At 72.0% G+C, this 57671-nt stretch carries 43 protein-coding genes (1 of these 43 running past the window's edge); 11 read left to right on the forward strand and 32 right to left on the reverse strand.

Going from position 1 to position 57671, the window contains the following annotated elements:
- Positions 1–305: 305 nt before the first annotated feature.
- The 9 genes from ACWDAK_RS25945 to eccD all read right to left on the reverse strand — a co-directional run bounded on the left by ACWDAK_RS25945 (position 306) and on the right by eccD (position 11380).
- Positions 306–1991, reverse strand: a complete 1686-nt coding sequence (locus tag ACWDAK_RS25945) for a ribonuclease J (RefSeq protein WP_344640461.1) — start codon at positions 1989–1991, stop codon at positions 306–308.
- A gap of 174 nt (positions 1992–2165) precedes the next feature.
- On the reverse strand, positions 2166–3065 hold the full coding sequence (gene dapA, locus ACWDAK_RS25950; protein WP_344640462.1) for a 4-hydroxy-tetrahydrodipicolinate synthase: 900 nt from the start codon (positions 3063–3065) through the stop codon (positions 2166–2168).
- A 270-nt stretch (positions 3066–3335) separates the two neighbouring features.
- Positions 3336–4070, reverse strand: a complete 735-nt coding sequence (gene thyX, locus ACWDAK_RS25955; RefSeq protein WP_344640463.1) for an FAD-dependent thymidylate synthase — start codon at positions 4068–4070, stop codon at positions 3336–3338.
- Positions 4071–4121: 51 nt separating this feature from the next.
- Entirely contained in the window at positions 4122–4580 is a 459-nt protein-coding gene (locus ACWDAK_RS25960) for a tetratricopeptide repeat protein (RefSeq protein WP_344640464.1), read from the reverse strand.
- 7 nt (positions 4581–4587) lie between these two features.
- Complete coding sequence (gene dapB, locus ACWDAK_RS25965; RefSeq protein WP_344640465.1) at positions 4588–5334, reverse strand: 4-hydroxy-tetrahydrodipicolinate reductase; 747 nt, start codon at positions 5332–5334, stop codon at positions 4588–4590.
- A gap of 14 nt (positions 5335–5348) precedes the next feature.
- Positions 5349–6716 (reverse strand): M16 family metallopeptidase, encoded by a 1368-nt coding sequence (locus ACWDAK_RS25970; RefSeq protein WP_344640466.1) that lies wholly within the window; start codon positions 6714–6716, stop codon positions 5349–5351.
- Between the two features lie 76 nt (positions 6717–6792).
- On the reverse strand, positions 6793–9006 hold the full coding sequence (locus ACWDAK_RS25975) for a polyribonucleotide nucleotidyltransferase (RefSeq protein WP_344640467.1): 2214 nt from the start codon (positions 9004–9006) through the stop codon (positions 6793–6795).
- 481 nt (positions 9007–9487) lie between these two features.
- On the reverse strand, positions 9488–9778 hold the full coding sequence (gene rpsO / locus ACWDAK_RS25980; protein ID WP_344640468.1) for a 30S ribosomal protein S15: 291 nt from the start codon (positions 9776–9778) through the stop codon (positions 9488–9490).
- A gap of 141 nt (positions 9779–9919) precedes the next feature.
- Positions 9920–11380: a type VII secretion integral membrane protein EccD gene (gene eccD / locus ACWDAK_RS25985; protein WP_344640469.1), complete on the reverse strand. Its 1461-nt coding sequence runs from the start codon at positions 11378–11380 to the stop codon at positions 9920–9922.
- Between the two features lie 452 nt (positions 11381–11832).
- On the opposite strand from eccD, the gene eccCa reads away from it, so the two are divergent.
- Together eccCa and ACWDAK_RS25995 are read left to right on the forward strand one after the other, a co-directional pair.
- Complete coding sequence (gene eccCa, locus ACWDAK_RS25990; RefSeq protein WP_344640470.1) at positions 11833–15786, forward strand: type VII secretion protein EccCa; 3954 nt, start codon at positions 11833–11835, stop codon at positions 15784–15786.
- Between the two features lie 460 nt (positions 15787–16246).
- Positions 16247–17659 carry an APC family permease gene (locus ACWDAK_RS25995; protein ID WP_344640471.1) on the forward strand — a complete coding sequence of 471 codons (1413 nt, stop codon included), beginning with the start codon at positions 16247–16249 and terminating at the stop codon, positions 17657–17659.
- Positions 17660–17725: 66 nt separating this feature from the next.
- On the opposite strand, the gene mycP is transcribed toward ACWDAK_RS25995, so the two are convergent.
- From mycP to eccB, 4 genes are all read right to left on the reverse strand, one after another.
- Positions 17726–19015 (reverse strand): type VII secretion-associated serine protease mycosin, encoded by a 1290-nt coding sequence (mycP, locus tag ACWDAK_RS26000; protein WP_344640472.1) that lies wholly within the window; start codon positions 19013–19015, stop codon positions 17726–17728.
- A 138-nt stretch (positions 19016–19153) separates the two neighbouring features.
- Complete coding sequence (locus ACWDAK_RS26005) at positions 19154–19450, reverse strand: WXG100 family type VII secretion target (protein WP_344640473.1); 297 nt, start codon at positions 19448–19450, stop codon at positions 19154–19156.
- A 74-nt stretch (positions 19451–19524) separates the two neighbouring features.
- Positions 19525–19824: a WXG100 family type VII secretion target gene (locus ACWDAK_RS26010; RefSeq protein ID WP_427395392.1), complete on the reverse strand. Its 300-nt coding sequence runs from the start codon at positions 19822–19824 to the stop codon at positions 19525–19527.
- Positions 19825–20016: 192 nt separating this feature from the next.
- Positions 20017–21636 carry a type VII secretion protein EccB gene (eccB, locus tag ACWDAK_RS26015; protein WP_344640475.1) on the reverse strand — a complete coding sequence of 540 codons (1620 nt, stop codon included), beginning with the start codon at positions 21634–21636 and terminating at the stop codon, positions 20017–20019.
- A 375-nt stretch (positions 21637–22011) separates the two neighbouring features.
- Here eccB and eccE point away from each other — a divergent pair, with 375 nt between their 5' ends.
- The 3 genes from eccE to ACWDAK_RS26030 all read left to right on the forward strand — a co-directional run bounded on the left by eccE (position 22012) and on the right by ACWDAK_RS26030 (position 26605).
- The gene (eccE, locus tag ACWDAK_RS26020; RefSeq protein ID WP_344640476.1) at positions 22012–23274 is read left to right on the forward strand and encodes a type VII secretion protein EccE; all 1263 of its coding nucleotides are present in this window, start codon (positions 22012–22014) and stop codon (positions 23272–23274) included.
- Positions 23274–24041 carry a hypothetical protein gene (locus tag ACWDAK_RS26025; RefSeq protein WP_344640477.1) on the forward strand — a complete coding sequence of 256 codons (768 nt, stop codon included), beginning with the start codon at positions 23274–23276 and terminating at the stop codon, positions 24039–24041. Before eccE ends, ACWDAK_RS26025 begins: the two co-directional genes overlap by 1 nt.
- A gap of 389 nt (positions 24042–24430) precedes the next feature.
- A complete protein-coding gene (locus ACWDAK_RS26030; protein ID WP_427395391.1) occupies positions 24431–26605 on the forward strand; it encodes an AAA family ATPase in 2175 nt (724 codons plus the stop codon).
- Positions 26606–26686: 81 nt separating this feature from the next.
- Here the strand turns inward: ACWDAK_RS26030 and ACWDAK_RS26035 are convergent, their stop codons facing one another.
- The 10 genes from ACWDAK_RS26035 to rimP form a co-directional block, all read right to left on the reverse strand.
- Entirely contained in the window at positions 26687–27631 is a 945-nt protein-coding gene (locus ACWDAK_RS26035) for a bifunctional riboflavin kinase/FAD synthetase (RefSeq protein WP_427395390.1), read from the reverse strand.
- A 60-nt stretch (positions 27632–27691) separates the two neighbouring features.
- Positions 27692–31312 (reverse strand): serine protease, encoded by a 3621-nt coding sequence (locus ACWDAK_RS26040; RefSeq protein WP_427395389.1) that lies wholly within the window; start codon positions 31310–31312, stop codon positions 27692–27694.
- A 329-nt stretch (positions 31313–31641) separates the two neighbouring features.
- Positions 31642–32547 carry a tRNA pseudouridine(55) synthase TruB gene (gene truB, locus ACWDAK_RS26045; RefSeq protein ID WP_344640481.1) on the reverse strand — a complete coding sequence of 302 codons (906 nt, stop codon included), beginning with the start codon at positions 32545–32547 and terminating at the stop codon, positions 31642–31644.
- A complete protein-coding gene (locus ACWDAK_RS26050; protein WP_344640482.1) occupies positions 32547–33605 on the reverse strand; it encodes a DHH family phosphoesterase in 1059 nt (352 codons plus the stop codon). Before ACWDAK_RS26050 ends, truB begins: the two co-directional genes overlap by 1 nt.
- A gap of 119 nt (positions 33606–33724) precedes the next feature.
- Entirely contained in the window at positions 33725–34168 is a 444-nt protein-coding gene (gene rbfA, locus ACWDAK_RS26055; protein ID WP_344640483.1) for a 30S ribosome-binding factor RbfA, read from the reverse strand.
- A 153-nt stretch (positions 34169–34321) separates the two neighbouring features.
- Positions 34322–34618 carry a DUF503 domain-containing protein gene (locus tag ACWDAK_RS26060; protein WP_344640484.1) on the reverse strand — a complete coding sequence of 99 codons (297 nt, stop codon included), beginning with the start codon at positions 34616–34618 and terminating at the stop codon, positions 34322–34324.
- A 132-nt stretch (positions 34619–34750) separates the two neighbouring features.
- A complete protein-coding gene (gene infB / locus ACWDAK_RS26065) occupies positions 34751–37882 on the reverse strand; it encodes a translation initiation factor IF-2 (RefSeq protein WP_344640485.1) in 3132 nt (1043 codons plus the stop codon).
- A 196-nt stretch (positions 37883–38078) separates the two neighbouring features.
- Positions 38079–38378 (reverse strand): YlxR family protein, encoded by a 300-nt coding sequence (locus ACWDAK_RS26070; RefSeq protein ID WP_344640486.1) that lies wholly within the window; start codon positions 38376–38378, stop codon positions 38079–38081.
- 64 nt (positions 38379–38442) lie between these two features.
- Entirely contained in the window at positions 38443–39444 is a 1002-nt protein-coding gene (gene nusA / locus ACWDAK_RS26075) for a transcription termination factor NusA (RefSeq protein ID WP_344640487.1), read from the reverse strand.
- Between the two features lie 47 nt (positions 39445–39491).
- A complete protein-coding gene (gene rimP, locus ACWDAK_RS26080) occupies positions 39492–40040 on the reverse strand; it encodes a ribosome maturation factor RimP (protein ID WP_344640488.1) in 549 nt (182 codons plus the stop codon).
- A gap of 278 nt (positions 40041–40318) precedes the next feature.
- Here rimP and ACWDAK_RS26085 point away from each other — a divergent pair, with 278 nt between their 5' ends.
- On the forward strand, positions 40319–41362 hold the full coding sequence (locus ACWDAK_RS26085; protein WP_344640489.1) for a ferritin-like domain-containing protein: 1044 nt from the start codon (positions 40319–40321) through the stop codon (positions 41360–41362).
- A 183-nt stretch (positions 41363–41545) separates the two neighbouring features.
- Entirely contained in the window at positions 41546–42469 is a 924-nt protein-coding gene (locus tag ACWDAK_RS26090; RefSeq protein ID WP_344640490.1) for an aminoglycoside phosphotransferase family protein, read from the forward strand.
- Here the strand turns inward: ACWDAK_RS26090 and ACWDAK_RS26095 are convergent.
- The 8 genes from ACWDAK_RS26095 to ACWDAK_RS26130 form a co-directional block, all read right to left on the reverse strand.
- Positions 42442–43011 (reverse strand): GNAT family N-acetyltransferase, encoded by a 570-nt coding sequence (locus tag ACWDAK_RS26095; protein ID WP_344640491.1) that lies wholly within the window; start codon positions 43009–43011, stop codon positions 42442–42444. The genes ACWDAK_RS26090 and ACWDAK_RS26095 overlap by 28 nt on opposite strands.
- Positions 43012–43284: 273 nt before the next feature.
- Complete coding sequence (locus ACWDAK_RS26100) at positions 43285–44160, reverse strand: GNAT family N-acetyltransferase (RefSeq protein ID WP_344640509.1); 876 nt, start codon at positions 44158–44160, stop codon at positions 43285–43287.
- Positions 44161–44337: 177 nt separating this feature from the next.
- Positions 44338–45498, reverse strand: coding sequence for a flavodoxin-dependent (E)-4-hydroxy-3-methylbut-2-enyl-diphosphate synthase (gene ispG / locus ACWDAK_RS26105; protein WP_344640492.1), 1161 nt, complete (start codon positions 45496–45498; stop codon positions 44338–44340).
- Positions 45499–45638: 140 nt separating this feature from the next.
- The gene (locus ACWDAK_RS26110; RefSeq protein WP_344640510.1) at positions 45639–46931 is read right to left on the reverse strand and encodes a M50 family metallopeptidase; all 1293 of its coding nucleotides are present in this window, start codon (positions 46929–46931) and stop codon (positions 45639–45641) included.
- Between the two features lie 58 nt (positions 46932–46989).
- Positions 46990–48219, reverse strand: a complete 1230-nt coding sequence (gene dxr / locus ACWDAK_RS26115) for a 1-deoxy-D-xylulose-5-phosphate reductoisomerase (RefSeq protein ID WP_344640493.1) — start codon at positions 48217–48219, stop codon at positions 46990–46992.
- A 103-nt stretch (positions 48220–48322) separates the two neighbouring features.
- Complete coding sequence (locus tag ACWDAK_RS26120) at positions 48323–49765, reverse strand: aldehyde dehydrogenase family protein (protein ID WP_427395388.1); 1443 nt, start codon at positions 49763–49765, stop codon at positions 48323–48325.
- A gap of 170 nt (positions 49766–49935) precedes the next feature.
- Positions 49936–51507, reverse strand: coding sequence for a PucR family transcriptional regulator (locus tag ACWDAK_RS26125; protein WP_344640495.1), 1572 nt, complete (start codon positions 51505–51507; stop codon positions 49936–49938).
- A 166-nt stretch (positions 51508–51673) separates the two neighbouring features.
- Positions 51674–53722 (reverse strand): ATP-binding protein, encoded by a 2049-nt coding sequence (locus ACWDAK_RS26130; RefSeq protein ID WP_427395387.1) that lies wholly within the window; start codon positions 53720–53722, stop codon positions 51674–51676.
- Between the two features lie 229 nt (positions 53723–53951).
- On the opposite strand from ACWDAK_RS26130, the gene gabT reads away from it, so the two are divergent.
- A complete protein-coding gene (gene gabT, locus ACWDAK_RS26135; protein WP_344640497.1) occupies positions 53952–55310 on the forward strand; it encodes a 4-aminobutyrate--2-oxoglutarate transaminase in 1359 nt (452 codons plus the stop codon).
- 380 nt (positions 55311–55690) lie between these two features.
- Complete coding sequence (locus tag ACWDAK_RS26140; RefSeq protein ID WP_427395386.1) at positions 55691–56308, forward strand: phosphatase PAP2 family protein; 618 nt, start codon at positions 55691–55693, stop codon at positions 56306–56308.
- Positions 56309–56395: 87 nt separating this feature from the next.
- Here ACWDAK_RS26140 and ACWDAK_RS26145 read toward each other — a convergent pair whose 3' ends face one another.
- Positions 56396–56731 carry a DUF2218 domain-containing protein gene (locus ACWDAK_RS26145; RefSeq protein WP_344640499.1) on the reverse strand — a complete coding sequence of 112 codons (336 nt, stop codon included), beginning with the start codon at positions 56729–56731 and terminating at the stop codon, positions 56396–56398.
- Between the two features lie 222 nt (positions 56732–56953).
- On the opposite strand from ACWDAK_RS26145, the gene ACWDAK_RS26150 reads away from it, so the two are divergent.
- The gene (locus ACWDAK_RS26150) at positions 56954–57433 is read left to right on the forward strand and encodes a MarR family winged helix-turn-helix transcriptional regulator (protein ID WP_344640500.1); all 480 of its coding nucleotides are present in this window, start codon (positions 56954–56956) and stop codon (positions 57431–57433) included.
- 123 nt (positions 57434–57556) lie between these two features.
- Positions 57557–57671, forward strand: partial view of a LysR family transcriptional regulator gene (locus ACWDAK_RS26155; RefSeq protein WP_427395385.1) — the 5' portion only. It continues 785 nt past the right edge of the window; only the first 115 of its 900 coding nucleotides appear in the window; its start codon is at positions 57557–57559; its stop codon lies off the right edge, out of view.

Genomic DNA, 57671 nt, shown 5'->3' on the forward strand with positions numbered 1-57671 from the left:
GGAACGGACGCTTCCTTCGGACCGCCTTCCAGCGGAACCTCCGGGCGCTTCGTTCTTTCGTGTTTCCAGCTTATCAGATGTTTTCCGCTCCGTTTACCGGACCGAATTCCATCGGATTCGCTTTCGCCTTTCGGCGCCCCCAAACTCTATCAGAGTTTTCCGGCCCGCTTTCCGCTCTCGAATTTCGTTCGAGAACTTCCGGCGTCCCGTGGGGCAACCCGGAGAACATTACGCACCGGGCCGCCCCACGTCAAACCGAGCCGGTCGGCTCAGCCGGCCGAACCCGCCTGGACCGCCAGGGCGCCTCAGACCTCGACCACGACCGGCATGATCATCGGGCGCCGGCGGTAGTTGTCCGCCACCCACTTGCCGATGGTGCGCCGGACCAGCTGCTGGACCTGGCGGATCTCCAGCACACCGTCGTTCGCCGACTTGGTCAGCGCCTCTTCCAGCCTCGCCACGACGGGGATGAACGCGCTGTCGTCGATGCCGGAGCCGCGGGCCTGGATGGTCGGACCACTTACGATCTTGCCGTTGGTGGAGTCGACCACGACGAAAGCCGAGATGAAGCCCTCTTCACCGAGGATGCGGCGGTCCTTGAGCGAGGCCTCGGTGATGTCGCCGACCGACGAGCCGTCGACGTAGACGTAACCGGCTTGGACCTTGCCGACGATGCGCGCGACGCCGTTCTCCAGGTCGACGCAGACGCCGTCCTCGGCGATGACCGTACGCTCACGCGGCACACCGGTCGCGATACCCAGGTCGGCCGCCGCTCGCAGGTGGCGCCACTCGCCGTGGACCGGCATCAGGTTGCGCGGCCGGCAGATGTTGAAGAAGTAGAGCAGCTCGCCGGCGGAGGCGTGGCCGGACACGTGCACCTTGGCGTTGCCCTTGTGCACGACCTTGGCGCCCCACCGGGTCAGGCCGTTGATGACCCGGTACACCGCGTTCTCGTTGCCCGGGATCAGCGAGGAGGCGAGGACGACGGTGTCGCCCTGGGTGATCCGGATCTGGTGCTCGCGGTTGGCCATCCGGGAGAGCGCCGCCATCGGCTCGCCCTGCGAGCCGGTGCAGATGAGCACCACCTCGTTGTCCGGCAGGTCATCCAGGGTCTTCACGTCGACGATCAGGTTGCCCGGGACCTTCAGGTAGCCCAGGTCCCGCGCGATGCCCATGTTGCGGACCATCGAGCGGCCCACGAAGGCGACCTTGCGCTTGTACTCGTGGGCCGCGTCCAGCACCTGCTGGATGCGGTGCACGTGGCTGGCGAAGGAAGCGACGATGATGCGGCGATCGGCGTTGGCGAAGACGTTGCGCAGGGCGGCCGAGATGTCCCGCTCGTGCGGGATGAAGCCGGGGACCTCGGCGTTGGTGGAGTCCACCAACAGCAGGTCCATGCCCTCCTCGGCCAGCTTGGCGAAGGTCGGCAGGTCGGTGAGCCGGCCGTCGAGCGGCAGCTGGTCCATCTTGAAGTCACCGGTGGCGACGACCATGCCGGCGGGCGTCCGGACGGCGACCGCGAGGGCGTCCGGGATGGAGTGGTTGACGGCGATGAACTCGCAGTCGAAGGGGCCGATCCGCTCGCGCTGCCCCTCTTCGACCTCCAGCACGTACGGACGAATCCGGTGCTCGGCGAGCTTGGCCTCGATCAGCGCCAGGGTGAGCTTGGAGCCGATCAGCGGGATCTCCGGGTTCTCCCGGAGCAGGTAGGGGACGGCGCCGATGTGGTCCTCGTGCCCGTGGGTGAGGACGATGCCGTCGACCTTGTCCAGCCGGTCCCGGATGTAGCTGAAGTCCGGGAGGATCAGGTCGACACCGGGCTGCTCGTCCTCCGGGAAGAGGACACCGCAGTCGATGATCAGGATGCGGTCCCCGTGCTCGAGGACCGTCATGTTGCGGCCGATCTCACCGAGGCCGCCGAGCGGAGTGATGCGGAGGGCGCCCTCCTTCAGGGCCGGTGGCGCGCCGAGTTCGGGATGCGGGTGGCTCAAAAGACTCTCCTTACGACGCACGCCATATGCCCGGGATCCTCCCCTGAAGACATATGGCGTGCGTGCTTCGTCGGTTTCCTACATTTCAGGTCCTGGTGCCCTCGCGCCTTGGGTCCGGTCCAGCGGCGGGCCTGCGATGGGCCCGGCGAGCCGGGGCGCGCACGTCTGTGTCTGCTACAGGTGTACCCCGCCGGCGGCGAGATCCAGCCTCAGCCGGTCAATCTCCTCCGGCGTGGCGGAGACCAGCGGCAGGCGCAGCGGTCCCGCCGCGTGCCCCTGGAGGTTCAGCGCCGCCTTGCTGAGGATGACGCCCTGGGTGCGGAACATGCCGGTGAACACCGGCAGCAAGCTCTGGTGGATCGACAGCGCCTTGGCGACATCGCCGGCCTGGTAGGCGTCGATCATGGCGCGCAGCTCGCCGGCCACCACATGGCCGACCACGCTGACCACACCGACGGCGCCCACCGACAGCAGCGGCAGGTTGAGGATGTCGTCGCCGGAGTACCAGGCCAGGCCGCTGCGGGCGATGGCCCAGGAGGCGGCGGCGAGGTCGCCCTTGGCGTCCTTGTTGGCGACGATCCGCGGGTGCTCGCCGAGCCGGACCAACGTCTCGGTGCTGAGCGCGACCCCGGAGCGGCCGGGGATGTCGTACAGCATCACCGGCAGCTCGGTGGCGTCCGCGATGGTGACGCTGTGCTGGTACAGGCCCTCCTGCGGGGGCTTGCTGTAGTACGGCGTGACGACCAGCAGGCCGTGGGCGCCTGCCGCCTCGGCCTGGCGGGCGAGCTCGACGCTGTGGTGCGTGTCGTTGGTGCCGACGCCGGCGATGATGTGGGCCCGGTCCCCGACCGCCTCCACCACGGCGCGGACCAGCTGGGCCTTCTCGGCGTCGGAGGTGGTCGGCGACTCACCGGTGGTGCCGTTGAGCACGAGGCCGTCGTTGCCGGAGTCCACGAGGTGCGCGGCCAGGCGCTGTGCGCCGTCGAGGTCGAGACCGCCGTCTGCGGTGAACGGGGTCACCATCGCGGTCAGGACCCGGCCGAAGGGAGTCTGAGGGGTGGAGGTCGGAGCCATGCGTCCAAAACTACTCGTAGGCGGCCGGGGGTCTACCAGGCCGGTCCATGGTTCGGACAGATGTGCCGTTCCGCGGGGGCGGAGTGCCGCTCCGCAGGAGGGCCTGCGAACGGACGGCGGCTGGGCGGCGGGCCCTGACGTGGGACTCCGGTGCTGCTTGCTCGGGGGTTCAAGCAGCACCGGAATCCGTGGTTTTGAGCCTAGGGAGCACCCGGAAAAGCCGCAATCCGGACATGCCACCCGCCCCGCCCGTATGCCTGTCGGCCCAGGTCAGGGGGCGACTCGGCCGTGCTTCTCGAAGGCCGCATGGGTGAGCGGCATGAGCTTCGCCCACTCCGCCTCCATCTGCTCGGCGACCATCTCGATCTCGCGCTGCGGGAAGGACGGAACCGCCGAGTTCTCCCGCTTGGTGCGCAGCGAGAGGAAGTGCATCAGCGAGCGCGCGTTGCAGGTGGCGTACATCGAGGAGAACAGGCCGACCGGCAGCACCGCGCGGGCCACCTCCCGGGCGACACCGGCGTCGAGCATCTCCCGGTACGCCTGGTAGGAGGCCCGGTAGGAGGACTCCATCGCCTCGGTCGCGATCCGGTGCTGTTCCGGGCTGCCCGCAACGAACTCGTACTTGCCGGGGCGGCCCTGCTGGATCAGCTTGCGGTCCTCGCCGGGGACGTAGAAGACCGGCTGCAGCTCGCGGTAGCGACCGGACTCCTCGTTGTAGGACCAACCGCTGCGGTGACGGTGGAACTCGCGGAAGACGAAGATCGGCGCGCTGATGAAGAAGGTCATCGAGTTGTGCTCGAAGGGGGTGCCGTGGCGGTCCCGCATCAGGAAGTTGATCAGTCCCTTGGACTTCTCCGGATCCTGCTGGACCGCCTCCAGGGACTGCTCACCCGCGGTCGAGACGCGCGCCGCCCAGATCACGTCCGAGTCGGCCGCGGCACTGCGCACCAGCTCGACGGTGACATCGCTACGGAACTGCGGAGTCAGGTCCACTTCATCGCTCACGCGAAGATCCTCCAAGAAATACCGGGATGAGCCGTTTGTGACGGCGACAGCCTAGCCCGCCGTGACGGGCGCCGGAGTGGCGTGCAGCTTGATGGCGTGCTGCATGGCCTTGCGGGCGCGCGGCACGTCGCCGGCGTCCGCATAGGCGACCGCGAGCCGGAAGAAGACCCGCCAGTCCGCCGGCGAGGCCTCGGCCTCGGCCTTGCGCCTGGCGAAGACCGCGTCGGCCGAGGCCCGGTCGATCCGGCCCCCCGAGGTGCGCTTCAGCTCGTCCACCGGCAGCCCGCCCTCGGCCTCCAGCTCGCGGGCGAGCCGCTCGCTGGCCCGCCCGAAGCGGATGGTCTGGCGCAGGAACCAGACCCCGATCCCCGGGATGACGAAGGCGCAGAGGCCGATGCCGATGCCGAGCGGCTTGCCGGTGGCGATCAGCTGGACGCCCTCGCCCACGCAGATCAGGGCGACCAGGAACAGGACGCCGGAGAGCACGAAGAAACCGGTGCGCGAGGTCATCGACGGCTCACAGGTCCAGGAAGTGTTCGAGGCCGAAGGTGAGGCCCGGGTGGTCCACCACCTTGCGCACGCCGAGCAGGATGCCGGGCATGAAGCAGCTGTGGTGCAGCGAGTCGTGGCGGATGGTCAGGGTCTCGCCGGTGTCGCCGAACAGCACCTCCTGGTGGGCCAGCAGGCCGCGCAGCCGGACCGCGTGCACCGGCACCCCGTCCACGTCCGCGCCGCGCGCACCCTCAAGGCCGTGTGTGGTCGGGTCCTGCTGCGGCCCCCGGCCGGCCTTGGTGCGGGCGGCGGCGATCAGCTGCGCGGTACGGGTGGCGGTACCCGAAGGGGCGTCCGCCTTCCGGTCGTGGTGCAGCTCGACCACCTCGACCGACTCGAAGTACTTGGCCGCGACCTGCGCGAACTGCATGCCGAGGACGGCGCCGATGGAGAAGTTCGGCGCGATCAGCAGACCGGTCCGCGGGCTCTCGGCCAGCCAGCCGCGCACGGTGGCCAGCCGCTCGTCGGTCCAGCCGGTGGTGCCGGTGACCACGTGGATCCCGTTGTGCAGGCAGTATTCGAGGTTGCCCATCACCGAATCGGGGTGGGTCAGTTCGACCACGACCTGGACACCGGCGTCGGCCAGCTCGGAGAGCTCGGAGTCGCGGCCCAGGGTGGCAACCAGCTCCAGGTCGGGGGCGGCCTCGACGGCCTTGACGGCCTCCGAACCGATCCGTCCCCTGGCGCCGATCACGGCAACGCGCAGCGTCATCTTCGGTAACCCTCTCAGTGCAGCAGGTCGGCGAGCGCGGCCGCCCGCCTGTCGTTGATCGGGCCGATCAGCGCGAGCGAGGGCCGGTAGGCACCCAGCACATCACGTGCCACGTCCCGGACGTCATCCAGGGTGACCGCCGCGATCTTCGCCAGCATCTCGTCCACGGACAGGTGCTGCCCGTAGCAGAGTTCGGCCTTGCCGATCCGGTTCATCAGCGAGCCGGTGTCCTCCATGCCGAGCACGGTGGAGCCGGAGATCTGCCCGATCGCCCGGTGCAGTTCCTCGGCCGTGATGCCCTCCTCGACCACCTTGGCCAACTCGGCGCGGCAGATCTCCAGGACCTCCTCGACCCGCTTGGGCTGGCAGCCGGCGTAGATGCCGAACAGACCGCTGTCCGCGTACGAGGTGGAGTACGAGTAGACCGAGTACGCCAGGCCCCGCTTCTCCCGGACCTCCTGGAACAGCCGCGAGCTCATCCCTCCGCCGAGGGCCGCGTTGAGCACGCCCAGCGCCCAGCGGCGCTCGTCGTGGCGGGGTATGCCCGGCAGGCCGAGGACCAGGTGGGCCTGCTCGGTGGGACGGTTGAGCACCTGGATCTTCCCGGCGGTGCGCAGCGCCTTGACGGAGCGGGGCAGCTCGGCGGGGTGGCCGGTGGACCTGGCCAGCACCGGCGCGAAGGCCCGCTCGACCAACCGGACCACCTTCTTGTGGTCGAGGTTGCCGGCCGCCGCGACGACCAGGTTCTCGGGCTTGTAGCGGCGGCGGTAGAACCCGGCGATCTGGTCCCGGCTCAGCCCGGTCACGGTCTCCTGGGTGCCCAGGATCGGGCGGCCGAGCGGCGCGGAACCGTAGATGACCTTGGCGAACAGGTCGTGGACCACGTCGCCCGGGTCGTCCTCGGCCATCGCCATCTCCTCCAGGATGACGCCGCGCTCGGCCTCCACGTCCTCCTCGCGGACCAGCGAGCCGGTGACCATGTCGCAGACCACGTCGATGGCCAGCGGCAGGTCGGTGTCGAGCACCCGCGCGTAGTAGCAGGTGTTCTCCTTCGCGGTGAAGGCGTTCATCTCGCCGCCGACCGCGTCCAGGGCGGCCGAGATGTCCAGCGCGCTGCGCCGGGCGGTGCCCTTGAAGAGCAGGTGCTCCAGGTAGTGGGTGGCACCGTTGAGGACCGGGGTCTCGTCCCGGGAGCCGACGCCGACCCAGATCCCGAAGGTCGCCGAGCGGACCGTCGGCAGGGTCTCGGTGACGACCCGCAGGCCGCCGGGAAGGACGGTGCGGCGCACCGTGCCGGCGCCGTCGACGCCTCTGAGCAGGGTGCGAGTGGTGCCGGGTCGCTGCGTTGCCGCCGAGGCCTGAGCCAACGCGGGTACCTCCATGGGTGGGAACAAACAGGGTGCGGCCCGCACGCTCAAGCTGGCGTGCGGGCCGCGGGAGTCAGCTAGCTGCGAGCCGTCACTCGGACGCGGTGGCGGCCTCGCCGCCCTCCTCGCCCTCGACGACCGGGATCAGCGAGAGCTTGCCGCGCGGGTCGATCTCGGCGATCTCGACCTGCACCTTGGTGCCGACCGCGAGCACGTCCTCGACGTTCTCCACGCGCTTGCCGCCGGCCAGCTTGCGGATCTGCGAGATGTGCAGCAGACCGTCCTTGCCCGGCATCAGCGAGACGAACGCGCCGAAGGTCGTGGTCTTGACCACGGTGCCCAGGTAGCGCTCGCCGACCTCCGGCATGGTCGGGTTGGCGATCTGGTTGATCGTGGTGCGGGCGGCCTCGGCGGCCGGGCCGTCCGCGGCACCGATGTAGATGGTGCCGTCGTCCTCGATCGTGATCTCGGCGCCGGTGTCCTCCTGGATCTGGTTGATCATCTTGCCCTTGGGGCCGATGACCTCACCGATCTTGTCCACCGGGATCTTGATGGTGATGATGCGCGGGGCGTTCGGCGACATCTCGTCCGGAGTGTCGATCGCCTCGTTCATCACGTCGAGGATGTGCAGGCGGGCGTCCTTGGCCTGCTTCAGCGCGGCGGCGAGCACCGACGCCGGGATGCCGTTCAGCTTGGTGTCCAGCTGCAGGGCGGTGATGAAGTTGCGGGTACCGGCGACCTTGAAGTCCATGTCGCCGTACGCGTCCTCGGCGCCCAGGATGTCGGTCAGGGTGACGTAGTGCGTCTCACCGTCGATCTCCTGCGAGATCAGGCCCATGGCGATACCGGCGACGGCGGCCTTCAGCGGCACACCGGCGTTCAGCAGCGACATGGTGGAGGCGCAGACCGAGCCCATCGAGGTGGAGCCGTTGGAGCCGAGCGCCTCGGAGACCTGGCGGATGGCGTACGGGAACTCCTCGCGGGTCGGCAGCACGGGCAGGATCGCCCGCTCCGCCAGCGCACCGTGGCCGATCTCGCGGCGCTTGGGCGAGCCCACGCGGCCGGTCTCGCCGACCGAGTACGGCGGGAAGTTGTAGTTGTGCATGTAGCGACGGCGCGTCTCCGGGGAGAGCGTGTCGAGCTGCTGCTCCATGCGGAGCATGTTCAGGGTGGTGACACCCAGGATCTGGGTCTCGCCGCGCTCGAACAGGGCCGAGCCGTGGACCCGCGGGATCGCCTCGACCTCGGCGGCCAGGGTGCGGATGTCGGTGACACCGCGGCCGTCGATGCGGACCTTGTCCTTGATGACGCGCTCGCGGACGATCTTCTTGGTCAGCGCGTTGTAGGCGGCGCTGATCTCCTTCTCGCGGCCCTCGAACTCCGGCAGCAGCTTGTCCGCGGCGATCGCCTTGATGCGGTCGAGCTCGTTGTTGCGCTCCTGCTTGCCGGCGATGGTGAGCGCCTGGGCCAGCTCGTCCTTGACCGCGGCGGTCAGGGCGGCCAGCACGTCGTCCTGGTACTCCAGGAAGACCGGGAACTCGCCGGTCTCCTTGGCGGCCTGGGCGGCCAGCTTGGACTGCGCCTGGCAGAGCACCTTGATGAACGGCTTGGCGGCCTCCAGACCGTCGGCGACGACCTCCTCGGTCGGGGCCTCGGCGCCGTCGGCGACCAGCTTGATGGTCTTGTCGGTGGCCTCGGCCTCGACCATCATGATCGCGACGTCGCCGTCCGGCAGGACGCGACCGGCGACGACCATGTCGAAGACGGCCGACTCCAGCTCGCTGTGGGTCGGGAAGGCGACCCACTGGCCCTTGATCAGGGCGACCCGGACGCCGCCGATCGGGCCGGAGAACGGCAGACCGGCCAGCTGGGTGGAGGCGGAGGCGGCGTTGATGGCCACCACGTCGTACAGGTGGTCCGGGTTCAGCGCCATGACGGTCACGACGACCTGGACCTCGTTGCGCAGGCCCTTGACGAAGGACGGGCGCAGCGGGCGGTCGATCAGGCGGCAGGTGAGGATCGCGTCCTCGGAGGGCCGGCCCTCACGACGGAAGAACGAGCCGGGGATCCGGCCCGCGGCGTACATCCGCTCCTCGACGTCGACGGTCAGCGGGAAGAAGTCGAAGTGCTCCTTCGGCTGCTTGGACGCGCTGGTGGCCGACAGGACCATGGTGTCGTCGTCGAGGTAGGCGACGGCGGAGCCGGCGGCCTGACGGGCCAGCCGGCCGGTCTCGAAGCGGATGGTACGGGTGCCGAAGCTGCCGTTGTCGATGACGGCCTCGGCGTAGAACACGTTCTCTTCCACCTGGAAGATCTCCTCTTTCGTACGTCTCCCGAGGAGCGCCCCTCCGCTTTGCCTACCGGTGGCCCGGGCATCTGGGCCGGTCTTCGATCGAAGCCTCCGGGTCGCCGGCGCCGTCGTCTGGACGGCTCGGCACTCCCCGACGGCCACTACCGAGGACCGGCGCCTCTCGGCCTGCTGGTCGGCGGTCGCGTGTGGACGCTCCCTGGGACGCGGGCGGCTTCCGTTTGAAGCCAGCGGCCCGCTCGGTGATGTCGCACTGCCTCAATTCTCGCGGCGTCTTCGCGACACCATGAGCGGGCATGCCCTTCACCTTACAAATTCACACCCTACAGAGCCCGCCATTACCACGCGTGTGGAAAGGGACTCGTCGCAGGGAGTTCGCCCGGCGTTCGCCGTCCGTCACTGCGGAGGACGGCGGCACCGTGCGGGATGCAGCGAGGGGCGGCTCCCCGGTAGGGGGAGCCGCCCCTGCACGGCGGACTTAGCGGGCGCCGCCGGCGGCACCGCGGCGGATGCCCAGGCGGTCGACGAGCGTACGGAAACGCTCGATGTCCTTCTTGGCCAGGTACTGCAGCAGACGGCGGCGCTGGCCGACCAGGATCAGCAGACCACGGCGGGAGTGGTGGTCGTGCTTGTGGAACTTCAGGTGCTCGGTCAGGTCCGAGATGCGGCGCGAGAGCATCGCGACCTGGACCTCCGGGGAACCGGTGTCGCTCTCGTTCTGACCGAACTCGGCGATGATCTGCTTCTTGACGTCGGCGGCGAGTGCCACGGCATCTCCTTCAAGGGTTTCGCCGAGCGACCCTGGTAGACGGCACAGGATCTGACAGAACTCGGACGGGCCCAAGCGTACCAGCGCCCGCCGGCCGCCCCGACAGCGGGGCGACGGCGGGCGCGTGGCGCGGGCCTCGGATCAGCTGGTGGCGCCGCGGACCAGACCGTAGATGTCCAGCACCGCGAGGGCCAGCGGGACCAGCGAGATCAGCATCAGGCCGTCCACCATGTCCAGGACGCGGCCCCAGAACGGGGAGACGCCCAGACGCGGCACGACCAGCGCGATGGCGGTCAGCACGGCGGCCCCGAAGGCGATCGAGACGCCCAGCCAGACCGTGCGCAGGTCGGTCTGGGTGGTGGAGCCGGCGGCCCGGATGATGAACTCCGGGGTGTGCAGCGACAGGCCCAGGATCAGCAGGCCCAGGCCGGCCAGGCCGGCGATGGTGAGGGCGAAGACCTGCGCGGTGTAGCGGAACAGCCGGGCCCGCAGCATGGTCGCGATGCCGACCGCCAGCGCCAGCAGCTCGCCGTACATGGTGTCGCTGAAGCCGAGCACGGCGCAGGCGCCGACGATCACCGCGGCGCAGCCGCCGACCAGGCCGACCAGCACCTCGTGGCCCCGGCGGGCCTGGTGGGCGATCTTCTCGTACTGGACGGTCTCGGCGCGGTTCTCGTCCTCGGAGAAGTTGCGACCCCGGGTACGGGTCTGGCCGGGGGCGCTGAAGCCGACGGGCAGCCGGGCGAAGCGGGCGGACAGCGCGGGCAGCACGCCGATCGCGGCGATGGCGGCGACACCGGTGACGGCGGCGATGTGGGTGGCCGGGGTACCGGAGAGCAGCACGCCCGCGAAGGTGGCCAGGGTGCCCGCGGCGGCCAGGAAGGAGGAGGCGACGAAGACCGAGTCCTTCTCCGGCAGCAGGCCGACCAGCAGTACCGAGACCACCAGGACGGCGACGCAGCCGACCAGGAACTGGAGCCGGCCGGGACCGTCCCCCTGGTGGGCGATCGCGATGATGCCGCTGCCCGCGATCAGCGTGTGCGGGAGCGCGCCGAGGCCGAGCGCGAGCCCGGCGTCGTGGTCGTCGTAGACCCGGGCGCGGATCCCCGCGAAGGCGACCAGGACGACCGCGGTCACGCCGGACAGGATGCCCGGCAGGCTGTGCATGTCGTGGCGCAGGTCGGAGAACCAGAGCGCGAACCCGAGCAGCACCAGCAGCACGGTCGAGCCGATCAGGCCGAAAGCCCGCATCAGCTCGGGACTCCAGAAGCGGCGGTCGGCCTCGACCGCGCTGGCGATGGCGTCGGCCACGTCGTCGTAGACGGCCGGCGGCAGCGACTCGGCGAACGGGCGCAGGCTCAGCAGGTCGCCGTCGCGCACCTGCTGAGCGGCCAGCGGCAGTCCGCTGTCCAGGACCGTTCCGTCGCGGCGGACCAGGTGGAAGCCGGTCGGCGCACCGTCCGCCTGGGTCTGGCCGGAGAGCCTCAGCACCTCGGGGTAGATGTCCGCGAGCGGGACGTCCTCCGGCAGTGCGACGTCGATCCGGCTGTCCGGCGCCACCACAGTGACCCGGCAGAATCCGGTCGTTGCATTAGCGCTCACCGGCGCTCTCCCCCTTGTTGACTGGCCGTTCGTCGGCTCGGCCCGATCCTCCCGGACCGGAACTCGCGCGATCCGGATGAGACTTGGCGCGGCGTTACCCTACCGCCAGCCGGGCCGGCCCACCCACCGACCCCCGGCCGGTGGCCTGTGAAAGAAGGGTGACGGTGGATCACCCCTCTTCCTCACGACCGGACTGCCCTCGCCCCTGTGGTCGCACCGTCCGGGCAGACCAGTAGGATCGGCCCCTGCGCAAGGCGTAACGGGGGCGGATTCGCGCGACCCCGATGACGCTTGCGGTCGGCGGAGCGGGGGCGGCGTCATCGCAACACGGGGCGTCCTCACCCGTACGTATCCAGTGCGTGAGGGCTGATGCCAGTGGGCGAGCGAAGCGAGCGAACCGTTAGAAGGTGCGAGTTTCGCGAAGCGGCCGACGAGCGAAGCGAGGAGGTCGCATGAGTGTGGTTACCGTCAAGCGTCCGGCGCGGGCGTATCCGCCCGCGGTGCCGGACGAGCCGGTGGAGCTGGTGCCTCCGCCGGAGCTGCCCAGAGCGGGTGGCGAGGACTGGCTGATGTCCCTGTTGCCGTTGCTCGGCATGGGTGGGTCCGCAGCGTTCCTCTTCTCGCCCGGTGCCCAGGGGCCGCAGAAGATGATGGGTGTCCTGATGGTCGCCTCCACCGCGGGTATGGCGGTGGCCCAGATGATCAAGGCACGCAAGGGCGGCAACGCGGGCACCGCGGACGAGCGCCGCGACTACCTGAAGTACCTGCAGCAGATGCGCCGCCAGGTGCGCCGTACGGCCGAGCGCCAGCGCGGCGCCCAGCTGTTCCTGCACCCGGAGCCCGACCAGCTGTGGTCGATCGTGGCGGAGGGCCGCCGGCTGTGGGAACGCAGGCCCGGTGACCCGGACTTCGCCCAGATCAGGCTCGGCCGCGGTCCACAGCAGCTGTCCACGCCGCTGGTGGCACCGCAGACCGCGCCGCTGGACGAGTTGGAGCCGCTGGCCGCCGCTGCGATGAAGAACTTCCTCACCGCGCACGGCACTCTGCAGGACCTGCCGCTGGCGGTCTCGCTGCGCGCCTTCTACCACATCACCGTCTGCGGCGATCCGGACACCGTGTACGGCAACGTCCGGGCGATGATCGCCCAGTTGACCACCCTGCACTCGCCCGATGACCTGGTCATCGCGGTCGCCGCCGCGCCGGGCGCGGTGGAGGAGTGGGAGTGGGCGAAGTGGCTGCCGCACACCCAGCACCGCAAGGACAGCGACGGCGCGGGTTCCCGCCGCCTGATCGCGACCGGGCTCGGTGAGCTGGAGTACCTGCTGGAGAACGAGCTGGCGGGCCGCAAGGGCTTCTCCCGCGACACCGTGCCGTCTCCCGACCAGCCGCACATCGTGGTCATCATGGACGGCGCCTCGGTGCCGCCCGACTCGGCGCTGGCCGGTGCGGAGGGCGTCCAGGGCGTCACCGTGATCGAGGTCGTCCCGGGTGAACTGGACGAGCCCAGCGGACACTTGGTGATCTCTCTGACCAAGGACGAGCTGCTGCTGGAGTCCGCCTCCGGCGCCTCGTACTCCGGCAAGCCGGACACCCTGTCCTCCTGGCAGTCCGAGGCGCTGGCGCGCCAGCTGGCACCGTTCCGGGTCTCGGCCGGCGGGGACGACGGCGACCCGTCGCTGGTCAGCATGGACTTCACCGAGATGATGAGCACCGGTGACCCGGGCTCCTTCGACCCGGCCCGGCACTGGCGTCCGCGTCCGATCGCCGAGAAGCTCAAGGTCCCGCTGGGTGTCGGCCAGAACGGCGAGTACGTCTGGCTGGACATCAAGGAAGCCTCGCTGCAGGGCATGGGCCCGCACGGCATGTGCGTCGGCGCCACCGGTTCCGGCAAGTCCGAGGTGCTCCGCACCATCGTGCTGGCGCTCGCAGTGACCCACTCCTCCGAGGTCCTCAACCTGGTCCTCGCGGACTTCAAGGGTGGTGCCACCTTCGCCGGTATGGCGGAGATGCCGCACACCGCGGCCGTGATCACCAACCTCGAGGGCGAAGCCACCCTGATCGACCGCATGCGCGACGCGATCGAGGGCGAGATGAACCGCCGCCAGGAACTGCTGCGCGCGGCGGGCAACTACGCCAACATCAACGAGTACGAGCGGGCCCGTGCCGCCGGTGCGGCCCTCGACCCGCTGCCCTCGCTGCTGATGATCATCGATGAGTTCTCCGAACTCCTCACCGCGAAGCCGGACTTCATCGATCTGTTCATCCAGATCGGCCGTATCGGCCGTTCGCTGGGCATGCACATGCTGCTCGCCTCGCAGCGCCTCGAGGAGGGCAAGCTCCGCGGTCTGGACACCTTCCTCTCCTACCGTCTGGGTCTGCGCACCTTCTCGGCCGCCGAGTCGCGGGCCGCGATCGGTGTGCCGGACGCCTACCACCTGCCGCCGATCCCGGGTGTCGGTTACCTGAAGTTCGGTTCCGACGTGATGGAGCGCTTCCGCGCCGCGTACGTCTCGGGCCCCTACCGCCCGCCGGGCCAGCAGCGCACCAGCAGCGGCCAGGTGATCACCGCGCAGCCGGTGCTGTTCACCGCGGCCGAGGTGCCGATCATCGAGCCGGTGGTCGAGGAGGTCGTCGAGGAGGTCGAGGAGATCGACGACTCGCTGCTCGACACCATGCTGGACGTCTTCGTCCAGCGGATGCTCGGGCAGGGCCCGCCCGCCCACCAGGTGTGGCTGCCGCCGCTGGAGGACGCCCCCAGCATCGACGGGCTGGTGCTGCCGCTCCAGGTCACCCCCGAACGCGGGCTCACCTCCTCGGACTTCGGCAAGGTCGGCACCCTGAAGGTGCCGGTCGGCATCGTCGACAAGCCGCGCGACCAGCGCCGCGACGTGCTGGAGCAGGACTACTCGGGTGCGGCCGGTCACGGTCTGATCATCGGCGGTCCGCGCTCCGGCAAGTCCACCCTGGTCCGGACCCTGGTGGCGAGCTTCTCGGTCACCCACACCCCGATGGAGACGCAGTTCTACCTGCTGGACTTCGGTGGTGGCGGTTTCCAGAGCCTGGAGGGCCTGCCGCACGTCGGTGGCGTCGCCGGGCGACTGGACGTCGACAAGGTGCGCCGCATGGTCAGCGAGGTGCACGGCGTCCTCAACCACCGTGAGGAGCTGTTCCGCGCGGCCGGGATCGACACCGTCGGCACGTTCCGGTCCAGGCGGGCCAATGGCCAGCTGCCGGACGAGCTGCACGGCGACGTCTTTCTGATCATCGACGGCTGGCTCACCTTCAAGCAGGAGTTCGAGGCGCTGGAGCCGGTCATCTCCGACATCGCCGCGCGCGGTCTCGGCTACGGCGTCCACGTCATCGTGACCGCCTCCCGGTACGCCGAGGTCCGCCCGGCACTCAAGGACCTGCTGCAGAACCGCACCGAGCTGAAGCTCGGTGACTCGATGGAGTCGGAGATCGACCGCAAGGTCGCGGTGAACGTCCCGGCGAACTCGCCCGGCCGAGGCCTCACCGCGGACAAGCTGCACTTCCTGGCCGGCCTGCCGCGCCTGGACGGCAAGTCCACCATCGACGACCTCGGCGACGGCCTGGCCGGCCTGGTCGAGGCGGTCAACGGGGCCTGGACCGGGCCGCGCGCGCCGCAGGTGCGCATGCTGCCCGCAGTGCTCGACGGGAACTCGCTGCCCAAGGGCTTCGAGCACCCCGAACTCGGTGTCGCCTTCGCCGTCGACGAGACCGAACTCGCGCCGGTCTTCCTCAACTTCGAGACCGACCCGATGTTCGTGGTCTTCGGTGAGAGCGAGTCCGGCAAGTCCGCGGTGCTGCGCATGCTGATCAAGCAGATCACCGAGCGCTACACCCCGGACCAGGCCGGCATCGTGATCGGCGACTTCCGCCGCTCGCTGCTGGGCGTGGTGCCGCCGGAGTACCTGGTCGAGTACGCGGCGGCCGCGCCCGCCATGTCCTCGATCGTGGAGATGCTCCGCGGAGCCTGCGCCCGCCGTCTGCCGGGACCGGACGTCACGCCCGAGCAGCTGCGCAACCGCAGCTGGTACAGCGGCAAGGACATGTTCGTGATCGTGGACGACTACGAGCTGGTCGCCACCCAGTCGGGCAACCCGATGGCGCCGCTGGGCGAGTTCCTGCCGTTCGCCCGCGACATCGGTCTGCGCATCATCATCGCGCGCAGCGCCGGTGGTGCCGGCAGGTCGCTCTTCGAGCCGATCATGCAGCGGATGCGCGAGCTGGGCGGCCAGGGCCTGCTGCTCTCCGGTGACAAGAACGAGGGTGCGCTGCTCGGCACGGCCAAGCCGCAGCCGCTGCCGCCGGGCCGTGGCATCTACGTCACCCGCCGGATGACGGCGGGCCAGACCGTCCAGGTCGGCTGGACGCCCGCGCCGTAACAGCGGGCAGTGTCGTAGCACCGAGTGACGAACAGAGGCCGGGTCCGGTGACGGACCCGGCCTCTGCCGTCCCAGGTGCTGAAACGTTATCGAGTTTCTTGCATGACTTTGCTGCGGTTCTCGTTGCGGGAGCGGGCGGCGCGGGGGCCTGGCGGGGCGCCTGGGCCAGCAGCGGCCCACCCAGCAGGAAGCCTTGGATTCACGGGCGGCAATCTGCGTTCACCTTTGATTCAAATACGTCATGGCGAAGGTAACAAATAGGACATGCTCGGTGATCGCCCCGCGCAGCCATAGGATCCCCTGTCCGGCCCGCTTCGGCCTGCGGATTCCGAAGCAGTTCGGCCGTTGACGCGATCTATACGCCCCTGTTCCATGGCTCCGGGAGCGACCGGGACCGACACCAGCCACTGGAGGCGATAGCGCTCCCTCCCCACGACCTCACGAGCCGATCGGAACGCCCATGACCGACACGCTTCGCCCGCCACTCGCCGCAGCCCCCACCACGGCGGCTGAGAGCCTCGACGGAGCGCCGACGAAGCTCAGCCGTTCGCTCGGTGTCGTGGGCGGGACCCTGCTCACGCTCTCCTGCGTGACCCCGGCGTCCTCGCTGTTCGTGATCGTGCCGAGCCTCTTCAACAGCCTCGGCACCGCCACCGCGCTGACCATCGGCATCGGAGCGCTCATCTGCGTAGCGGTGGCGTTCTGCTACTCCGAGCTCGGCACCCTGGTCCCGAGCGCCGGCGGCGAGTACGCGATGGTCGGCACCCTCGCGGGCCGGTTCACCGGGTGGCTGGTGTTCATCCAGTCCCTGATCGTGGTGATGATCGTGCCCTCGGTCATCGCCCTCGGTACCGCCGACTACCTGGCCCCGATCGTGCACATCGACCCGGCGGTCGCCGGCGCCGGCGTGATGCTGGCCGCCACCGTCGCCGGCCTGCTCGACCTGCGGGCCAACGCCTGGATCACCGGCATCTTCCTGGTCCTCGAGGTGATCGCCGCCGCCGTGGTCTCCTTCCTGGGCTTCGCACACACCGAGCGCGGCCTGGGCAGCCTGCTGCACGGCGTGTCCGCCGACGCGAGCGGTGCCACCAGCCCGGTCGGCATGGCCGCGATCCTGGCCGCGATGGGCACCGCCCTGTTCGTCACCCAGGGCTTCAGCACCGCGATCTACCTCTCCGAGGAGCTGGAGGACCCGCGCCGCAACGTCGCCCGCACCGTGCTGTGGACGCTCGCGCTCTCGGTCGTGGTGATCATGGTCCCGGTCGTCGCCATCACCATGGGCGCCCCCGACCTGGCCACGCTGACCGCCGGCGACATCTCCGGCATGGTGGTCGGCTGGAGCAACTCCGCCCTCGGCACCTTCATCAGCCTCTGCATCGCGCTGGCCATCATCAACGCCGGCATCGTGATGGTCATCCAGAACTCCCGGGTGCTCTTCGCCTCCGGCCGCGACCGGGCCTGGCCCGAGTCCGTCAACCGGGCCTTCGGCACCCTGAACCGCTTCAGCGCGCCGTGGGTCTCCACGCTGGCCGTCGGCGTCCCCGGCGCGGTGCTCTGCTTCGTGCCGAACACCCTGCTGACCAACATCACCGGTGTCGCGGTCGCCGCGCTCTACCTGCTGGTCGCCGTCGCCGCCCTGTTCTCCCGCCGTGCACAGCACAAGGACGCCCCGGCCTGGCGCCAGCCGCTCTGGCCGGTGCTGCCGGTCCTGCTGATCGCGGCGCTCGGCTACGTGCTGACCCAGCTGGACGTCACCGCGCTGCTGTGGACCGGCGCCATCACCGTCGCCGCCTCGCTGTACTGGGTCTGCTACCTCCGCCCCCGCCAGGACACCCACTGGGTGATCACCCTGCCCGAGGACGAGCGGGTCTGAGCACCGGGACGGCCGCGGGCCCGGCTCCCCACCCGGGGGGCCGGGCCCGCGGCCGTCCTTTGGATGTCAGCCCTCGTTGCGGCGCCTGCGGTCCCGGACCACGATCGCGCTGCCTGCCAGCCCGGCGACCAGCAGCGCGCCCACGCCCACCGCATAGGTGCCGGTCCGGCTGTCCTTCTGCGCCTGGGTCTCCCCGAGGCCGAGCGGCTGCGCGACGATCTTCGTGGTGTCCAGCTGCACCGGCTTGTCGGGAACCGGGTCCTCCTCGGGCGGGGCGTCGCTGCTGACGGCCTTCACCGGGTCGACCACGCCCCAGCCGATGAACCGGTTGGCACCGGGCCCGGTGCGCTGCGCGGTCTGCTCGATCCGGGCCCGGATCTGCGCGGCCGTCCACTTCGGGTACTTCGCCTTCAGCAGCGCGGCCACCCCCGCCACGTAGGGGGCGGAGAAGCTGGTGCCGTTGTCCACGCACTGACCGTGTCCGGGAACGGTGGAGAGCATCTCCACGCCCGGCGCCGCGATCTTCACGAAGTCCCCGTACTGCGAGAACGAGGCGCGCTCGTTGTTGCGGTCCGAGGCGCCGACCGCCAGCACGGTGTCGAAGGCCGCCGGGTAGGTGGGCCCCTCCCGCCCGTCGTTCCCGGAGGAGGCGACCACGACGATGCCCTGGTCGTCGGCCTGCTTGAGGACGGCCTTGAGGTCATCCTTCTGGGGGAAGTTGCCGCTGTCGTCGGTCGCCCGGACATCCTGCGAGATGTTGATGACGTCGACGTTGGCCTTGATCGCATCCTTGACCGCGTCGATCAGAGTCGACACGTCACCGCTGCCCTGGCTGTCGTTCTGCCGGATCGCGTAGATCCTGGCGTCCGGCGCCAGTCCGACGAAACCCGTCGCCGAGTACGGCTTGGCCGCGATGATCCCCGCCACCTTGGTGCCGTGGCCGACCGTGTCATCGGTGCTCTTGCCGTCGACCTGCTTGCCGTCCTTGTCCTTCAGGAGCGACGGGCCGGCATCCACCTTGCCGTCCAGCTGCGGGTTCCTGTTGTCCACCCCGGTGTCGATCACCGCGACTTCGACCGGGGTCTTGCCATCGGGCTTGAGACCCCGCTCCTTGCCGCCGTTCCAGAGCTGGTCGAGCAGCACCCGCTGGAGCGCCCACGGCACGCCCTGGACGTCCGCGGCCGGGTTGCCGCACTCGCCGGACGCCGCGATCCCCAGCGGCGACCAGCGCAGGGCCGCGGAGTCACTCGGATCCGGCGAGGGCTGCGCCGCGTACGCGGGCACACTCGCCAGGGTCCCGATCACCCCCAGTGCGACCAGTCCCGCGGCAGCCCTGCGGTAGGTACCCAACGACACCTGTCTTCCCCTCTGATCCACCCGATGTCGTGCGCGCGGTCGCCCGCGCGCCAGGGCCTTGAACAGGCCCAGGGCGGGCGCCCGTCCGGACACCCGCCCCATGTGCACTACTGCCGTACCCCGGTGCAGGGCCCCGGCTCAGCCGCCCCAGATCGCCTGGTTGCGCTGCTCGGTCGACTGGTAGCTCTGCGCGGCGTTGTCCAGCGAGGTGGCGATCTGGCCCAGGGCCTGCTGCAGGTCAGCGGCCTTGGTGTCCCACTCGCGCTGGCGGGCCTGGTAGCCCTCCTGCGCCGCGCCCGCCCAGCTGCTGGCGATCCGGGTGACGCCGGCCTTCAGCTCGTCCAGCTGCGACTGGATGCGCGCAGCGGTCTGGCGGACCTCCTGGCTGGCGTTCTGGATGGTGGAGAAATTAACGAGAATGCTCGCGTCGGACACGGTGTCTCCTTCTGGATGGAATCGCGGCGGCCGTCACAGCGGCCGATGAGTTACGGGCGTTTCGGCGCCGTGGCTCAGAACGAGCCCCTCATCGACGACTGCTGCTCCTGCTCGGTCTGCGAGTACGCCTTGGTCGTGGCCTCGATCGCCTGCTTGATCTCGTCGAGCACCTTGTTCAGCGCGGTCGCGTCGTCGTTGAAACGGTGCTGCAGCTGCTTGTAGGCCTCAGCAGCCTGGCCCTTCCAGCCGGCCTGGATCTCGTCGACGAGCGTGTTGAGCCGACCGATCTCCCCCTGGACCTGGGCGTTCACCTCACCGATCCGGTTGGCGAAAGCCGTCATTTCTTCAGCGGTCGTCGTGAACTGACCAGACATGGTCCACCGTCCCCCATGAGAACAGACATCCTGACTGACAGCCCTGGCACGGACCATCCGTCAAACATCACGGTGTGATGTCCTGAAGCACTGTAGTCGCCATCCGCAAGTCACCCAACACCGGGAGTGCGGCAGTTACGAGATGATGACACTGCGCCAGCTGTTCGACTGACGCAGTGTCATAACGGTGTATCAGGCGTTCTGCGCCTGGAGCGCGGCACTGGTGTTGAGCACCGGCCCGGCCGGGACCAGGTCGGACCACGCGCGCGGGACCAGGGTCGGCTGCACCTTGTCGTAGCCCAGCCGGGCCTGCGCCTCGTTGCCCTGCTGCTGCGCCGCACCGCCCTGCGGGTCGGCGGGCGCGCTCGTCGCCGGCGGCGCCCCCTTGGCGTTGGGGCCGTCGTTGTTGCTCGGCACCGAGTAGCGCAGACCGGTCTCGGTGATCAGGAAGTTGCTGCCCGAGCTGTCACCGCCGCCCTTGCCGTCCACCGCGCGGAACAGCAGGCCGTGGCCCGGCGAGACGTGCGCACTGGCGGAGCCGCTGCTGACCTGGGCGGGGTACTCGGTGTGGGCCCAGACCGAACGCTTGACGTTCTTGTCGCTGTCCCAGCCCTCGAAGGTGCTGCAGAGCACCGTACGGGCCCCCTTGCCGTCGTTGACCGCGTGCTCGGCGGGCTTCTCCTTCGGCATGTCCTTGGGGTCGTCGTCCATCATCTTGGTGACGACGCTGTCCTTGAGGCTCGCGTAGTCGTTCGGCGAGAGCTCGGCGAACTTCGGCGTCGTACCCGAGGGGTAGGCGTCCTTCAACGCCCGGCTGTTGCGCATCAGTTCGGCCTGGAAGGCGGAGATCTGGTAGAGGTTCTGTGCGCCCACCACGTAGTAGGTCTTGTCCTGGAACGACAGCAGCCGTCCGACCTTCCGCTCGCTCTGCTGCGTGATGTTCACGGTGGAATGCGCACCGATGTTGTTGCCGGAGGGCATGGTGGGGAACTTGATGGGCGCCCCGTCCCCCAGGGTGGCCAGCCACTCCTTGGAGACCTGCTCCCGCGTGGCGTCGCTGCCGAACAGCGCCGCCTCCATCGCGTGGCGGTCGATCGGATCGGTGCTGTTGTCACCGAGCGCGTGCTTCATGCCCGCCTGGTCGATCAGGTACTCGCTGGCCGGCAGGTCCTTGTTGTTGATGTCCTGCGCACCGTCCTGCGGGCCCTGCACGAACAGCCACTGACCACTGCCCAGCACCAGGTCCGGCCGCTGCAGCATCTTCTTCTCGCTGTCGGCCGCGACGAACACCGACTGGTTGATGGTCGCCTGCTGCCCGCCCACTCCCGGCCGGTCGCAGACCGACCAGAGCTTCGCCTGCGAAGCGTCGTCCGAGGTGGGCAGCCGGTCCGGGGCGTACGGGATGCCGATGGTCGCGCCGTGGTTCTTGTACGCGTCCAGCGCCGAGTCCACCACCGGCACGACCTTGGCCCCGGCCGGCAGCACCAGCCTGGCCGAAGCCATGTTCAGCACCTGGTGCAGGTACTTCTCGTTGGTCTTGGGGTCGACCAGCACCACGTAGCGGGTGGTGGAGTCCTTGCCCTGGATGATGCTCTTGCCGTCGTCCCAACCCTTGGGCGCGGTGGGCTTGATGACGCCCCACATCCCGAAGCCGGCCACCACGACGGCCGCCACCACGATGCTCGGCAGCACGGCCCGCACCGGACGCGGGGCGTCCTCGTCACTGCCGCCACCCCCCGGCTGCAGGAAGGCGCCGACCATGCGCTTGCGCGCGAAGGTATAGGCGTTGAGTTCGTCGCGGCGTGATGCCATCTTGTCGTCTCCCCTGTTCGACCGACAGCCGGACTGGCCCGACAGCCTCGGCCCGGCACCTGTGCGTACGTCAGCACGATTGGTCCATGCGCGAGTCTGCCACCCGGCGGGCACGAGGTGCAGCGAACCCTCTACGATGCAAAGCCTCTACGATGCGGCAGCAGACGGTGAGTACGGTACGGGTCCGGTGTGCCGACCAGCCAACCGGGCCGTGATATCTGATCAGAGAGGTTCACGCGGGGGATGCCAAGCCAGACCGCTCCAGAGCGACGCAGCACATCGCACGGCAGGAGCAACGGCGGCCGACGGAACGGGGGCAGGGGGACGCGCCGCTCGACACCGGCGCGGTCCGGGGGCGGCACCGCCCCGATCGCGGTGAAGGTCCACCCGCGTCCCGGCCTGCTCGGAACCCGTCTGCGCCTGCAGCAGCTCGTTCTCATCGAGGTCGCCGCCGCGCTGGTCGCGGTCGGCTGGACCATCAGCAAGGCGATGGCCGGGGTGTTCGCGGTGCCCGCGGTGCTGCTGGTGGTCGTCGCACTGCTGCCGCTGGGCGGCCGTGTCCTGCCCGAGGGACTGCAGGTGCGGATGGGCTACGGCGCCCGCCGCAAGCAGGCCCAGCTCAACGTGCCTCCGCCGGGCACCGACCCGGCGCTGGCGCCCGCGCTCGAGGTCGAGCCGGCACTGCGCACCTACACCCACGCCACCGAGGCCGACCTCGGCGGCGGCCGCCCGCTGCGGCGCGAGACCGGAATGGTCGGCGACGGCACCTTCCTGACCTCCATCCTGCTGGTGCAGTCCAAGGACCAGCCGCTGCGGCCCGCCCGCACCACCCTGCCGCTGCCGCTGGACGTGATCTGCTCGGCGCTCCAGGTGGACGACATCGCCCTGGAGTCGGTCCAGCTGGTCCAGCACACCCAGCCCGCGCCCGCCCCGCACCTGCCCGAGCAGTCGCTCGCCGCCCGCGCCTACCACCAGCTGCAGGACGGCCTCAGCACCCCGGGCCTGCGGCTCACCTGGGTCGCACTGAAGCTCGACCCCGAGGCGGCGGCCACCGCCGTACTGGCCCGCGGCGGCGGCGAGGAGGGCGCCCGCAAGGCACTCCAGCGGGTGACCGACCAGCTGGCCGGACGGCTCAACGGCGCCGGTTTCACCGCCACCGTGCTGGACGAGCGCGAGCTGATCGCCGCGCTGGCCATCTCGATCTGCGCCAACCCGATCGCGGTGGCGGGCCGTCAGGGCACCGGCGGCGGTGGCGGAAGCAGCCGCCGGACCCAGGAGAGCCGCAAGTTCTGGCGGATCGACGACCGCTGGCACAGCACGTACTGGATCTCCAAGTGGCCGCAGCTCAGCCGCCCCGGTGGCACCCCCGGCCGGATCGCCGCCCCCGACCTGGTCAACCTGGTCACCGGCACCCCCGCGCTGGCGAGCACCTTCAGCCTCACCGCGAGGCGGGGCACCGGCGGTTCGGTCGGCATCAGCGGGCACGTCCGGGTGACCGGGCGCAGCGAGAGCGAGGTCACCCAGATCGGGCGGCTCGTCGAGACCCGCGCACAGAGTGCCGGTGTCGGCCTGACCCGGCTCGACCAGGAGCAGGCGCCCGGTCTGCTCGCCACGCTGCCCCTGGGAGGGACTTCCTGATGGCCTATCAGACCTACCCCGCCCAGCCGGCCGATTCAGAGGCCGACCGCACCCGCAGCGCGCTGCGGATCCGGCCGGGCTTCGGCCTGCGCGGCCCGCGCCGTGAGCAGCACGTCCTCGCTCCCGAGGACCTCTCCGCACTCTCCTTCCCGGTCGGCGACGACGGTGTGGTCATCGGCGTCGACGCGCAGCAGCAGCCCGCCGTGCTGGGGCTGTTCCGGCCGACCCCGTACGAGGTGGTGCTGGTCGGCGGCATGTGGACGGCGCAGATCATCGCGCTGCGGGCCGCCGCCACCGGTGCCCGGGTCGCCGTGGAGACCGGACGCCCGCAGGCCTGGGGGCCGCTGGCTCAGGCTGCCGGCGGCGGCCAGCCCTGTGTGACGGTGCATCACGTCGGGCGCCTCGGCGCCCAGGGTGCCTCGGTCACCTCACCGGTGCTGGTGGTCCGCGACCTTGGTGCCCGGCCGCCGCGCAGCCGGCTGTCCGCCACCCCGTGGCAGACCACCCTCACCCTGCTGCCCTACCTGGGACCGAACGCAGCCCGGGTGCTCAACTCCGCCGACCTGGTCGGCCTCCAGCGGATCTCGCCGCAGGAGGCCGAGGTCGTCGCGCGGGTCCTCTCGCTCGGCGAGCAGGACGTGACGTCGCTGCCGACGCTGCCCGACAACATCACGCTCTGGGCGACCAGGATGCGGCAGCAGTTCGTGATGACCAACCCGGTCGAGTCGGAGGGCCAGTTGCTGGGCGGCCCGCGGCGAATGGACTGAGCGGAGCGCCGTGGGGGCGCGGGGAACCGCGCGAGGCGGAGGAATCCAGGCCCGCACCGAGCGCGGTCGGCAGGTCGCAGTGCCCACGGGGGCCATCGGGGTGCGACCGGGCCGGCCGCCCGGGGCCGCCCGACGCGGAATCCTTCCGTCGTACGTGGCTCCCCTCGCCCCCACGGCCCGCCAGTCAACGAAGTGCCTCCAGGGGGAGGAGGTGAACAGCCGGTGAGATTCACTCCAAAGGCGGTTGTCAACGCCCCTCGAAGCCCTGGTGAAGGCACGTGAACCCTGGCGTGAGTTCCGGCACCGCCTTCAGGTGACCGCGAGTCACGTCCTAGTCTTGATGCCCGACGGCACCGCGAATCAGCGGCGGCGAAAACGAGGGAGCCCAAGTGAGCAGCGATCGGGACGGCGTCTACGTCGGCGACAACGCGGCAGAAGACGACGACGACTGGTCGGACGTTCCTGACTACTCGCCGCCGTCCTGGTACACCCAGAGCGCGGAGCCCCAGGCGGGCGCACCCGCGCCGACGCCCGCGACCGCGCCGACGCCCGCACCCACACCCACCCCGGTACCGGCACCCGCGCCCGCCCCGGCTCCGGCCCCGGCGCCCGTGCCGGTCGCGGAGGCGGCTCCGGCCCCGGCGCCCGTACCGCCGGCACCGGGCCCGTCCGCCGTGCCGAACAACCCGTACGCCGGCGGTGAGCAGCCCCAGCCCGCACCGCACGCCGAGGTGCCCGCCGCGGAGCCGGTGCCGCCTGCTCCGGCCCCTGCCCCGGCTCCGGCCCCTGCCCCGGCTCCGGTCGCCGCACCCACTCCGCCGCCCGCACCGGTGGAGTCGGCGGCGCAGCCCGTGTCCGCACCCGTCGAGACTGCGGCGGCCCCCGCTCCGGTGCCTGCCCCGGCTCCGGCTCCGGCCGCCCCCGAGCAGCCGGTTCCGCCACAGGCGTGGCCGCCTGCCGACGGTGCGCCGCAGGCCGGTCCCGTGCCGGTACCGGCACAACCTCCGTACCCGCAGGAGGCGGCCCTTCCGCCGCAGGCGCCCCAGGCGCCCCAGCCTCCGCAGAATCCCCAGCAGGCACCCCAGCCGCCGCAGGCACCCCAGAACCCGCAGGCACCGTGGCCGCAGCAGCCTCCGGCACCAGCACCGGCCACCGCCCCCGCCACGCCCGCCCCTCCGGTGGACCCGCGGCAAGGCGGCTGGCCGCAGGCCGGCGGCTACCCGCAGCAGCAACAACAACAGAGCTACCCCCAGCAGGCCGTGCCGCAGGCGACGGCGGCGTACCAGCAGGGCGGCCAGCAGCCGATGGCCCACGGCGCCGCACTCGGTTACACGGCCGCGGTGGAACTGTCCTCCGACCGCCTGCTGCGCGGCCAGCCCAAGGCACAGCGGCAGCAGCCCCGCTTCCAGTTCGGCGGGAAGGCGGCGCAGGCCGACAAGGCACGCAGGCTGGAGATCATCCGTACGCCGGTGATGAGCTGCTACCGGATCGCGGTGATCAGCCTCAAGGGCGGTGTCGGCAAGACCACGACCACCACCTCGCTCGGGGCCACCCTGGCCAGCGAGCGCCAGGACAAGGTGATCGCGATCGACGCCAACCCGGACGCCGGTACGCTCGGCCGCCGGATCAAGCGCCAGACCGGTGCGACCATCCGCGACCTGGTGACCGCGATCCCGCACCTGCGCAGCTACATGGACGTCCGCCAGTTCACCTCCCAGGACCTCAACTCCGGTCTGGAGATCCTGGCGAACGACGTCGACCCGGCCGTCTCGACCACCTTCAACGACTCGGACTACCGCCAGGTCATCCAGGTGCTCGGCCAGCACTACCCGATCATCCTGACCGACTCCGGCACCGGTCTGCTGTACAGCGCGATGCGCGGGGTGCTGGACCTTGCCGACCAGCTGATCATCGTCTCCACCCCCAGCGTGGACGGTGCCAGCAGCGCCTCCACCACCCTGGACTGGCTCTCCGCGCACGGCTACGCCGACCTGGTGCAGCGCTCGATCACGGTGGTCTCCGGGGTCCGCGAGACCAGCAAGATGATCAAGGTCGAGGACATCGTCGCGCACTTCCAGACCCGCTGCCGCGGCGTCGTCGTGGTGCCCTTCGACGAGAGCCTGGCGGCCGGTGCCGAGGTCAACCTGGCGATGATGCGGCCCAAGGTCCGGGACGCGTACTTCGAGCTGGCCACCCTGGTCGGCGAGGACATCGCCCGCGCCCAGCAGGCGGCTCAGGCCCAGGGCGGCTGGGCCCCGCAGCAGCAGTACCCGCAGCAGGGGCAGGCCGGCGGCTACCCGCAGCAGCAGTACCCGCAGCAGGGCGGCTACCAGCCGCCCCCGCCCGGCGGCTACCCCGGCCAGCCCGCGCCCGGCGCCCCCTGGGCGCCGCAGCCGGGCCAGACCCCGCCGCCCGGGTACCCCGCCCCGCCGCAGGGCGGCACGCCGCTGCCGCCGGAGTGGACCCAGCAGGCCGGCGAGCGCCCCGGCTACGGCTACCCGCCGCCGCCCGAGGGCCAGCAGCCCCCGCAGGGTTACGGCTACCCGCCGCCCCCGCAGCAGTGAGCGACGCGCAACGCAGCGGACCCCGCCGACCGTGCTGGTCGGCGGGGTCCGCTGCTTCACGCCGCTGTTCGCGGCCGACTCTCAGGAGCCGTCGGTCAGTTCACGCGCCCGCTTGACGTCGTCGGCCATCCGATCCAGCAGCGCCTCGATCGAGTCGAACTTCTCCATCCCGCGCAGATACGCCAGGAAGTCCACCGCCACGTGCAGGCCGTACAGGTCGAGACCGATCCGGTCGATCGCGTACGCCTCCACCGTGCGCAGGGTGCCGTCGAAGGTGGGGTTGGTCCCCACCGAGATGGCGGCGGGCATCCGCTCGCCACCGGCGGTCAGCCAGCCCGCGTACACCCCGTCGGCCGGGATCGCGCTGTGCGGCACCGTCTCCACGTTCGCCGTCGGGAAGCCGAGCTCCCGTCCGCGCTGCGCGCCGCGCACCACCACGCCCTCGACCCGGTGCGGCCGTCCCAGCACCTCTGCCGCCCCCGTCATGTCCCCCTCCGAGATCAGTCTGCGGACCAGGGTCGACGAGAAGGGCTCGCCGTCCCCGGCCGCTCCACGCACCTTGAGGTCCACCACCTCGACCTCGAAATCGGCCTTGCGGCCGAGCTCCGCGAGCAGCTCGACGCTCCCGGCCGCCTTGTGCCCGAACCGGAAGTTCGGCCCCTCGATGACCAGCCGCGCACGCAGCGCGTCCACCAGCACCTGCTGGACGAAGGCCTCCGGCGACTCCTTGGAGAACTCCGGCGTGAACGGCAGCACCAGCACCGCGTCCACCCCCAGCTCGGCCATCAGCTCCGCCCGGCGCGGCTGCGGCGCCAGCAGCGGCGGGTGGCTGCCCGGCCGGACCACCTCGCTCGGGTGCGGGTCGAAGGTCACCACGACGGTCCGTACGCCCAGCTCACGGGCACGCTCGACCGTGCGGCCGATGATCAGTTGATGACCCCGGTGCACACCGTCGAAGGATCCGATGGTGACGACGCTGCGCCCCCAGTCCCCGGGGACCTCCTCCAGGCCACGCCAGCGCTGCACCCTGACCGCTCCTCGTTCCTGGCGCACGCTTTGTACGCTCCCATGTTCCAACCTGAACCCCTATAGCGTGCCATGCGCCCGAGTCGGCTTCGGCACCGGAAGGCCTCCTGCGCGCGACGGTGGGCGCGGGACACCGCGTTCGGCCTCCGCGGCGGCGTACTGCGGGTCCCTCCCGGCGGCCACCAGGCCCCGCATCCGGGCCAGCAGCGGCCCGCCGGCCGGCGGCCTCCCGGCGGCCGGCCACTCGGCCAGCAGCCGCGCGAAGGACGCCGAGCGGCCGGCGCAGCGGACCAGCCCGGCATCGGCCCGAGCCGTCCGCGCCGCGATCGTGCGGACCAACTCCCGCACCCGCTCGGGCTCGTGCTCCGCGCAACGCTCGGCCAGCGAGTTCAGCACCGCCGTCAGGACGCCCTCATCGCCCTCGCCCGCCAACAGCGCGTCCAGCACCGGCCCGCGTGCGGGCAGGCCCGGCGCCGCCAGCCGTACCGCCAGGACCCGCCGCACCGGTGCCGGCCGCGCGGTGAGCCCCAGCGCCCGCAGCACCTCCAGCGGCTCGACACAGGGCCGAAGGGTCGCGGCCGGCCCCGAGGTCCGGGACGCCTCCCCGTTCGGGGGCTCCGGGGGCCCCGCGAGCAGCCGGTCCAGGTAGTCGGCGATCTGCCCGACCCGCTCGGGGTGCTCGCGCAGCAGCTCGGCGGCCAGACCGAGACCTCGGCGGGCCACCGCCGGATCGGGCACCTCGGCGAGCACCCGCAGCGCTTCGGCCATCGCCGCGCCGGGCGCCGCCAGGCGCTGCCGGAACGCCGCCAGCACCTGCTCCGGCCACTGGGCCAGCGCGGGGGCCAGCACCTGGGCCGTGACGAACGGGTCGTCCGCCAGGTACCGCGCGATCGCCGCCGCCAGATACCGCCCCCGGCTCTGCCCGTCGCGCACCAGCAGCGCCAACGCCGCACCGTGCAGCGCGGGTTCGTCCTCCCGGGCGAGCAGCGCGGTCGCGGTGAAGCGCAGCAGTTCCAGGCCGGAGCCGGTCGCGTACGGCGCGGTGCGCAGCGCGTGCACCGCGGCGGCCACGTGCCGCTCGGGACGGGGGTCGTGGCTCCAGCGGTCGACGGCACGGCAGAGCGCGGAGGGTTCGTCCGCCGCGAGCAGTGAGAGCAGGGCGTCGGCGCGGGGGTGGGCGGTCTCCACCAGGCACTCGGTGAGATCGTCCAGCGCGAGCTTCCGGTGGGCGTGCAGCAGGTCGTGGGCGAGGTCGGCGACGGTGCTCCCGGAGTGCGACCTGAGACGGCGGTCGTCCTCGAACCAGCGGCACAGCAGCCCGATCGCCGTGTGCGGTTCGGCGGCCAGCAGCTCGGCCGTCGCGGCCCGGAAGGCCTGGGTGGCGTCGTCGGCCCGGACCAGAGCGCGGAGCAGGTCCAGCCGGTCCGCGGGAGCCAGCGGCAAGGCGGCCCAGAAGGCCGGCCCGAACGCACCGGTCTGCTCCCCGCGTTCGGCGAGCTGCGCCAGCAGGGGCCGGTGAACCCCGAGGTCGGTGCCGGACCGCAGGGCGGCGGAGAGCAGGTGCCCGGCCCACCAGGCGTGCTCGCTGCCGGCCGGTGCGAGCTCCAGCGCCCGCCACAGCCGGCACAGCCAGCCGTCCAGCGCCTCGGCGCCCCAGGTGGTGCCGGTCCGGGCCAGCGCGACCACCACGGGCCCGGCACGGTGTCTCGGCACCCGGTGCGCTGTTCCTCCCGGCGCTCCCGCTGCGCGGGCGACGGAGGCCCGGCCGCGTTCCGGTTCTCCGGCGGCCGGCGGCTGCTCGGGCCCATCGGTGCCGTCCTCCGCCAGCAGCAGCCGCAGCGCGCCGTCCAGGTCCAGGTGCTGCCCCTGCAGCCACTCGCCGAACTCCTCGTACGCGGGCCGGTATCCGTCCCCGACCGCGACGAAGAGCCGCTCGCCGAGCACCGCCGGGGCCCAGCCCCCGACGGTCGGGAACAGCAGCTCGAACGCGTCCGCCGACAGCCCGCCGTGGCCCGAGCCGAGCATCTGCCGGGCCGCCTCGTGCACCCGCCCGGCGACCACGGCGGCCAGCCGCCGTACCCGGCCGGGTTCGGCCGCTCCCGACCGCGGCCCGCCCCTGCGGTGCGCGCCGGGCCGCCGCGTCTTGGCGCCGTCGGCCAGCCGGTCGGCGATCCGCAGGCAGAGCAAGTCGAGGTACCCCTCGAAGAGTTCGCCGCGCCGGGGTGGTGTGCCGTGCCAGCGCACGCCCGCCGCCCGCAGCTCTCCGGCGATCCGCAGGGCCAGCGGGTGCGTCGCCTCCGCTGCCGCCAACAGGCGTTCGTTTCCGGTGACTTGAACCCCGCCTTGACCGCCGTCCGCGGTCTTCGGCGGCCCCGGCGGCCGGAGCGCCAGCCCGTACCGGCGCGCGGCTCGCTCGGCGGCCTCCTGCGGCAGCGGGCCGAGCCCGTGCACCAGGGCCGCTTCGACTCCCGTACCGTCCGTACGCTCCCACTCGGCCCACTTCTCCGGGCGGCAGGCGATCAACAGGCTCGCGGACGCCGCGCGCAACCACTGCGAGGTCGCCCGCAGCCAGGCCGCACCGGCTGCCGCGGGCGCCTCCTCCGGCGCGTCCAGCACGACGAGCAGGGGTCTCCCGGCCTCGGCGCAGAGCCGCGCGGCCTGCCCGGGCTCGGGGGCGTCGACTCCGAGCAGCCCGGCCGAGCGCGCCAGGGCCCGGCCCACCGGGTCCGCCAACGATCCGTCCCCGGCGCGCAGTTCGGCACCGCGCAGCCATAGCGTGGGCAGCGGGTGGCGCCCGCCGGCCCGGCGGACCGCCAGCGCGGCCAGCTCGGTGGTACGCCCGCTGCCGGGGGCGCCGACCAGCGCGGTGAACGGGCCCTGCGGCTCCTCGCCGGTGAGACCGTCCGGCCGGTCCACCCGGTCGGCGGCCAGGTCGGCGATCCGTCCAGGACCGGCGACGGCCGACCCCAGCTGGGCGGAGGCCAGTTGCAGGACCCCGGCCGGATTGAGCGCCCGCCCGTGCGCGGGGACGGTGACGGCGTTCCGCGCCACCAGCTCGGCCAGCGCACCGGCCGCAGCGGCGTCCCCGCCGGTCACCAACGGTACGGCCACCACCCCGCCCGTCTGCCCGGCCGGCAGCGACGGGACGACGACCCCGAGCACGGCCCCGGTCCCGGCGTCCACCACGGGTGCACCGGCCGGCACCGCCGCCGTCAGGTCCAGCCACAGCGCACCGGCGATCAGATGGAACTCGTCGTGCCAGGGGTACATCGCGGTGCCCGCCCCGAGCACTCCCCCCTGCGCCGACGCCGCCCTGCCGCCGCTGCCGAAGGACGGCACCGCGACCGGTTCCCCGCCCCTGCCCGGGCCGCCGATCGGCAGCGGCGGCACCGGCAGGCCGCCGACCGCCTCCGTCCGCACCAGCGCGAGGCCGTGCCGTGCGAGCGGTTCGATGCAGTCGGCGCCGAGCACCCGCGCCTGCCCGCCCTCGGTGTGCAGGACCAGCCGGTCCAGCCCGGCCACCGTCTCGTGCGCGGTGACCACGGTGCCGTCCAGGTCCGCGGCGAAGCCCAGGCCCCGCAACCGGCCGTCCGGACCGCAGATCCGCAGCAGTGCCCGTCCCGGGTCGATTGCCGCCCAGGACCATCCGTCCGCCGTAACAGACCACCGACCAGCGGCCATCAGCCCGCCCTCCCCCGCAGGGCCGCGAACGGGTCCCGCTCAGCGGGGAGGCCCGCCGCAGCCGCCGTACACACCCGCCGGGAGCCTGCCCCCGGGGGCGGGCGGAGCACCGCAGCCACACCCTGCACGCCGAGCTTTCACCTCGCGCGCCCGCCTGTCCGGGTGAGATCCCCCGGTCCCGGGTTTCCCGTCAGCACGGGACGCAACAGACGCAACGGCCGCCTCAGGCGGTGCAGGGGAGGACAGGCCCTCGGCACGCGCAGGGCATGACCACGGCAGCACGGCCGCGCGGTCGCCCACCACCCCCGGGGATCTGCTCCGGCCGGTCGTCAGCCGACGAAGACGGCCACCGGGCGGGCGCTGGCGCCCCGCTCCTCCACCAGCGCGAGGAAGCGGCCCTCCGGGTCGAAGACGGCGATCGGCCCGTCCACACCCAGCCCCGGGGCCTTCAGCTTCATGCCGTTGGAGAGCAGCCTGGCCTGCTCGGCGTCGATGTCCCAGCGCGGGAAGGCCGCGGCCGCCGCATCGGCGATCGGCAGCACCTCGAGCTTCTCCTCCAACTGCTCCAGGGTGTGCGCGGACTCCAGCCCGTACGGGCCGACCTTGGTGCGGCGCAGCGCGGTGAGGTGGCCGCCCACCCCGAGGTCAGCGCCGAGGTCGCGGGCCAGGGCCCGGATGTAGGTGCCGGAGGAGCACTCGACGGTGACGTCGAGGTCGATCACGGGCGTGCCGTCCTCCGCGACCGCGGCCCGCTGGTCGTGCACCGTGAAGGAGTGCACCGTCGTCGCCCGGGCGGGGATCTCGAAGTCCTCGCCCTCCCGCACCCGGTGGTAGGAGCGTTTGCCGTCGATCTTGATGGCGCTGACCTTGGACGGTACCTGCATGATCTCGCCGGTCAGCTTGGCGATCCCGGCCTCGATCCGCTCCCGCTCGATCCCCGAAGCGTCGGCGGAGGAGGTGACCTCGCCCTCCCGGTCGTCGGTGATGGTGTTCTGCCCGAGCCGGATGGTCGCCTCGTAGGTCTTGGCGGTGAGCATCAGATGCCCGAGCAGCCGGGTGGACCGCTCCACTCCGATCACCAGGACGCCGGTGGCCATCGGGTCCAGCGTGCCCGCGTGCCCGACCTTCCTGGTCCCGGCCAGCCGGCGCATCCTGGCGACCACCCCGTGCGAGGTGAGGCCCTCCGGCTTGTCGACAATGACCAGGCCGTCGGGGCCGGTTCCCTTACGCTTCATCAGTTCTTCTCTGTGCGGATCTCGGTAGGAGGTTCGGAAATCAGGGATCGGCTCGGGCCGAGCGCGGCCCGGAACCGGGCGATGGTCGCCGGCACTTCGTCGCGGGCCGCGAACCCGGCCGCGAACTGGTGCCCGCCGCCGCCGAGTCGGGCACAGACGGCGGATACGTCGATCGCGCCCTTGGCCCGGCAGGAACCCCGCAGCGTGCCGTCCGGGTCCTGCTTGAGCACCAGGGCGACCTCCGCCTCGGCGGGGCGGCGCAGTACGTCGATCAGGCCCTCGATCTCCTCGACGGTCACGCCGAACAGCGCGAGGTCCTGGTAGGGCACCCAGGTCCACACCAGCCCGAGCCCGCCCGCCGCCCCGGGCTCGTACACGGCCCGGTCGAGGGCGGCGGCGAGCACCTTGAGATAGCCGAAGGAGGAGGTGTCCCACAGGGTGCGGGAGATCAGGTCGTGCCGGATGCCGGTGGCCAGCAGCCGCCCGGCGAGTTCGTGGGTCGCCGGGGTGGTCGCCCGGTACCGGAATGACCCGGTGTCGGTGGCGATCCCGGTGTAGAGGCAGGTGGCGAGTTCCTGGTCGAGCGGCACGTCCAGGCGGCGCAGCAGTTCGTCGACCAGGACGGCGGTGGCCGGGGCCTTCGGGTCGATCAGGCGGTGGGTGCCGAAGCCGGGGTTGGAGGCGTGGTGGTCGAGCACTATCAGCACGGGGGCCGCGAAGGCCTTGCCGTGCAGCAGGCCGAGTCGGCTCTCGGCCGCGACGTCCAGGCAGACCACCAGTTCCGGGACGTCCGGCACCTCGGCGGCCGGGACGATCAGCTCCTGGCCGGGCAGGAAGGCCAGCGACTCGGGGATCACCTGGGGGTCGTCGCCGAAGGAGACCCGCACCCGGTGGCCGAGCCTGCGCAACGCGATCCCGGCGGCCAGTGCGGAGCCGAGCGCGTCCCCGTCGGGGCTGATGTGGCAGATCAGGTCGATCGTCCCGGCCCGCCGGACCGCCTCGACCACCCGCTGCCACTCCGACTCGGCCGGGCCCGCCACCGGCGCGGAAAGCGCCACGGACCGGGCGGATCCGCCCGGTGACTCAGTGCGAGGCCCCGGAAGCACCGCGAGGGCACCCTCCACCGTGTTGGTGGAAGATGCCCCCAGGCCGGCCGGAACCGGCTCGGCGGTCACGGCTACTCGTCCTCGTCGTCGCGCTTGGAGCCCGGTGCCCGGTAGGGGTCCGCGTCTCCGGCGTACTTCGCCCCGGCGGCGGCCGTGCGGACGGCGGCGTCGGAGACCCGCGCCTTGTCCAGCAGCTCGTCGATGGTCCGGGCGGTGTCCGGCAGGGCGTCCGCGACGAAGGTCAGAGACGGCGTGAAGCGCACCCCGGTCTGCTTGCCGACCTCGGAGCGGAGCACGCCCTTGGCGCTCTCCAGAGCCGCCGCGGTCGCCTCGCGCTCGGTCTCGTCGCCGTAGACCGTGTAGAAGACGGTGGCCTCGCGCAGGTCTCCGGTGACCCGGGTGTCCGTGATGGTCACGTAGCCAAGGCGCGGGTCCTTGATCCGTCGTTGCAGGGTCTCGGCCACCACCACCTGAATGCGGTCGGCGAGCTTGCGCGCCCTTGCGGTGTCGGTCACGTTGCCTCCTCGTACGGTGGGCTCGGTACCCGGGTCAGTGCTTCACCCGGCGGGGCCCACGCCCCAACGTACCTGCCCGCGCCCAGCCTTGTGGGCGCTGTCGGTCCTCGCGGGTGTGACGGTGGCGACTTCAGCACCGCCGTACCCGGCTTCTCACTCATCGTCGTCGTGGTGGTAGCGCCTCCTCGCGGAGAGCAGCTGCACCTCGGGGCGGCCGGCGACGAACCGCTCACAGCTGTCCAGTATCTCGGTGACGTACCCGGCGTCGCCGGACACCACCGCGAGGCCGATCTCGGCCCGGCGGTGCAGATTCTGGTTCCCGGTTTCCGCTGCGCACACGCTGTACTTGCGCTGCAGCTCGGCCACGATGGGCCGCACGATCGAACGCTTCTCCTTGAGCGAGTGGACGTCGCCGAGGAGCAGGTCGAAGGTGAGTGTTCCCACGAACATGTAAGGCAGGTCTCGCCGACCTGAAGGCCTCGTAGGACCCCCTTGAACAGGGGCGTACGAGGACCCTACACAGCGAGACCGGGGCCGGTCGACGGGATAACCATCCCGCCGACCGGCCCCGGCAACCGGCACTTACGAGCGCGGCTTCTCGCGCATCTCGTAGGTCTCGATGACGTCGTCGACCTTGATGTCGTTGAACGACCCCAGGGTCACACCGGCCTCGAAGCCCTCGCGGACCTCGGTCGCGTCGTCCTTGAAGCGGCGCAGACCCTCGATGGAGAGGTTCTCCGCCACGACCTTGCCGTCGCGGATGAGGCGGGCCTTGGCGTTGCGGCGCAGCAGGCCCTCGCGGACCAGCACACCGGCGATGTTGCCGAACTTGGAGGAACGGAACACCTCGCGGATCTCCGCGGAGCCGAGGCGGACCTCCTCGTACTCCGGCTTGAGCAGACCCTTGAGCGCTGCCTCGATCTCCTCGATCGCCTGGTAGATGACCGAGTAGTACCGGACGTCGACGCCCTCGCGCTCGGCCGCGGTACGCGCACGGCCCTCGGCCCGCACGTTGAAGCCGATGATGATGGCGTCCGAGCCCATCGCCAGGTCCACGTCGGACTCGGTGATGGCACCGACACCGCGGTGCAGCACCCGGAGCTCGACCTCCTCGCCCACGTCCAGCTTGACCAGGGCGTCCTCAAGGGCCTCGACCGAACCGGAGACGTCACCCTTGATGATGAGGTTGAGCTGCTCGATGGAGCCGGCCGCGATGGCCTTGTCCAGGTCCTCCAGCGAGATCCGGACCCGACGCTGCGCGAAGGCGGCGTTGCGGTCGCGGGCGGCACGCTTCTCGGCGATCTGGCGAGCGGTGCGGTCCTCCTCGACGACGATGAAGCTGTCGCCGGCGCGGGGCACCGAGGTCAGACCGAGCAGCAGCACCGGGCGGGACGGACCCGCCTCCTCGACGTTGTTGCCGTTCTCGTCCAGCATGGCGCGGACACGGCCGTAGGCGTCGCCAACGACGATCGAGTCACCGACGCGGAGGGTACCGCGCTGGACCAGGACGGTCGCCATGGCGCCGCGGCCCTTGTCCAGGTGGGCCTCGATGGCGATGCCCTGCGCGTCCTGCTCCGGGTTGGCCCGCAGGTCGAGCGAGGCGTCCGCGGTCAGGACGACGGCCTCCAGCAGCTGGTCGATGTGCAGCCCCTGGCGCGCGGAGATGTCGACGAACATGGTGTCGCCGCCGTACTCCTCGGCCACCAGGCCGAACTCGGTCAGCTGGCCGCGGACCTTGGTCGGGTCGGCGCCCTCGACGTCGATCTTGTTGACGGCGACCACGATCGGCACACCCGCGGCCTTGGCGTGGTTCAGCGCCTCGACCGTCTGCGGCATGACACCGTCGTTGGCCGCGACCACCAGGATCGCGATGTCGGTGGACTTGGCACCACGGGCACGCATGGCGGAGAACGCCTCGTGACCCGGGGTGTCCAGGAAGGTGATCGGACGGTCTTCGCCGTTCACCGAGGTGGTGACCTGGTAGGCGCCGATGTGCTGGGTGATGCCACCGGCCTCGCCGGCCACCACGTTGGACTTGCGGATGGCGTCCAGCAGGCGGGTCTTACCGTGGTCGACGTGACCCATGACGGTCACGACCGGCGGACGCGGAGCCAGCGCGGCCTCGCCGCCCTCGTCGGCACCGAAGTCGATGTCGAAGGACTCCAGCAGCTCGCGGTCCTCGTCGTCCCGGCTGACGATCTCCAGAACGAAGCCCATCTCGCCGGCCAGCAGCTCGAGGGTCGCGTCGGAGACCGACTGGGTGGCGGTGACCATCTCACCGAGGTTGAACATCACCGAGACGAGCGCGGCCGGGTTGGCGTTGATCTTCTCCGCGAAGTCCATCAGCGAGGCACCGCGCGACAGCCGGACCGTCTGGCCGTTGCCGCGAGGCAGCATCACACCGCCGACGGACGGGGCCTGCATGGCCTCGTACTCCTGGCGCTTCGCCCGCTTCGACTTGCGACCACGGGCCGGACGGCCACCGGGGCCGCGGCCGAAGGCACCCTGCGTGCCACCACGGGCACCCGGACCACCCGGACGGCCACCGAAGCCACCCGGACGCGGGCCGAAGCCGCCGCCACCGGCACCCGGGGCACCGCCGCCGGGACGGGGGCCACCGAAGCCGCCACCGGCCGGACGCGAGCCCGGACCGGCCGGACGGCCGGCGAAGCCCGGACGGGCGCCGCCGCCACCGGGACCACCCGGACGGCCGCCGGGGCCACCGGGACCACGGCCACCCGGACCCGGACGCGGGCCGGGGGTCGGACGCTGCGGCATCATGCCCGGGTTCGGGCGCGGCATGCCGGACGGGGACGGGGCACCCGGACGCGGGCCGGCCGGACGGGGCATGCCGTCGGGACGGGGCGCACCGGCACCCGGGGCGCCCGGACGCGGCGCGCCACCGGGACCGGCTGCGGGACGCGGACGGTCACCGCCCGGACGCGGCGCACCACCGGGACCGGCACCCGGACGCGGACGGTCGCCACCAGGACGCGGCGCGCCACCGGGACCGGCAGCGGGACGCGGACGGTCGCCACCCGGACGCGGACGCTCACCCTGGCCGGGAGCACCGGCGCCCGGACGCGGACGCTCACCCTGGCCGGCGCCGGGACGGCGGTCGCCGGGACGGGCCATGCCGGTGGCGCCGCCCGAAGTGAAGGGGTTGTTGCCCGGACGCGGACCGGCCGGACGCGGGCCCGGACGGGCCGAGGTCGCCGAGGTCGGGCGCGGGCCCGGGGTGGCCGGACGAGCCGGAGCCTCACCGGCCGGGGCCGGGGAGGAGAACTCGGCCGCCGGAGCGGCCGGAGCCGGCGCGGCGGGACGCGCGGCCGGGCGCGGGCCCGGGGTCGGCGCGGCCGGACGCGGCGCGGCGGGGGCGGCCGGGGCGGCGGGAGCCGCAGCGGCCGGAGTCGGACGGGGGCCCGGGGTCGCCGTGGGGCGCGGGCCAGGGGTGGGGGCACCCGGCTTGGGTGCGGCCGCGCCGGTGGCACCGGCGGGCTGGGGCGCCGCGGGCTTGCGCGGGCCAGGCTTTGCGGCGGAACCACCAGCAGGCGGCGTCGCTCCCAAAGCGTCAGTCAACTTACGAACGACCGGCGCCTCGATCGTCGAGGACGCCGAACGGACGAACTCACCGAGCTCGGTGAGCTTGGCCATGACGGCCTTGCTCTCCAAGCCAAGCTCCTTGGCGAGTTCGTATACCCGGACCTTAGCCACTTCGCTCCTGTCTACGTGTCCGGGGTAATCGTCCGCCGGACTGTCGCTACTTCATGGGCGTACTCATCGCGTACTCATCGAGTGCTCATCGCAATCTCGACCTACTTCCATCTCGCGAGGTACCTGACGTGTCGCGCGGCGCACGAGTACTTACGTGCACTACGCATTGCTGTGGTGCTTCGCCGCGCCTGAGAACTCAGGGCGCCGAGGTCTCGCCTGCCCGCTCGCCGACGTACGCGCGCAGAGCATCGGTGTCGAGCACGCCCTGGAGCCGGAAGGCCCTGGGGAACGCCCGTCGACGTACCGCGAGGTCGAGGCAGGCCAGGTCGGGGTGCAGATGCGCACCCCGCCCCGGCAGTGCGCCGCGCGGATCGGGGACGCACACGCCCTCGATCGCCACGACACGCAACAGCTCGTGTTTGGCCGCTCGCTTGCGGCAGCCCACGCAGGTGCGTTCAGGGCATGCACGGACATGCGTCCGGCCAGACGCGCTCAAGTCTACCCCTCCGAAGGGACATGGCGCCGCCCCATCGATCACAGCAGGGCAGCTATAACGTTCACTACTCGGCAGAAGATTCCCCGGCGGGAGCCTCGGTGTCCGGCCGGATGTCGATCCGCCAGCCGGTGAGACGGGCCGCGAGGCGGGCGTTCTGGCCTTCCTTCCCGATGGCCAGCGACAGCTGGTAGTCGGGAACGATCACCCGGGCGGAGCGCTGGTTGTAGTCGACGATCTCCACCTTCGTCACCCGGGCGGGGGACAGCGCGGCGGCGACCATCTCGGCCGGGTCCTCCGACCAGTCGACGATGTCGATCTTCTCGCCGTGCAGCTCGGACATCACGTTGCGCACCCGGCCCCCCATCGGACCGATGCAGGCGCCCTTGGCGTTCAGACCCGGCTTGCGGGACCAGACCGCGATCTTGGTGCGGTGGCCGGCCTCGCGGGCGATCGCGGCGATCTCGACGCTGCCGTCGGCGATCTCCGGGACCTCCAGGGCGAAGAGCTTCTTCACCAGGTTGGGGTGGGTGCGCGAGAGCGTCACCGAGGCACCGCGGACACCTCGGCGGACCGCCACCACGTAGCACTTCAGCCGGGTGCCGTGCTTGTAGTCCTCGCCCGGGACCTGCTCCTGCGGCGGGAGGATGGCCTCCAGCTTGCCGATGTCGACCAGAATGTTCTTCGGATCGTTACCCTGCTGGACGACACCGGTGACGATGTCGCCCTCCTTGCCCGCGTACTCACCGAAGGTCTGGTCGTCCGCGGCGTCGCGCAGCCGCTGCAGGATGACCTGCTTTGCGGTGGAGGCGGCGATCCGGCCGAAGCCGCTCGGGGTGTCGTCGAACTCCTTGGGCTCGACGCCCTCCTCCAGCTCCGACGGGTCCTCCAGGGCCCACACGGTGACGTGGCCGGTCTTGCGGTTCAGCTCGACCCGGGCCCGGCGGCGGGAGCCCTCGGTGCGGTGGTAGGCGATGAGAAGGGCCGACTCGATCGACTCGACCAGCAGGTCGAACGGAACGCCCTTCTCGGTAACCAGCCCACGCAGGGCGCTCATGTCGATGTCCACGGCTACGCCTCCTCTTCTTTCATCACGTACATGGTTCAGCCTGCGCGTCAGTCGTCGGAGGCGTCGTCGGTGTCGTCCGCCGCGAGGTCCTCGGCCTCGTCCAGGAGCTTCTCGTCGTCCTTGCGGTTGAACTCGACCTGGACCCGGGCCTTGGCGACCTCGGTGTACTCCAGCCGGCGCTCCTTGGCCTTGCCGCGGCCCTTGACCGGCTGCACCTCGACCAGTGCGCCGTCCTCGTCCGCCGACAGCACCCGGGCGACGATCTCGCCGCCGTCCGCCAGCTTGACCTTGACCAGCCGGCCCTCGGCCCGGCTCCAGTGGCGCGGCAGGGTGAGCGGGCGCTCGACGCCCGGCGAGCCGACCTCCAGCAGGTACGGGGCGTCGCCCATCACGTCGGAGTCGTCCAGCGCCTGGCCCACCAGCCGGCTGAACTCGGCGATCGCGTCGAGATCGACACCGCCCTCGGCGTCCACATCGATCTGCACCTGGCGACGGCTACCCGCCTGGGCGACCTTGACTTCCTCGAGGTCGAGTCCGGCCTCGGCGGCCAGCGGCTCCAGCAACGCGCGCAGCCGGTCAGTGGGGGTGGTGCTCATCCGGGTGACTCCTCGGCCGCGTCTGCTGTTGTCGGTAGGTGCTTAAGTCAACGCGAAGCCTAGCCGGTCAACCCCGAAACCGCCGATTCCGCCGAGCAGCGCGACCCCCCAGGTGCACCCTGTTGCCGGGCAGCTGCCCGACCGGGTTGCGAGCAACATCACATTGACGTCGCGGCGGTGATCACGACCGGCTGCCGTGTCGATTCTGTAATGATTCACGACACGGGGGGCGCCGTCTCCCATGCCACCACACCCCCTGACCCCGCGGGAGCACGACGATGCCGTCCTCCAACCGGCGGACCCTGCTGGTCCTCGGCGTACTCACCGGCGCCCTGGTCCTCTGCGGCTGCACGGGAGGCGGCGGCACCGACGGAACCGGCGGCACCCGTGAGGCCCGGCCCGACCCCGACCTGCCGCTGCGGGCCCGGGCGGTGGCCACCACCGACACCCTGCTCGCCGACTACGACGCGGTGCTGGCCGGCCCCGGTGCCGCCCAGGCGGACCGGCTGCGGACCTTCCGCGCCGACCTGGCCGCCCACCGCACCGCCCTGGCCTCAGGACTCCCCTCCCCTGCCGGCAGCACCTCCCCCGCCGGCACCCCCTCCGGCAGCGGCTCCGCCGCCGGCGGGGCCGTCCCGCCCAGCACCCGGCCGACCGGCAGTGCGGTGAACTCGGTGGCCGCCCTGGCCACCGCCGAGCGGCAGGCCGCGGGCGCCCGGCTCGCGGACCTGGACACCGCCTCACCCGCCCTCGCCAAGCTGCTGGCCGCCGTGTCGGCCTCGGACGCGCTGCACGCGGCCGCGCTCGGCGATACCGGCCCGATCACCGTCCCGGCACCCGCCCCCTCGTCCTCGGCCCGGGCCGCCGCGTCCGGCCCGGCCGTCTCCAAAAGCCCCGCACCGCTGCCGGGCGCCTCCGCCGCCGCGCTGCAGAACGCGCTGGCCGCCGAGCACGCCGCCGTCTACGGGTACGGCGTGGTCGGTGCCTGGCTGCCCGCCGGAGAGCAGCGCCAGGACGCCTACGCCACGTACGCCGTCCACGAGGCCGAGCGCGACGGCTGGCAGCGGCTGCTCGGCGCCGGCGGCGCGACCCCGACCGCCGCCGCCCCCGGCTACCGCCTGCCCTTCCAGGTGACCGACGCCGCCACCGCCGGACGGCTCGCCGCCCACGTCGAGACCCAGCTCACCGGCGTCTACGCCGACCTCGTCGCCGCCACCACCGGACCGCTGCGCGACCGTGCCGCCACCGCCCTGCGCGACACCGCCCTGCGCGCCACCCACTGGGGCGCCGACCTCTCCGCCCTCCCGGGCCTGCCCGGGTAGCGGCGCCAGGGCAACCGCCGGGGCGCGGCGGGCGGCTCGCGCACCGCCGGAGCGCCGCGGCAGATGCCTCCGAGGAGCTACCCGGCCCCCTTGACGGCTGCGCCTGACCAGCTGTTTCGACCCGATGGCCGACAATGGGCTGGCAGTCACCACACGGGGAAGCACCCGAGCGAGAGGCCCAGCATGTCGCCAGTACCAGGGCAGTTCACCATCCCCGAACGTCTGACGGCGACCGCCCTGGCCACCGCCGGCGCCGCGGGCGAAGCCTGGCTGTCCGCCCTCCCGGAGACCGTCCACGAGCACACCGCCCGCTGGAACCTCACCCTGGAGCGGATCGCCGACCCCGGCGGACGCCTCAGCCTGATCGCCTACGTCCGCCGTCCGGACGACTCGCTCGCCGTCCTCAAGGCCCAGCCGGTCACCCCCGCCACGGCGTACGAGCACGCGGCCCTGCGCCACTGGGCCGGCCGCAGCGCCGTCCTGCTGCTGGACGCCGACCCGGCCGCCGGGGTGCTGCTGCTGGAACGGCTGCACGGCGACATCCCGCTCCGCTCGCTCGCGGAGGCCAAGGCGATGGTGGAGGCCACCAGCCTGCTCCAGCGGTTGTGGGTGCCGCCGGCCGAGGGGAACCCGTTCTCCTCGGTCGCCGAGCGGGCCGGCGAGCAGACCGCGGAGCTGCGCCGCCGCCGGGACCTGCCCGTGGCCGTGGACACCCGGCCGCTGGTCGACGAGGCCCTGGAGACGGCCGCCGGACTGCTGGCCGGCGAATCCGAACACCTGCTGCTGCACGGCGATTTCCACCACGGCAACGTGCTGGCGGCCGACCGGGCCCCCTGGCTGGCCGTCAATCCCGAACCACTGGTGGGCGAACGCGCCTGGGACCTCGCTTGGCTGGCCCAGGACCGGATGGACACCCTGGTCGGCTCCCCCGGCCCGCGCGCCGCCGCCCGCCGCCGCCTCCACCAGCTCGCCGACGCGGTCGAGGTGGACCACGAGCGGTTGCGCGGCTGGACCCTGTTCCGCACCGTCGGTGCCGGGCTGCGCAGCCTGGAGCACGGCGACACCGCGAGCGCCGAGCTCTACCTGGAGTTCGCCTCCTGGCTCTGACCGGGGGGCAGCAGCGGCAGCGACGCGCCCATCACCGCGTACGGGCGGGCGGTGTTCGGGAAGAGCACCTGCCGGGCCAGGTCCCGGTAGCCGAGCGAGCGGTAGAGCCGCCGGGCGGGGGTCTCCGCGTCGATCGCCGAGAGGATGCTGCGTGGCAGCCCGGAGCGCTCGCACAGGGTGCGGATCAGCGAACTGCCGATGCCGCGGCCCTGGAACCCGGGCAGCACGTGCAGCTCGGTCACGGCGAACACGCCGTCCAGCCAGTCGTCGTGCCCGCGCGCGGCCAGGTAGGGCTCGATCACCGTGCTCCACCAGTGCTCGCGCCGGTTGGGCATGCCGTAGCCGAAGCCGACCAGCCGGCCCTCGCTGAGCGCGCCGAGCGCGATCACCCCGGGCTGCTGGGCGTGCCGCGCCACGATCTGCAGCCGGACCGCCACCTCCTCGGGCCGCAGCCCGAAGGCGACCGCCTGCACGTCCAGCGCGTACGGCGCCCAGGCGGCCAGGTCGATGGCCTCGATCGTCACCTCGGTGAGCTGTTCCATCGGACCTTCCTTCGAGGGGACCACCGGCTTCGGCCGGCGGGGGAATCGAATCCTTGGCGAGGCGCCGCGGAGCGAGGCGGCCGGCCCGAACGCTCAGGCCCCGCCCTTCGGCAGCGGGCAGGACTTGGCCGGGGCCGGCCGCCAGGCTCGCTTGAGGCCCGCGGCTTCGGCCGGCGGGGAGGAGTCACGACCGGGACGTTACTACTACCGTCCCCACCCGGTGACCTGCTCGGGCCTGTTGATCCGAAAACCTGGGGCCCGAGCGGAACTCGCTCAGAACAGGACGCTCATGAAGGCGCCGACCTCGCGGAAGCCGACCCGGTGGTAGGCCGCCCGCGCCCGGACGTTGAAGTCGTTGACGTACAGCGAGACCACCGGCGCGACCTCGCGCAGCGCGAAGTCCAGTACGGCGGCCATGCCGGTCTCGGAGAGCCGCCGCCCGCGGTGCTCGGGCGCCACCCAGACCCCCTGGATCTGGCAGGCTCCGGCCGTCACGGCACCGATCTCGGCCTTGAAGACCACCTCGCCGTCCTCCGAGAAACGGGCGAACGACCGCCCGCCGGCGACCAGTTCGGCGACCCGGGCCTGGTAGAGCAGACCGCCGTCGCCGGCCAGCGGGGAGATGCCCACCTCTTCGGTGAACATCGCCACGCAGGCGGGCATCAGGGTCTCGATCTCGTTCTTCCTGACCCGGCGGACCAGCGGATCGGGGGCCACCTCGGTGGCGGGCTCGGTGGTGGAGAGCAGCGGCTGGTGGGCGCGGACCTCGCGGGGTGTCCCCCAGCTGCGCTCCAGCAGCGCCCAGAGGGCGGCGGTGGGTTCGGCCGGTCCGACGATCGAGGAGCAGCGGCGGCCCTGACGACGGGCCCGCTCGGCGAAGGCCCGGACGGCCTCCGGCCCCGCGTTCACCAGCACCAGATTGGCCCCGGCGTAGCAGAGCGACTCCAGCTGGCCGTCCTGGTCGTACCAGCCCCACATCTCACCGCCGAGCCGCCAGGGGTCGAGCCCGACGGCCTCGACCCGGGTGGCGACGAACGCGTTGGCCACCGGGTCGCGGTGCAGGATCTCCAGGGCGGCGTCGAGATCCGCGGTGTCCAGGATCCGGGTGGCGGCAAGGGCTCGGGCGACCTGGAACGGCCCGGGGAGCATCACACCACGATCGAGCACAGGCACCTCACCAATCGAACTCGCCCGGCCCCGCTCCGGCCGGTTCGGTCGCACGGGCACGGCCCGGGGCGCCCGGTCCCGGCACCCTGCCCGGCCGGTCCGAAGGGGCATGCCGCGGGGCCGTCCGTGGCCGGACGGCCCCGCGGCGGTCAGAACGGATCACTCACCGGCGACCACGACGGGCGCACCGTTCTCGACACCCTCCGCCTGCATCTGCTCGGCCAGCTTCATGGCCTCCTCGATCAGCGTTTCGACGATCTTCGACTCGGGGACGGTCTTGATGACCTGGCCCTTGACGAAGATCTGGCCCTTGCCGTTGCCGGAGGCGACACCCAGGTCGGCCTCGCGGGCCTCGCCCGGCCCGTTGACGACGCAGCCCATGACGGCGACGCGCAGCGGCACCTCCATGCCCTCCAGGCCGGCCGTGACCTCCTCGGCCAGCTTGTAGACGTCCACCTGGGCGCGGCCGCAGGACGGGCAGGAGACGATCTCCAGGCCGCGCTCGCGCAGGCCGAGCGACTCCAGGATCTGGATGCCGACCTTGATCTCCTCGGCGGGCGGGGCGGAGAGCGAGACCCGGATGGTGTCGCCGATGCCCTCGGCCAGCAGCGCGCCGAAGGCGACGGCCGACTTGATGGTGCCCTGGAAGGCCGGGCCCGCCTCGGTGACGCCGAGGTGCAGCGGGTAGTCGCAGGCGGCGGCGAGCTGGCGGTAGGCGTTGATCATCACGACCGGGTCGTTGTGCTTGACCGAGATCTTGATGTCGCGGAAGTCGTGCTCCTCGAACAGCGAGCACTCCCAGAGCGCGGACTCGACCAGCGCCTCGGGGGTGGCCCGGCCGTACTTCTCCAGCAGGCGCTTGTCCAGCGAACCGGCGTTGACGCCGATCCGGATCGGGATCCCGGCGTCCTTGGCGGCCTTGGCGATCTCGCCGACCTTGTCGTCGAAGGCCTTGATGTTGCCCGGGTTGACGCGTACCGCGGCACAGCCGGCGTCGATCGCCGCGAAGACGTACTTCGGCTGGAAGTGGATGTCGGCGATCACCGGGATCTGCGACTTCTTGGCGATGATCGGCAGCGCGTCGGCGTCGTCCTGCGAGGGCACCGCGACCCGGACGATCTGGCAGCCCGAGGCGGTCAGCTGCGCGATCTGCTGCAGCGTCGCGTTGATGTCGGAGGTGACGGTGGTGGTCATCGACTGCACCGAGACCGGGGCGTCGCCGCCGACCGGGACGTTGCCGACCATGATCTGCCGGGAGTACCGGCGCTTGGCGAGCGGCTTGAGCGGCAGGGACGGAATACCGAGCGAGATCGCGGTCATGTGCGCAGGGTTCCCAAGGGGTCAGATGTGGTCGGCCGACCGCACGAACGGCCGGGCCGGGTGTGCCGACAACCGCACACCCGGCCACCAAGGTACGCCACGGCCCGTGCCCCGGGCACATTCGGCCAGTCAGCCAGGGGCTAGTTGAGCTTGACGGGGTTGACGACGTCGGCCACCGCCACCAGCGCCGTGAAGCAGATGAAGATTCCCGCCACCACGTACGCGGCCGGCATCAACTTGGCCACGTCGAACGGGCCCGGGTCGGGCCGGCGGAACAGCCCGGCGACCTTGCGGCGCAGCGACTCCCAGAGGGCACCGGCGATGTGGCCGCCGTCCAGCGGGAGCAGCGGCAGCATGTTGAACAGGAACAGCGAGAGGTTGATCCCGGCGAGCAGCTGGACCATGAAGGCGAGCTGCTGGGTGGCCGGGATGTTCATCGCGAAGACCTCGCCGCCGAGCCGCGCGGCGCCGACCATGCCCATCGGGGAGTCCGCCGGGCGCGGGTCGTGGCCGACGATGGCGTGCCACAGGCCCGGGATCTTGCCGGGCAGTTCGGCCAGCGAGGAGATGCCGTGCCTGGCCATGGTGGTCATCTGGTCGACGCTCTGGCCCAGGCTCAGGTGCGCCACACCGGTGGCCGGCGAGAAGCCGAGGAACCCGGCCTTGACGGGCGCGCCCTTGACCGGGAGGCCGTCCTTGTCGACCGGGTTGACCGCGTTGCTGGTGAGGGTGGCGGTGAGCGGGATCTGCTCGCCCTTGCGCTCGACCAGGATGGTCACGGTCTTGCCCGGCGACTTGCGGATGTCCGCCTGGAGCTGCTTGTAGGTGCTGATCCGGTCACCGTCGAAGGCGAGCACGGTGTCGCCCGGCCTGAGCCCGGCGGCGTTGGCCGGGGACTTCGGGGCGTCCTTCGGGCAGGTGTCGGTGGCCACCCCGGCCGGGACCACGCACTCGCTGACGGTGCTGATGGTCGGCACCGCCGTCTGCATCCCGATGCCCATGAACAGGGCCAGGTAGAGCGCCACCGAGAGGATCAGGTTCATGAACGGGCCGGCGAACATCACGATCACCCGCTGCCAGGGCTTGCGGGTGTAGAACAGCCGGTCCTCGTCACCGGGCTGGAGCTCCTCGTAGGACGCCTCCCGGGCGTCCTCGATCATCGAGCGCCAGGGGGAACTGCTCCGTTGGGTTATCCGGCCGTCCGGCCCCGGCGGGAACATCCCGATCATGCGGATGTACCCGCCGAGCGGGATCGCCTTGATGCCGTACTCGGTCTCACCCTTGCGGCGCGACCAGACGGTCCGCCCGAAGCCGACCATGTACTGCGGCACCCGGATGCCGAAGATCTTGGCTGTGGATAGGTGGCCCAGCTCGTGCCAGGCGATCGAGAAGAGTAGTCCGACCAGGAAGAGCAGAATGCCGAGCACCCACATCGCCGCTGTTGTCACTGCCCGTCCTCCGTCATGCCGCTCCGCCCGCCGTCCGTGGTGTTCAGCCTGCCGCCAGCTCGGTGGCCCGGGCGCGGGCCCAGTCCTCCGCGTGGAGGACGTCCTCGACCGTGAGGGAAGTTCCCGGCGCCGGGGTGCCGTGCTCGGCGACCACCTTGGCCACGGTGTCCACGATCCCGGTGAAGGCGAGGCGGCCGTTCAGGAAGGCCTCGACGCACTCCTCGTTGGCGGCGTTGAAGACGGCCGGAGCCGTCCCGCCGAGCGTACCCACCTCACGGGCGAGCTCCACCGCCGGGAACGCCTCGTTGTCGAGCGGGAAGAACTCCCAGCTGGCGGCCTTGGTCCAGTCGCACCCGGGGGCGGCGTCCGGCACCCGGTCCGGCCAGCCGAGGCCGAGCGAGATCGGCATCCGCATGTCCGGCGGGCTGGCCTGGGCCAGCGTTGAGCCGTCCGTGAACTCCACCATCGAGTGCACGATGGACTGCGGATGGACCACGACCTCGATCCGGTCGAACGGGACGTCGTACAGCAGGTGCGCCTCGATCACCTCAAGGCCCTTGTTCACCAGGGTGGCCGAGTTGATGGTGATCACCGGGCCCATCGCCCAGGTCGGATGGGCCAGCGCGTCCTTCGGGGTGACGGCGGCCAGCTGCTCCCGGGTCCGGCCGCGGAACGGGCCGCCGCTGGCGGTGACCACCAGCTTGCGGACCTCAGCCCGGCTGCCGCCGGCCAGCGCCTGGAAGATCGCGGTGTGCTCGGAGTCCACCGGCACGATCTGGCCCGGCTTGGCCAGCGCCTTCACCAGCGGCCCGCCGACGATCAGCGACTCCTTGTTGGCCAGCACCAGCACCCGCCCGGCCCGCAGCGCGGCCAGGGTGGGGCGCAGCCCGATCGACCCGGTGATCCCGTTCAGCACCGAGTGGCACTCGACGGCCGCCAGCTCGGTGGCCGCGTCCGGTCCGGCCAGGATCTGCGGCAGCGGGCGGCCCTGGGCCTTGGCCGCCAGCGCCTCGCGCAGCGCGGGCACGGCGTCCTCGCGGGCGACGGCCACGGTGTGCACGCCGAGCCGCATCGCCTGCTCGGCGAGCAGTTCCACCCGTCCGCCGGCTGCCGAGAGGGCGACCACCCTGAACCGGTCGGGGTTGCGCAGCACCACGTCGATCGCCTGGGTGCCGATCGAGCCGGTGGAGCCGAGGATCACCAGTTCCCGGGGTCCGGAGGGGTCCTTCACGACCGGGGTGAAGTGCAGCTGCGGGTGAGCGAGCGAGTTCATGCGGTCCATTGTGTCCTGTCCCGCGGGCGCCCGGCCGACGGGCCGCCCGGACAGTGGGACAGCCCGCCACCGCACCGCGGTGACGGGCTGTCCGCAGGACTTCTCAGAGGTCCAGGCCGGTGAGGACCATGACCTTCTCGTAGGTGAAGTCGTCCATGGCGTACTTGATGCCCTCGCGGCCGACACCGGAGTCCTTGACCCCGCCGTACGGCATCTGGTCGGCACGGAAGGACGGGGCGTCGCCGATGATCACGCCGCCCACCTCCAGCTCGCGCTGGGCCCGGAAGGCGGTCTGCAGGTCGTGGGTGAAGACACCCGCCTGCAGGCCGAACGCGGAGTCGTTGACGGCGGCGAAGGCTTCGTCCACACCGTCCACCTTGTGCAGCGAGAGCACCGGGCCGAAGACCTCGGCGCGAGCCAGGATCGCGTCGGCGGGCAGGTCGGCCAGCACGGTCGGGGCGTAGGCCGCTCCGTCGCGCGTGCCGCCGGTGAGCACCTTGGCGCCCTTGGCGACGGCGTCCTCGACCCAGGACTCGACCCGCTTGGCGGCGTTCTCGTCCACCAGCGGACCGACGTCCACGGCGTCGTCCTTCGGGTCACCGGTCACCTGGGCCTGGACCTTGGCCACGACCTTCTCCACCAGCGTGTCGTAGACCGCGGCGTCGGCGATCACGCGCTGCACCGAGATGCAGGACTGGCCGCCCTGGTAGTTGGAGAACATCGCGATCCGGGTGGCCGCCCAGTCCAGGTCGGCCTCGGAGGAGTAGTCCGCCAGCACGACCGCGGCCGCGTTGCCGCCGAGCTCCAGGGTGACGTGCTTGCGCGGCACCGAATCCATGATCTGGTAGCCGACCTTGTCGGAGCCGGTGAACGAGATGACCGGCAGCCGCTCGTCCTGGACCAGGGCGGGCATCTTCTCGTTCGGCACCGGCAGCACGCTCCAGGAGCCCGCCGGCAGGTCGGTCTCGGCCAGGATCTCGCCCAGCAGCAGCGCGGACAGCGGGGTGGCCGGGGCCGGCTTGAGGATGATCGGGGCGCCGACGGCGATCGCCGGGGCGACCTTGTGGGCGACCAGGTTCAGCGGGAAGTTGAACGGGGCGATACCCAGCACCACACCGCGCGGGAAGCGGCGGATCAGCGCGAAACGGCCCACACCCCCCGGGTCGGTGTCCAGCCGCATGGTCTCGCCGTTGGTCCGGCGGGCCTCCTCGGCGGCCCAGCGGAACACCGAGACGGCACGGCCGACCTCGCCACGGGCCCACTTGATCGGCTTGCCGTTCTCGGCGGTGATCAGCTGGGCGATCTCCTCGGTGCGCTCGGCCAGGCGCTTGGACACGTGGTCCAACGCGGCGGCACGGACGTGCGCCGGGGTCGCGGCGAAGACCGGCAGGGCGGCGGTGGCGGCGGCCACGGCCTCCTCGACCTGCGCGTCGGTGGGGACGCTGACCTTGCCGACCAGGCTGCCGTCAAACGAATGCCGGACCTCGAAGTCCCCGTCGCCGGACGCCCGGCGGCCGGCCAGCCAGAACTCATGGGTGGTGGTCACAGTCGTACCGGCCCTCTCCCTCGTCAACCTCTGTGCCCCACGGCCATGGAGCCAGAACCGAGGGTATGGGTCCCGAACGGCAAACCGGATTGGACACATCGTCCCAGTCAGTCCGAACGCCAGTACATGACGGCGAACCTCCAGTGCGCGGGCCTCTCGATCGCTCCCGCCTACTCCTCGCCCGCCCGCAGAGCCAGCCAGAGCTCCATCCGGACATCGGTGTCGTCCAGCGAACGGCCCAGCAGTTCCTCGACCCGTCGCATGCGGTACCGCAGCGTGTGCCGGTGCACCCCGAGGTCGGCGGCCGCCGCGTCCCACTGCCCGTGCCGGGAGAGCCAGGCCCGCAGCGAGGCGACCAGATCGCCCCGTGCCGTACGGTCGTGCTCCCGCAGCGGACGGAGCAGGCCCTCCGCGAAGGCCGTCACGGCCTGCTCACCCAGCAGCGGCAGCAGCGAACCCGCGCCGACCTCCTCGTGGTCCACCGAGCGGCGGCCACCGCGCAGCGCCACCGCCAGCGCCCGCTCCGCCTGGGCGAAGGCCGTCCCGGCCTCCTCCAGACCGGACGGCGCCGACACTCCCAGCGCCAGGCCGTCGTGCTCCTCCACCGCGCCCAGGCAGGCGCGGTGCGCCGCGCCGTTGTCCAGCGCCAGCACCGTCAGCCGCGGGCCGTGCGCCCCGTTCTCCCGGGAGACCAGCAGCCGCTCCCCGACCCGGCCGCCGGCCTGTTCGGCCCGCTCGCCCAGCTCGCCCAGCGCCTCGGCGGCCTCCGGCGCGGCCCCCGTCGACGCACCGGCCACCAGCACCCTGACGGTGCCCTCCGGCAGCCCGCCGAACAGGCCCGTCGCGACCTGCCGCGCCGTGTCGACCTCACCCGCCAGCACCATGCCCAGCAGCGCCGCACCCATCCGCTCCTCGGCCTGCCGCAGCTCGCGCGAGCGCTCCAGGGTGAGGGTGAGCAGGGCGACGGCGGCGTTGAGGACGTACCGCTCGGTCGGGGTGATCCGGTCCTCGGTGCCGACCGCCAGGAAGCCGCGGGGCCGACGGTCCGCCCCCAGCGACTGGACCACCACGTAGTCCTCGTCGGCGGTGTCGATCCCCGGGGCGCGGCCCTGCAGCGCGGCGCTGGACGGGGCCGGTCTACGGCGCAGCCGGTCCACCTCGGCAGCGAGCCGGCCGGCCCGACGGGCAGCCCAGTCCGGTGCCACCGCGGACAGCGCGCCCGAGCCGTCGTACAGCGCCGCCCAGCCGCCCAGCCGGGCCGCCAGCCGGCGCACCACGGCTGTGGCGCCGTCCTTGCCCAGCGCGGCCCGGGTCAGCTCCTCCTGGGCCTCGAAGCTGGTGGTCACCGCCTCGTACTGCTCGGCGGCCAGCGCGGCCGAGACCGTCTTGCTGATCGCGATGAACGGGGTCGCCTCCGGGACCCGCAGCAGCGGCAGGCCGCGCTGCGCCGCCGCGTCCACCAGCGCCTGCGGCACCTCGGTGTGCGAGAGGCCCACCCCCAGGCCCAGTCCCACCACGCCCGCGTCGGCCAGCCGGTGCACGTACGCCTGCAGCTGTGCGGCGGCCTTACCGAGCTTGATGCCGGTGGTGAGCAGCAGTTCGCCACCCTCGAGGAACGGTGTGGGGTCGTCCAGCTCGCTGGTGTGCACCCAGCGGACCTGCCGTTCCAGGTGGTCCGCACCGGCCAGGACGGTCAGGTGGAGCGAGGTGTTGCGGACGACGGAGGCGAGTGTGGGGGGCATGCCAACCTTCGGTGGTTTCGACCCGGGCGCGTCATTGCGATCAGGCGAGGGAGGATCTGCCTCCATTATGTACGCCTCGGACAAGCCGCAAGGCCGAATCCACCGCAGCGGAGTCCACCCGGACCGTCGGACCGTCAACCCCCTGACCCGGCGCGGCCGTAGCGGCTCAGCCGCGCAGGTCCACCAGCAGCGGCGGCACCTGCTCGCCCGCCACCGTGGTCAGCGAGATCACCGCGTGACCGGTGGGCAGCGCGTGAGCGAGCTCGGACGGGGACCAGCGGTGGCGCTCCACGTCGCGGGTGGTGACGCTCTGGGTTTGGGCGGCCGTCCCGGAGAGCGCCTTGCGGACGAACCGGCCGGAGCGGCGGAGCAGTCCGCCGGAGGTGTCCGGGGTGTGGGTCACCGAGGTCTCGGCGACCAGGTGCGTGCCCCAGGCCTCGGAGAAGAGCTTCCCGTCCCAGGGCGCGATCCCGGGGAAGGCCATCCGGCAGCCGACCGCCCCGAACAGCGGCGTGCGCAGCGCCTCGGGCAGGTCGACCAGGGTGCGCAGCAGCAGCACCGCCCCCGCGTTGGCAGTGCGCATCCGCTGCAGGCCGCGCACGGTGTGGGCGTCCAGCGCCGCGGAGGCGTCGTCCACCACCAGGCCCGCGAACAACGCCTGCTCCCGCCGCACCCCGGCGGCCTGGACGAACTGCGCCACCACCAGCCGGGAGAGCATCCGCGCCGCCTCGGGGTGGCTGTGCTCGGGCAGCTTGACCCGGACCCGCAGCGGGTGGTCCAGGACCCGCATGGCGAAGGCCGGCTTGCCGGGCCGGGGCCCGGGGAAGCACTCCGCGAAGGCCGGCCGGTCGAGCAGCGCCAGCCGGTCAGCGAGCAGCGTGCCCGGGTCGTCGGCCCGGCCGTGCTGACGCATCCGGTGCTGCAGGTCGGACTGGTGCCGGTCGAGCTGCCCGGCCTCGCGCAGCGCCTTCTCCAGCGCCGCGAAGCCGTCGGGGTCACCGCCGAGCAGGGCGCGCAGTTCCCGCACGCCCGGGTAGCGGCGGTAGGCGGCGTGGAAGGGGCCGACGATCTGCTGCAGGGCGGTCCTGGCGTTCTCGGCACGGGCCGACAGCTCGTCGGGGAGCAGCGCGTCGGCCAGCCGGGCGGCGGCCTCCTCCACCTCGCCGGCGGCACCGAACAGGTCGAGGCCGTACGCCGAAGCGGGGTCGCCGGGAGCGATCACCACGTCGTACCACTCGTCGGGCCCCAGGTCGGCGTCGGCCGCGCCGACCACCACCGCGCAGGCCGTCCCGGCCAGGGCCTGGAGGCAGAGCGCCTCGGCAACCGGGCGGGCCAGTCTGGCGGTCTTGCCGGTGCCGGCCGGTCCGACGGCGAGCAGCGAGGTGCCGAGGACGGCCGGGTCTAGGGCGAGTCCGGCGCTGCGGTGGGCCACCGGGTTCTTGATCACGTCCTGGGCGGTACCGAGCCGCAGCTGACGGGTGAGCAGGTCGTGTACGGCGCCGCGCCCGGGCAGGTCACGGGCCTCGGAGGGGTGTGCGCAGGCGGCGGCGCCGCGGGCGGCGACCTCCTCGGTGAAGGCGGAGAGCAGCTCGCCGTCACCGAGGACGGCCTCCCAGGCACGCTGGATCCGGACGTAGTCGACGTCGCCGACCGCCTCGGCGTCGAGCCGACGGGCCGCCACCGGAGCGCGGTGGCGCAGCTGTTGCCAGGGATCGGTGGGTCCGGTGGGCCGCGCGGCCTCGGCCGGATCGGGCTGCTCGTGGGTGACGGTGCGGGCGAGCAGCGGGGCGACGTAGCGGCGCCAGACCTCGGGCCAGCGGCCCATCCGGCCGAAGAGCCTGACCACGGCCGCGACCACGGCGGCGTTCACCGCGACCAGGGCGACCAGGGCGGTGGTCTGGTCGAGCCCGTTCAGCAGGCCGAGCAGTCCGGCGAGACGGAGGACGAGCTCGACGCCGTAGACGTAGGCGAACCAGGCGACCAGCAGGTTGAGCGCGGCGCGCAGCAGCAGCGGTCCGGCGGGGACCCGGGCGTCCCTGGCCCGGTCCGGGTCGGTGGGGCGGTAGCCGTGGCGGTAGACGCCTGGCGCCGCCTCGGGCCTGGGTTCACTGATCCAGGCGGTCAGATCGAAGGGCTGGCTGCGCTGCTGCGGTAGGGCGACCGGGGCCCGGTCCGCCGGTGCCGTCCACTTCCCCTGAGTGCCGTCCAGTCCCATGTCCCCGGCCCCGCTCCCTGTGCCCACCCGGCTGTGCCATACCCGTGCCGCCGAACCGGCGACACTCCCGCGCTCAATGTAGTGGAGCGGAGCCTCGCGCCCGCCGCTTCACGCGCGCTGGCCGCACAGGACAAGTCGGAAGGCGCACTGCTACCGAGTGGCGCATGCCTGAGCCCATGACACGGCCTTAGCCTGCGAGGACCGCGCCTTGAGAAAAATGGAGAACAGCATGAGTGCTGCAACGCCGCTCCCGCAGGAGCGCCGCCTGGTCACCGCTATCCCCGGCCCGAAGTCCCAGGAGCTGCAGGCTCGCAAGCTGGGCGCGGTGGCCGCCGGTGTCGGCACCACCCTGCCGGTGTACGTCACCCGCGCAGGTGGCGGTGTGCTGGAGGACGTGGACGGCAACTCGCTGATCGACTTCGGTTCCGGCATCGCCGTGACCAACGTCGGCAACAGCGCCGAGGCCGTCGTCGCCAAGGCGAGCGAGCAGCTGGCCGCCTTCACCCATACCTGTTTCATGGTGACCCCGTACGAGGGCTACGTCGCCGTGGCCGAGCAGCTCAACGAGCTGACCCCGGGTGACCACGAGAAGCGCACCGCGCTGTTCAACTCCGGTGCCGAGGCGGTCGAGAACGCGGTGAAGATCGCCCGCGCGTACACCAAGCGCACCGCCGTCGTGGTCTTCGACCACGGCTACCACGGCCGCACCAACCTGACCATGGGCCTGACGGCGAAGAACATGCCGTACAAGCAGGGCTTCGGTCCGTTCGCCCCGGAGATCTACCGCGTTCCGGTCGCCTACCCCTACCGCTGGCTGACCGGTGCCGAGAACTGCGCCGCCGAGGCCGCCGCCCAGGCGATCGACATGATCAACAAGCAGATCGGCGCAGAGAACGTCGCGGCGATCATCATCGAGCCGATCCAGGGCGAGGGCGGCTTCATCGAGCCGGCCAAGGGCTTCCTGCCGAAGATCGTCGAGTTCGCCAAGGCGAACGGCATCGTCTTCGTCGCCGACGAGATCCAGACCGGCTTCTGCCGCACCGGCCAGTGGTTCGCCTGCGAGGACGAGGGCATCGTCCCGGACCTGATCACCACCGCCAAGGGCATCGCCGGTGGTCTGCCGCTGGCCGCCGTGACCGGCCGCGCGGAGATCATGGACGCCGCGCACGCGGGCGGCCTGGGCGGCACCTACGGCGGCAACCCGGTGGCCTGCGCCGCCGCGCTGGGCGCCATCGAGACCATGAAGGAGCAGGACCTCAACGGCAAGGCGCAGCGGATCGGCGAGATCATGCTGGGCCGCCTGCGGGCGATGCAGGAGAAGTTCGACATCATCGGCGAGGTCCGCGGCCGCGGCGCGATGATCGCCATCGAGCTGGTGAATCCGGGCACCAAGGACGCCAACCCGGAGGCCACCGCCGCGATCGCCAAGGCCTGCCACGCCGAGGGCCTGGTCGTGCTGACCGCCGGCACCTACGGCAACGTGCTGCGCTTCCTGCCGCCGCTGGTGATGCCGGAGCACCTGCTCACCGAGGGTCTGGACATCCTCGAGGGCGCGTTCTCGATCGGCGGCGCCTTCACCGGCGCCTGATCCCGGGGTCCGGCCCCGCCGGCCCCTCGACGGAACGGGCCCGGTCCTGTGGACCGGGCCCGTTCCGTAGTTCGACCGCGGATGACCGCGGCGCCACAGGCAGTCGCCCAGCCGTGGAGGTTGCTCCAAGACTGGTGAAGATGCTGTGCGGAACCGGCGGATCTCCTCGGCCACGCAACGGCTTTGACGTACTGTCATGACAGATGGACAGCGAGCTGCAACCCTTCGCGACACCACCCGCCGCCCCACCCGGGGCGGCCGGCCCCGAAGACCGATCGACCGACCGTCCGGCCCACACCCCCCGGGGCGCACGGAACGGCGATCACCTCAGCCGCCCCGGAGCTCTCCCCCCTGCTCCGGGGCGGCTTTCTCGTTCTGTCGTGCCCCTGACACTCCTGGTGGCGCTGGCCGCGATCTCTTGGCAGGTCGCCGTCCACGGCCCGCTGCTCGGCCTGGACACCACCGCCCAGCGGGCCGTCCACGGGCTGCACCACCGGCTGCACAGCCCCGCCCTGGACCGCTTCGGCGTCCTACTGGCCGATCTGGGCGGCTCCGTGCCGGCCATCCCGGCACTGCTCGGCCTGGCCGGGCTGGCCGCCTGGCGGGAGTGGCGCACCGGCGTACGACGCTGGTGGCTGCCGCTACCCACGGCCGCACTGGCCGCCGTACTGATCCCGGCACTGGTCGTACCGGCGAAGAGCTGGTTCGCCCGGCCAGGGCCGCTCGGACTGCCGCTCACCCCCGACCAGTGGGGCTGGTACCCGTCCGGACACACCGCCACCTCGGCGATCGCCTACGGGGCCGGCGCCCTGCTGCTCGGCCGCACCGTGGCGGTGGCGGCCCGGCGGTGGCTGCACACGGCGACCGCGCTGCTCTGCCTGGGGGTCGGCACCGGCCTGGTGTGGAGCGACTTCCACTGGCTGCTGGACGTGACCGCCAGCTGGTGCCTGGCCGGCGTGGTGCTGTGGAGCCTGAACCGCTGGGCCGGACGCCGCTGACCCGCGGCCTCGCGGGCCCCCGTGCACGGGGAGCCCTCCGCACCGGGCACCCGCCGTTCCAGGACACACCGGGCGCCCGCCCGGCGCCTACTCGCCGGACGCGTCCGCGTTGCGGTGGACCAGGCCGGGCTCGCCGTTGTCGCGGCGCCACTCCACCACCAGCTCGTCGCGGGCGCCGAAGCGCACCAGGTGGCGCCCGACCACGTCCTCAAGGCCGGGCAGGCTCTCGGCCGCGCCCTCGACGGTGAGCAGCAGTGCCTCCGGCTCGGCCACCAGGGTGGCGGTACCGGCGGCGAAGACCAGCCGGCCGCGGCCGGCCTCATCGGACCACTCGGCCTCGACCCTGCGCCCGATATGGGCCGCCAGCTGCTTGCCGTAGCGTGCCGGACGGTCGGTGGCGACCCGGGCTTCGGAACGGGACATGCGCACTCCAGTGATCGGGGGATCCGCCGGGGCACACGGCCCGGGATCCTCGCGGGGATCTTCACGGTAAAGGTGAGGGTGCCCTTACCCGGAGCCACGCTAACCCAGATACTGAGTCTGACTCAAGATGTTATTGGGGCCATATTCCCCGTACGGCCCGATACCCTGACCTCACCCACCCCGGCCCAGGGCCGGGGGCACACCCCGAACCGGGAGCCCACCATGACAACCTCGCCCGTCGACACTGCGGCGGAGCTCGCCGACACGCTGACCCGGGCGATGAAGCGGATCCGGCGGCGGACCATGACCCGGCTGGAGCCGTACGGCATCACCCCCGCCCAGGCTCGCGCGCTCCGGGTGCTGGCCCATGCCCCCGGTTGCGAGGGCCGCGAGACGATGCGGCTGAGCGAGCTCGCCGACCACCTGCACATCGCCCCGCGCTCGGCCACCACGGTGGTGGACGCGCTGGAGGAGGCCGGCCTGGTCGAGCGCACCCCGGACCCGACCGACCGGCGCGCGGTCCGCGTGGTGCTCACCGCTGACGGCCGCGCGGCCCTGGAACGGATCCACCAGGTCAGGCACGAGGTCGCCCAGGAGTACTTCGCCCCGATCAGCCCGAGCGACCAGGACGCCCTGCTCCAGGCGCTGCGGACCGCCGAAGCGGTGTATGAGGCGGCGCCGCTCGGGGGTTTGGCGCGCTGACCACGGTCACCGACGGCGCACCGCCACCGTCGGACTGCGCCCGGCGGTGGCGGTGCGCCGCCCCCGGCCGGTCTGCTTCGACGGCCGGCCCGCGACCAGGGCCTCGCGCTCTAACATCACCGCATGCTGGATCTAGGAAGGCTCCGGGCCCTGCACGCGGTCGCGGTGCACGGCTCGGTGGGCGGCGCGGCCGCCGCACTCGGCTTCACACCCTCGGCGGTCTCCCAGCAGATCGCCA

The organism is Kitasatospora sp. NPDC001175 (assembly GCF_053598215.1).

What these genes read in the sequence shown, in the direction of transcription:
- dapA (WP_344640462.1), bottom strand. Translation starts at nt 3,065, where the DNA reads ATGGCTCCGACCTCCACCCCTCAGACTCCCTTCGGCCGGGTCCTGACC.
- ACWDAK_RS25960 (WP_344640464.1), bottom strand. Translation starts at nt 4,580, where the DNA reads ATGACCTCGCGCACCGGTTTCTTCGTGCTCTCCGGCGTCCTGTTCCTG.
- dapB (WP_344640465.1), bottom strand. Translation starts at nt 5,334, where the DNA reads ATGACGCTGCGCGTTGCCGTGATCGGCGCCAGGGGACGGATCGGTTCG.
- ACWDAK_RS25970 (WP_344640466.1), bottom strand. Translation starts at nt 6,716, where the DNA reads ATGGAGGTACCCGCGTTGGCTCAGGCCTCGGCGGCAACGCAGCGACCC.
- eccCa (WP_344640470.1), top strand. Translation starts at nt 11,833, where the DNA reads ATGAGTGTGGTTACCGTCAAGCGTCCGGCGCGGGCGTATCCGCCCGCG.
- ACWDAK_RS25995 (WP_344640471.1), top strand. Translation starts at nt 16,247, where the DNA reads ATGACCGACACGCTTCGCCCGCCACTCGCCGCAGCCCCCACCACGGCG.
- ACWDAK_RS26010 (WP_427395392.1), bottom strand. Translation starts at nt 19,824, where the DNA reads ATGTCTGGTCAGTTCACGACGACCGCTGAAGAAATGACGGCTTTCGCC.
- eccB (WP_344640475.1), bottom strand. Translation starts at nt 21,636, where the DNA reads ATGGCATCACGCCGCGACGAACTCAACGCCTATACCTTCGCGCGCAAG.
- ACWDAK_RS26025 (WP_344640477.1), top strand. Translation starts at nt 23,274, where the DNA reads ATGGCCTATCAGACCTACCCCGCCCAGCCGGCCGATTCAGAGGCCGAC.
- ACWDAK_RS26040 (WP_427395389.1), bottom strand. Translation starts at nt 31,312, where the DNA reads ATGGCCGCTGGTCGGTGGTCTGTTACGGCGGACGGATGGTCCTGGGCG.
- truB (WP_344640481.1), bottom strand. Translation starts at nt 32,547, where the DNA reads ATGAAGCGTAAGGGAACCGGCCCCGACGGCCTGGTCATTGTCGACAAG.
- ACWDAK_RS26060 (WP_344640484.1), bottom strand. Translation starts at nt 34,618, where the DNA reads ATGTTCGTGGGAACACTCACCTTCGACCTGCTCCTCGGCGACGTCCAC.
- rimP (WP_344640488.1), bottom strand. Translation starts at nt 40,040, where the DNA reads ATGAGCACCACCCCCACTGACCGGCTGCGCGCGTTGCTGGAGCCGCTG.
- ACWDAK_RS26085 (WP_344640489.1), top strand. Translation starts at nt 40,319, where the DNA reads ATGCCGTCCTCCAACCGGCGGACCCTGCTGGTCCTCGGCGTACTCACC.
- ACWDAK_RS26090 (WP_344640490.1), top strand. Translation starts at nt 41,546, where the DNA reads ATGTCGCCAGTACCAGGGCAGTTCACCATCCCCGAACGTCTGACGGCG.
- ACWDAK_RS26095 (WP_344640491.1), bottom strand. Translation starts at nt 43,011, where the DNA reads ATGGAACAGCTCACCGAGGTGACGATCGAGGCCATCGACCTGGCCGCC.
- ACWDAK_RS26100 (WP_344640509.1), bottom strand. Translation starts at nt 44,160, where the DNA reads ATGCTCCCCGGGCCGTTCCAGGTCGCCCGAGCCCTTGCCGCCACCCGG.
- ispG (WP_344640492.1), bottom strand. Translation starts at nt 45,498, where the DNA reads ATGACCGCGATCTCGCTCGGTATTCCGTCCCTGCCGCTCAAGCCGCTC.
- ACWDAK_RS26110 (WP_344640510.1), bottom strand. Translation starts at nt 46,931, where the DNA reads ATGTGGGTGCTCGGCATTCTGCTCTTCCTGGTCGGACTACTCTTCTCG.
- dxr (WP_344640493.1), bottom strand. Translation starts at nt 48,219, where the DNA reads ATGAACTCGCTCGCTCACCCGCAGCTGCACTTCACCCCGGTCGTGAAG.
- ACWDAK_RS26125 (WP_344640495.1), bottom strand. Translation starts at nt 51,507, where the DNA reads ATGCCCCCCACACTCGCCTCCGTCGTCCGCAACACCTCGCTCCACCTG.
- ACWDAK_RS26130 (WP_427395387.1), bottom strand. Translation starts at nt 53,722, where the DNA reads ATGGGACTGGACGGCACTCAGGGGAAGTGGACGGCACCGGCGGACCGG.
- gabT (WP_344640497.1), top strand. Translation starts at nt 53,952, where the DNA reads ATGAGTGCTGCAACGCCGCTCCCGCAGGAGCGCCGCCTGGTCACCGCT.
- ACWDAK_RS26145 (WP_344640499.1), bottom strand. Translation starts at nt 56,731, where the DNA reads ATGTCCCGTTCCGAAGCCCGGGTCGCCACCGACCGTCCGGCACGCTAC.
- ACWDAK_RS26150 (WP_344640500.1), top strand. Translation starts at nt 56,954, where the DNA reads ATGACAACCTCGCCCGTCGACACTGCGGCGGAGCTCGCCGACACGCTG.